This window comes from Streptococcus sp. cx1 (assembly GCF_052384325.1).
Taxonomy (GTDB): Bacteria; Bacillota; Bacilli; order Lactobacillales; family Streptococcaceae; genus Streptococcus; species Streptococcus salivarius_G.
Window position 1 is genome coordinate 1 of the sequence record NZ_JBQSUN010000009.1, and the last position, 48,015, is coordinate 48,015.

At 41.2% G+C, this 48,015-nt stretch carries 36 protein-coding genes, 18 tRNA genes and 4 rRNA genes; 54 read left to right on the forward strand and 4 right to left on the reverse strand.

Translation table 11 applies throughout. The features are described from left to right. The first annotated feature begins 10 nt into the window (after window positions 1-10). The 33 genes from rrf (ACT170_RS10210) to purH all read left to right on the forward strand — a co-directional run bounded on the left by rrf (ACT170_RS10210) (window position 11) and on the right by purH (window position 19,690). Window positions 11-126: ribosomal RNA gene (rrf, locus tag ACT170_RS10210) — 5S ribosomal RNA — on the forward strand. 5 nt (window positions 127-131) lie between these two features. Then, window positions 132-204, forward strand: a tRNA-Val gene (locus ACT170_RS10215). 2 nt (window positions 205-206) lie between these two features. Next, window positions 207-279: transfer RNA gene (locus ACT170_RS10220), tRNA-Asp, on the forward strand. Between the two features lie 18 nt (window positions 280-297). Continuing rightward, window positions 298-370 (forward strand) — tRNA-Lys (locus tag ACT170_RS10225). A 5-nt stretch (window positions 371-375) separates the two neighbouring features. After that, a tRNA-Leu gene (locus tag ACT170_RS10230) sits at window positions 376-457 on the forward strand. Window positions 458-469: 12 nt separating this feature from the next. Next, a tRNA-Thr gene (locus tag ACT170_RS10235) sits at window positions 470-542 on the forward strand. Window positions 543-548: 6 nt separating this feature from the next. After that, window positions 549-620, forward strand: a tRNA-Gly gene (locus tag ACT170_RS10240). Window positions 621-626: 6 nt separating this feature from the next. Next, window positions 627-712: transfer RNA gene (locus ACT170_RS10245), tRNA-Leu, on the forward strand. A gap of 14 nt (window positions 713-726) precedes the next feature. Then, a tRNA-Arg gene (locus ACT170_RS10250) sits at window positions 727-800 on the forward strand. Window positions 801-806: 6 nt separating this feature from the next. Continuing rightward, a tRNA-Pro gene (locus ACT170_RS10255) sits at window positions 807-880 on the forward strand. A 5-nt stretch (window positions 881-885) separates the two neighbouring features. Then, a tRNA-Met gene (locus tag ACT170_RS10260) sits at window positions 886-959 on the forward strand. 16 nt (window positions 960-975) lie between these two features. Further along, window positions 976-1,049 (forward strand) — tRNA-Ile (locus tag ACT170_RS10265). A 19-nt stretch (window positions 1,050-1,068) separates the two neighbouring features. Further along, window positions 1,069-1,158: transfer RNA gene (locus ACT170_RS10270), tRNA-Ser, on the forward strand. A 9-nt stretch (window positions 1,159-1,167) separates the two neighbouring features. Then, window positions 1,168-1,241 (forward strand) — tRNA-Met (locus ACT170_RS10275). A gap of 3 nt (window positions 1,242-1,244) precedes the next feature. Then, window positions 1,245-1,317, forward strand: a tRNA-Phe gene (locus ACT170_RS10280). Between the two features lie 9 nt (window positions 1,318-1,326). Further along, window positions 1,327-1,397, forward strand: a tRNA-Gly gene (locus tag ACT170_RS10285). A 31-nt stretch (window positions 1,398-1,428) separates the two neighbouring features. After that, window positions 1,429-1,502 (forward strand) — tRNA-Ile (locus ACT170_RS10290). 4 nt (window positions 1,503-1,506) lie between these two features. Further along, a tRNA-Ser gene (locus ACT170_RS10295) sits at window positions 1,507-1,594 on the forward strand. Window positions 1,595-1,651: 57 nt separating this feature from the next. Further along, window positions 1,652-2,482, forward strand: a complete 831-nt coding sequence (gene mreC / locus ACT170_RS10300) for a rod shape-determining protein MreC (RefSeq protein ID WP_048674036.1) — start codon at window positions 1,652-1,654, stop codon at window positions 2,480-2,482. A 1-nt stretch (window position 2,483) separates the two neighbouring features. Next, window positions 2,484-3,008 (forward strand): rod shape-determining protein MreD, encoded by a 525-nt coding sequence (gene mreD / locus ACT170_RS10305; RefSeq protein WP_022495821.1) that lies wholly within the window; start codon window positions 2,484-2,486, stop codon window positions 3,006-3,008. A gap of 84 nt (window positions 3,009-3,092) precedes the next feature. Continuing rightward, a complete protein-coding gene (locus tag ACT170_RS10310) occupies window positions 3,093-4,592 on the forward strand; it encodes a PcsB-like coiled-coil domain-containing protein (RefSeq protein WP_048790884.1) in 1,500 nt (499 codons plus the stop codon). A 211-nt stretch (window positions 4,593-4,803) separates the two neighbouring features. After that, window positions 4,804-5,769 (forward strand): ribose-phosphate diphosphokinase, encoded by a 966-nt coding sequence (locus tag ACT170_RS10315; protein ID WP_014633754.1) that lies wholly within the window; start codon window positions 4,804-4,806, stop codon window positions 5,767-5,769. A gap of 92 nt (window positions 5,770-5,861) precedes the next feature. Continuing rightward, window positions 5,862-7,037, forward strand: coding sequence for a pyridoxal phosphate-dependent aminotransferase (locus tag ACT170_RS10320; protein WP_014633755.1), 1,176 nt, complete (start codon window positions 5,862-5,864; stop codon window positions 7,035-7,037). Continuing rightward, a complete protein-coding gene (recO, locus tag ACT170_RS10325; protein ID WP_014633756.1) occupies window positions 7,024-7,797 on the forward strand; it encodes a DNA repair protein RecO in 774 nt (257 codons plus the stop codon). The genes ACT170_RS10320 and recO overlap by 14 nt, the downstream gene beginning before the upstream one ends. Window positions 7,798-8,008: 211 nt before the next feature. Further along, complete coding sequence (gene plsX / locus ACT170_RS10330; RefSeq protein WP_013989885.1) at window positions 8,009-9,013, forward strand: phosphate acyltransferase PlsX; 1,005 nt, start codon at window positions 8,009-8,011, stop codon at window positions 9,011-9,013. After that, window positions 9,013-9,258 (forward strand): phosphopantetheine-binding protein, encoded by a 246-nt coding sequence (locus tag ACT170_RS10335; protein ID WP_004181960.1) that lies wholly within the window; start codon window positions 9,013-9,015, stop codon window positions 9,256-9,258. Before plsX ends, ACT170_RS10335 begins: the two co-directional genes overlap by 1 nt. Window positions 9,259-9,516: 258 nt before the next feature. Further along, entirely contained in the window at window positions 9,517-10,224 is a 708-nt protein-coding gene (purC, locus tag ACT170_RS10340) for a phosphoribosylaminoimidazolesuccinocarboxamide synthase (protein ID WP_002886293.1), read from the forward strand. 66 nt (window positions 10,225-10,290) lie between these two features. Then, window positions 10,291-14,016 carry a phosphoribosylformylglycinamidine synthase gene (locus ACT170_RS10345; RefSeq protein ID WP_444818277.1) on the forward strand — a complete coding sequence of 1,242 codons (3,726 nt, stop codon included), beginning with the start codon at window positions 10,291-10,293 and terminating at the stop codon, window positions 14,014-14,016. 154 nt (window positions 14,017-14,170) lie between these two features. Then, window positions 14,171-15,610, forward strand: a complete 1,440-nt coding sequence (purF, locus tag ACT170_RS10350; protein WP_002889568.1) for an amidophosphoribosyltransferase — start codon at window positions 14,171-14,173, stop codon at window positions 15,608-15,610. A gap of 210 nt (window positions 15,611-15,820) precedes the next feature. Next, window positions 15,821-16,843: a phosphoribosylformylglycinamidine cyclo-ligase gene (purM, locus tag ACT170_RS10355; RefSeq protein ID WP_410536649.1), complete on the forward strand. Its 1,023-nt coding sequence runs from the start codon at window positions 15,821-15,823 to the stop codon at window positions 16,841-16,843. Next, window positions 16,843-17,397, forward strand: coding sequence for a phosphoribosylglycinamide formyltransferase (gene purN, locus ACT170_RS10360; RefSeq protein WP_410536647.1), 555 nt, complete (start codon window positions 16,843-16,845; stop codon window positions 17,395-17,397). The genes purM and purN overlap by 1 nt, the downstream gene beginning before the upstream one ends. Continuing rightward, complete coding sequence (locus ACT170_RS10365) at window positions 17,394-18,146, forward strand: hypothetical protein (protein WP_315968253.1); 753 nt, start codon at window positions 17,394-17,396, stop codon at window positions 18,144-18,146. Before purN ends, ACT170_RS10365 begins: the two co-directional genes overlap by 4 nt. Then, window positions 18,143-19,690 (forward strand): bifunctional phosphoribosylaminoimidazolecarboxamide formyltransferase/IMP cyclohydrolase, encoded by a 1,548-nt coding sequence (purH, locus tag ACT170_RS10370; protein WP_444818278.1) that lies wholly within the window; start codon window positions 18,143-18,145, stop codon window positions 19,688-19,690. Before ACT170_RS10365 ends, purH begins: the two co-directional genes overlap by 4 nt. Window positions 19,691-19,882: 192 nt before the next feature. On the opposite strand, the gene ACT170_RS10375 is transcribed toward purH, so the two are convergent. Then, the gene (locus ACT170_RS10375) at window positions 19,883-20,722 is read right to left on the reverse strand and encodes a CHAP domain-containing protein (RefSeq protein ID WP_444818279.1); all 840 of its coding nucleotides are present in this window, start codon (window positions 20,720-20,722) and stop codon (window positions 19,883-19,885) included. A gap of 306 nt (window positions 20,723-21,028) precedes the next feature. Here ACT170_RS10375 and purD point away from each other — a divergent pair, with 306 nt between their 5' ends. From purD to purB, 6 genes are all read left to right on the forward strand, one after another. Beyond that, a complete protein-coding gene (gene purD, locus ACT170_RS10380; protein WP_444818280.1) occupies window positions 21,029-22,291 on the forward strand; it encodes a phosphoribosylamine--glycine ligase in 1,263 nt (420 codons plus the stop codon). A gap of 181 nt (window positions 22,292-22,472) precedes the next feature. Then, window positions 22,473-22,964: a 5-(carboxyamino)imidazole ribonucleotide mutase gene (purE, locus tag ACT170_RS10385; RefSeq protein WP_410536643.1), complete on the forward strand. Its 492-nt coding sequence runs from the start codon at window positions 22,473-22,475 to the stop codon at window positions 22,962-22,964. Then, window positions 22,951-24,054 (forward strand): 5-(carboxyamino)imidazole ribonucleotide synthase, encoded by a 1,104-nt coding sequence (purK, locus tag ACT170_RS10390; protein WP_410536641.1) that lies wholly within the window; start codon window positions 22,951-22,953, stop codon window positions 24,052-24,054. Before purE ends, purK begins: the two co-directional genes overlap by 14 nt. Further along, window positions 24,041-26,098 carry a hypothetical protein gene (locus ACT170_RS10395; RefSeq protein ID WP_410539660.1) on the forward strand — a complete coding sequence of 686 codons (2,058 nt, stop codon included), beginning with the start codon at window positions 24,041-24,043 and terminating at the stop codon, window positions 26,096-26,098. The genes purK and ACT170_RS10395 overlap by 14 nt, the downstream gene beginning before the upstream one ends. Before the next feature lie 47 nt (window positions 26,099-26,145). Continuing rightward, window positions 26,146-27,111: a hypothetical protein gene (locus tag ACT170_RS10400; RefSeq protein WP_410536637.1), complete on the forward strand. Its 966-nt coding sequence runs from the start codon at window positions 26,146-26,148 to the stop codon at window positions 27,109-27,111. Between the two features lie 33 nt (window positions 27,112-27,144). Next, on the forward strand, window positions 27,145-28,443 hold the full coding sequence (gene purB / locus ACT170_RS10405; protein WP_002886310.1) for an adenylosuccinate lyase: 1,299 nt from the start codon (window positions 27,145-27,147) through the stop codon (window positions 28,441-28,443). 878 nt (window positions 28,444-29,321) lie between these two features. Here purB and argS read toward each other — a convergent pair. Then, window positions 29,322-31,013 (reverse strand): arginine--tRNA ligase, encoded by a 1,692-nt coding sequence (gene argS / locus ACT170_RS10410; protein ID WP_444818281.1) that lies wholly within the window; start codon window positions 31,011-31,013, stop codon window positions 29,322-29,324. Between the two features lie 154 nt (window positions 31,014-31,167). Here argS and argR point away from each other — a divergent pair, with 154 nt between their 5' ends. From argR to mutS, 3 genes are read left to right on the forward strand one after another with little or no spacing between them, the layout of a single operon-like run. Then, on the forward strand, window positions 31,168-31,596 hold the full coding sequence (gene argR, locus ACT170_RS10415) for an arginine repressor (RefSeq protein ID WP_170314548.1): 429 nt from the start codon (window positions 31,168-31,170) through the stop codon (window positions 31,594-31,596). Further along, window positions 31,596-31,955: a YlbF family regulator gene (locus tag ACT170_RS10420; RefSeq protein ID WP_002889586.1), complete on the forward strand. Its 360-nt coding sequence runs from the start codon at window positions 31,596-31,598 to the stop codon at window positions 31,953-31,955. The genes argR and ACT170_RS10420 overlap by 1 nt, the downstream gene beginning before the upstream one ends. 19 nt (window positions 31,956-31,974) lie before the next feature. After that, complete coding sequence (gene mutS, locus ACT170_RS10425; RefSeq protein ID WP_371482835.1) at window positions 31,975-34,506, forward strand: DNA mismatch repair protein MutS; 2,532 nt, start codon at window positions 31,975-31,977, stop codon at window positions 34,504-34,506. 33 nt (window positions 34,507-34,539) lie between these two features. Here mutS and ACT170_RS10430 read toward each other — a convergent pair whose 3' ends face one another. Both ACT170_RS10430 and ACT170_RS10435 read right to left on the reverse strand, forming a co-directional pair. Next, window positions 34,540-34,995: a DUF3021 domain-containing protein gene (locus ACT170_RS10430; RefSeq protein WP_037603799.1), complete on the reverse strand. Its 456-nt coding sequence runs from the start codon at window positions 34,993-34,995 to the stop codon at window positions 34,540-34,542. Then, window positions 34,992-35,429 (reverse strand): LytTR family DNA-binding domain-containing protein, encoded by a 438-nt coding sequence (locus ACT170_RS10435; protein WP_013989911.1) that lies wholly within the window; start codon window positions 35,427-35,429, stop codon window positions 34,992-34,994. Before ACT170_RS10435 ends, ACT170_RS10430 begins: the two co-directional genes overlap by 4 nt. 178 nt (window positions 35,430-35,607) lie before the next feature. Here ACT170_RS10435 and ACT170_RS10440 point away from each other — a divergent pair, with 178 nt between their 5' ends. From ACT170_RS10440 to rrf (ACT170_RS10495), 12 genes are all read left to right on the forward strand, one after another. Further along, window positions 35,608-35,913, forward strand: coding sequence for a hypothetical protein (locus ACT170_RS10440; protein WP_037603797.1), 306 nt, complete (start codon window positions 35,608-35,610; stop codon window positions 35,911-35,913). 51 nt (window positions 35,914-35,964) lie between these two features. Further along, on the forward strand, window positions 35,965-37,902 hold the full coding sequence (mutL, locus tag ACT170_RS10445) for a DNA mismatch repair endonuclease MutL (protein ID WP_037603795.1): 1,938 nt from the start codon (window positions 35,965-35,967) through the stop codon (window positions 37,900-37,902). A 130-nt stretch (window positions 37,903-38,032) separates the two neighbouring features. Beyond that, window positions 38,033-38,254, forward strand: a complete 222-nt coding sequence (locus tag ACT170_RS10450) for a hypothetical protein (protein ID WP_002886321.1) — start codon at window positions 38,033-38,035, stop codon at window positions 38,252-38,254. Window positions 38,255-38,411: 157 nt separating this feature from the next. Next, entirely contained in the window at window positions 38,412-39,002 is a 591-nt protein-coding gene (gene ruvA / locus ACT170_RS10455) for a Holliday junction branch migration protein RuvA (protein ID WP_002886323.1), read from the forward strand. Between the two features lie 8 nt (window positions 39,003-39,010). Beyond that, window positions 39,011-39,565, forward strand: coding sequence for a DNA-3-methyladenine glycosylase I (locus ACT170_RS10460; protein WP_002886325.1), 555 nt, complete (start codon window positions 39,011-39,013; stop codon window positions 39,563-39,565). 96 nt (window positions 39,566-39,661) lie between these two features. Then, a complete protein-coding gene (locus tag ACT170_RS10465; RefSeq protein ID WP_048790895.1) occupies window positions 39,662-40,930 on the forward strand; it encodes a competence/damage-inducible protein A in 1,269 nt (422 codons plus the stop codon). A 35-nt stretch (window positions 40,931-40,965) separates the two neighbouring features. After that, entirely contained in the window at window positions 40,966-42,105 is a 1,140-nt protein-coding gene (recA, locus tag ACT170_RS10470; RefSeq protein WP_002886327.1) for a recombinase RecA, read from the forward strand. 166 nt (window positions 42,106-42,271) lie between these two features. Beyond that, window positions 42,272-42,670: a transcriptional regulator Spx gene (spx, locus tag ACT170_RS10475; protein WP_002886328.1), complete on the forward strand. Its 399-nt coding sequence runs from the start codon at window positions 42,272-42,274 to the stop codon at window positions 42,668-42,670. A 424-nt stretch (window positions 42,671-43,094) separates the two neighbouring features. Beyond that, window positions 43,095-44,642: ribosomal RNA gene (locus ACT170_RS10480) — 16S ribosomal RNA — on the forward strand. A 54-nt stretch (window positions 44,643-44,696) separates the two neighbouring features. Then, window positions 44,697-44,769 (forward strand) — tRNA-Ala (locus ACT170_RS10485). Window positions 44,770-44,915: 146 nt separating this feature from the next. Next, window positions 44,916-47,815 (forward strand): 23S ribosomal RNA (locus ACT170_RS10490). Window positions 47,816-47,898: 83 nt separating this feature from the next. Further along, window positions 47,899-48,014: ribosomal RNA gene (gene rrf / locus ACT170_RS10495) — 5S ribosomal RNA — on the forward strand. The 16S, 23S and 5S rRNA genes sit together here with 1 tRNA gene alongside, the layout of an rRNA operon. Window position 48,015: the final 1 nt, after the last annotated feature.

A 48,015-nucleotide genomic window follows, 5' to 3' on the forward strand; every position in this document is an offset into this window, starting at 1 on the left:
ATACTCAGAGTTAAGTGACGATAGCCTAGGAGATACACCTGTTCCCATGCCGAACACAGAAGTTAAGCCCTAGTACGCCTGATGTAGTTGGGGGTTGCCCCCTGTTAGATATGGTAGTCGCTTAGCGCATAGGGAGTTTAGCTCAGCTGGGAGAGCATCTGCCTTACAAGCAGAGGGTCAGCGGTTCGATCCCGTTAACTCCCATAGGTCCCGTGGTGTAGCGGTTATCACGTCGCCCTGTCACGGCGAAGATCGCGGGTTCGATTCCCGTCGGGACCGTCAAGTAGAAATATTTGAGACTCGTTAGCTCAGTTGGTAGAGCAATTGACTTTTAATCAATGGGTCACTGGTTCGAGCCCAGTACGGGTCATATATGCGGGTGTGGCGGAATTGGCAGACGCACCAGATTTAGGATCTGGCGCTTAACGGCGTGGGGGTTCAAGTCCCTTCACCCGCATTAGAAAAGTTAGCCGGCTTAGCTCAGTTGGTAGAGCATCTGATTTGTAATCAGAGGGTCGCGTGTTCAAGTCATGTAGCCGGCATAAAATGCGAACGTAGTTCAGTGGTAGAACACCACCTTGCCAAGGTGGGGGTCGCGGGTTCGAATCCCGTCGTTCGCTTGAGGAGCCGGGGTGGCGGAACTGGCAGACGCACAGGACTTAAAATCCTGCGAAAGGAAACTTTCGTACCGGTTCGATCCCGGTCCTCGGCATAATATAATAATGAGCACCCTTAGCTCAACTGGATAGAGTACCTGACTACGAATCAGGCGGTTAGAGGTTCGACTCCTCTAGGGTGCATTTTATCGGGAAGTAGCTCAGCTTGGTAGAGCACTTGGTTTGGGACCAAGGGGTCGCAGGTTCGAATCCTGTCTTCCCGATTTATGGCGGTGTAGCTCAGCTGGCTAGAGCGTCCGGTTCATACCCGGGAGGTCGGGGGTTCGATCCCCTTCGCCGCTATATATATGGATTTCTTGGACCTTTAGCTCAACTGGTTAGAGCACTCGGCTCATAACCGAGCGGTCGTAGGTTCGAGTCCTACAAGGTCCATATATTAATTATAATATTTGGAGGATTACCCAAGTCCGGCTGAAGGGAACGGTCTTGAAAACCGTCAGGCGTGTAAAAGCGTGCGTGGGTTCGAATCCCACATCCTCCTTATAATTAACGCGGGATGGAGCAGCTAGGTAGCTCGTCGGGCTCATAACCCGAAGGTCGTAGGTTCAAATCCTGCTCCCGCAATATGGCTCGGTAGCTCAGTTGGTAGAGCAATGGATTGAAGCTCCATGTGTCGGCGGTTCGATTCCGTCTCGCGCCATTTTGTTAAGCGGGTGTAGTTTAGTGGTAAAACTACAGCCTTCCAAGCTGTTGTCGCGAGTTCGATTCTCGTCACCCGCTTTATTTGGATATTATAGCCAAGCATTTGCTTGGGCGCGTAGCTCAGATGGTTAGAGCGCACGCCTGATAAGCGTGAGGTCGGTGGTTCGATTCCACTCGTGCCCATATTGGAGAATTACTCAAGAGGCTGAAGAGGACGGTTTGCTAAATCGTTAGGTCGGGTAACTGGCGCGGGGGTTCGAATCCCCCATTCTCCGTAGTATTATGACGAATTATCTTTTAGATAATTCGTTTTCTTTTTTTGAGGTGACAAAATGAAAAATAGTTTTTATCGATTTCTTCTTTATGGGTTTATTATTATTCTATTTTTTGTAATGCTTTTTTCTTTTGTCTTTACTAATAAAAAATTAACCAAGGATATCTCGTCTAATGTTTCGGGTTTCGTTACCAAAGTAGACTCAGTTGTTTCAGTTCCATTTATTGCTTTATCAAAATCTCATAATGTTATTTCTGATCTCTTATCAACCTATAATGAGAATCAAGATTTAAAAAAATCTTTATCGAATTTAGAAAATCAATCATCTATTATTTCTAACTTGCAAGAAGAGAATGATTCTTTAAGAGCTTCGCTTAATCTTTCGGACAAGCTAAGTCGTGATAATGTTCTCACTGCTGAAGTTTCTATGCGACCTTCTGTGACTTGGTTAAAAGAGTTAACGATTAATGTCGGTAAGTCTAAGAATGTTAGTAAATCTATGCTAGCAACTTCTAATGGTGGAGTAATTGGTTTTGTAACTAAGGTATATGATGATACTACTACTATTTCTTTACTTTCTAGTAGTTCTAGTGATAGTTACCTTGCTTCTAGCGTCAAATCAGAGGATGATAACCAGATTTTCGGGATTATATCTCGTTATGATAATAAAAAGAAGCTGTTAGAGATGACACAACTCAATTCATCTTCTAACGTTAAGGTTGGGACTGAAGTAGTTACAAGTGGTCTTGATGATGTATCAGTAAAGGATGTTCCAATTGGTACTGTAGACTCTGTGAGTGATTATGAAGGAAATCGTACGATTTTGGTAAAACCTTATGCTGATTTTGATAAAATTTCTTATGTTACTTTAGTTGGAGATGGTAAATAATATGAAATTATCCAAGTATTCTATTATTCCTTTCTTACTGAGTATTGTTCCTTTTCTATGGGATGGTCATATTTCGATGATACTTAATCATTATTTATCTCCTGAATTTTTTCTATCATCTCATCTTTTCATTATTTATATTTTTATCTTAACTCTTGATTTTCCAAATAAGTATTCCTTTCTTTACCTTGTTTGTTTTGGATTTCTTTATGATACCTATTATTTCAAAACAGTTGGTATAGTAATTCTAACTCTGCCGCTGTTATGCTATCTGTTAACTCAGCTAGGTCGAATTGTTAAGAGAAATACCTATGTTGATTTTTTGTTAATGTTTTTATTCCTCTTTCTCTTTGATACTATAAATTTTGGCTTTGCCTTATTTTATGGTTTCTCCAATGAGTCTGTGACGGATTTTATTATTTATCAACTAAGTCCTAGTATAGTGTTTAATCTTTTGACCTTTATCTTTATTAAACCTATTCTTGAAAAATTATTTTTGTATCTGTCAGTTGATAGATTTAAATAGAACTGTAATATTGGCGTAACAAAGTTTGCGCCATTTTTTGATACAATTAATAGGTCTTATCGAAAAGGAGTAGTATTTTATATTATGAAAAAACGTATTCTTTCAGCAGTGTTGGTAAGTGGTGTAACCTTATCAGCAGCTGCATCAGTACATGCAGAGGATTATGATTCGCAAATCGCTGCTGCAGATAACGCAATTAGTAACCTTGCTTCTCAACAAGAGACTGCACAAGCGCAAGTTGCTACAATCCAATCTCAAGTATCTACACTTAGAACACAAAAATCAGAATTGGAAACTAAAAATGCTGAACTTGAAAAAGTATCAGCAGATTTGGAATCTGAAATTCAAGAATTATCAAGTAAAATTGTAGCTCGTCAAGATTCTTTGGCGAAACAAGCTCGTAGTGCTCAACAAAATAATACTGCGACTAGCTACATTAACTCTATCTTGAACTCTAAGTCAATCTCTGAAGCTATTACTCGTATCACAGCTATTTCAAAAGTTGTTACAGCTAATAATGACATGTTGACAAAACAAGAGTCTGATCAAAAAGAGCTTGCTGCAAAACAAGAACAAAACCAGGCTGCTATCAATGAGATTGCAACTAATAAAGCAGAACTTGAAACAACAGAAGCTGGTTTGACAACTCAACAAGCAGAACTAGAAGCAGCACAAGTTACTTTGGCTGCAGAATTGGCTACAGCTCAAGATGAAAAAACATCACTTGTTTCTGCTAAATCAACTGCAGAAGCAGTGGCAGCTTCAACTGCAGCATCAGTTGCTCAGTCTCAAGCAATTGCAGAATCAGAGGCAGCAGCACAAGCAGTAGCATCTTCAGAAGCGGCAGCATTTGTAGCTCAATCAGAGGCGGCAGCAACTTCAGAAGCAGTAGCTCAACCTTCAGAAGCTACTGTTTCAGAAACAGCAACAGCCTCAGAAGTAGCACAAGAACCTGTTTCATCAGAAACTTCAGAAACAACTCAAGAGCCAACTGTTGCAACTTCAGAAGCAACACAAGAGCCTGAAGCACAGCCAGAATCAGCTGCCTCAGAGGCACAACAAGAGCCTGCTGCTCCAGCAACATCTGAAGCACAACCAGAATCAGCTGCTCCTGCAGCTTCAGAAGCACCAGCTCCTGCTAGCGAAGCACCTGCAGCAACTTCAGAAGCACCAGCAAGTCAAGCACCTGCAGCTTCAGAAGCACCAGCTCCAGTAGCTGAAACACCTAAGGTATCAGCTGCCTCAACTCCTAATACATATCCTGTTGGTCAATGTACTTGGGGTGCTAAATCATTAGCTTCATGGGTTGGTAACTACTGGGGTAATGCTAAAAACTGGATTGCTAGCGCACAAGCAGCTGGCCACTCAGTTGGTACAACTCCTGTAGCCGGAGCAATTGCGGTTTGGCCAAATGATGGTGGTGGTTATGGTCACGTAGCTTACGTCACATCAGCATCAAGTGCAAATTCAATTCAAGTTATGGAATCAAACTATGCAGGTAACATGTCAATCGGTAACTACCGTGGTACATTTGATCCAACATCTTCAGCTCATGGTGGTTCTGTATACTATATTTACCCATAATGACTACAAAAAGGCGATTCGAATTTTCTCGAATCGTTTTTATTTTATAGCAAAATGTCTTTACTTTCTGGAATTACTTTTAGACGGGAAAATGTCGAGGTTAAGGTTAAATCTTTTTAGTCTTGTTAAGTTACTGTGACACCATTTATTTTGCATTGAAAATCAATCTAAAAAAAGGTAGAATGGTTTAGTAGATATTTTGGAGGAAATCATGTCTTATACGAATTTGAAGTTGTTTGCTTTATCGTCTAACCAGGAATTAGCAGCAAAAGTTGCTGATAAAATGGGTATTGAACTCGGAAAATCAAGTGTTCGTGAATTTTCAGATGGTGAGATTCAAGTTAATATTGAAGAATCTATCCGTGGTCATCACGTTTTTATTCTTCAATCTACAAGCTCTCCTGTAAATGATAACTTGATGGAAATCTTGATTATGGTTGATGCGCTAAAACGTGCAAGTGCAGAAACGGTCAGTGTTGTTATGCCTTATTATGGTTATGCACGTCAAGACCGTAAGGCACGTTCACGTGAGCCAATCACATCTAAATTGGTTGCTAATATGCTTGAGGTTGCAGGTGTTGATCGACTTTTGACAGTTGACCTCCATGCTTCTCAAATTCAAGGATTCTTTGATATTCCTGTAGACCATTTGATGGGGGCACCACTTATCGCAGATTACTTTGATCGTGCTGGTCTTACTGGAGATGATGTTGTTGTTGTTTCTCCAGACCATGGTGGTGTGACTCGTGCACGAAAACTTGCTCAATGTTTGAAAACACCAATCGCAATCATTGATAAACGTCGTAGTGTTGATAAAATGAACACTTCTGAGGTTATGAATATCATTGGTAACGTTGAAGGTAAAACATGTATCTTGATTGATGATATGATTGATACTGCAGGTACAATCTGTCATGCGGCGGATGCGCTTGCTGAAGCTGGTGCAACTCATGTCTATGCCTCATGTACTCACCCTGTATTGTCAGGTCCAGCACTTGATAATATTCAAAAATCTGCTATTGAGAAGCTTGTCGTATTGGACACGATTTATCTTCCAGAAGAACGTTTGATTGATAAGATTGAACAAATTTCAATTGCTGATTTGATTTCAGAGGCAATTATTCGTATTCATGAAAAACGTCCATTGTCACCTTTGTTTGAAATGGGCCATAAATAGACTAAAGCTAGCCTAGGCTAGCTTTTTTTGGTGTTTAAATGCGTTTGAGTTTTTGATATAATGTAAGGCATAATTGCAAAGAGGTGACAGTGATGGATTTAACACAACGTTTTAATAAAAATTTAGATAAGATTGAAGTTTCGATGATTCGTCAGTTTGACCAATCAATTTCAGATGTACCAGGTATCAAAAAGTTGACACTTGGTGAACCTGATTTTACGACTCCAGATCATGTGAAAGAAGCAGCTAAAGCTGCTATCGATGCTAACCAGTCTCACTATACAGGTATGGCAGGACTTCCTGCTTTGCGTCAAGCTGCGGCAGATTTTGTTAAGGAAAAATATAATCTTACTTATAATCCAGATAATGAAATTTTGGTGACTATTGGAGCTACAGAAGCCCTTTCTGCAACATTGACGGCTATTTTGGAGCCAGGAGATACGATTCTTTTACCTGCACCAGCCTATCCTGGATATGAACCGATTGCAAATCTAGTTGGTGCTGAAATTGTTGAAATTGATACAACAGCTAATGATTTTGTTTTGACTCCGGAGATGTTAGAAAAGGCAATTTTGGAGCAGGGAGATAAGCTTAAAGCAGTTTTGCTTAACTACCCAACTAACCCAACAGGTGTGACTTACTCACGTCAACAGATTAAAGATTTAGCTGAAGTTCTGAAAAAATACGATATTTTTGTTGTTAGCGATGAAGTTTACTCTGAGCTAACTTATGTGGACCAACATGTATCTATTGCTGAGTATTTGCCAGAACAAACGATTTTGATTAATGGTTTGTCTAAATCTCATGCGATGACGGGCTGGCGTATTGGTTTGATTTTTGCACCTGCAGTCTTGACGGCTCAGTTGATTAAGAGTCACCAGTATTTGGTAACAGCTGCAGCTACTATGGCACAATTTGCAGCTATTGAAGCCTTATCTGCTGGTAAAGATGATGCCCAACCAATGAAAGTTGAGTATTTGAAGCGTCGTGATTATATTCTTGAAAAAATGACTGAACTTGGTTTCAAAATTATTAAACCTGATGGTGCTTTCTATATCTTTGCTAAGATTCCAGAAGGCTATACTCAAGATTCCTTTAAGTTCTGTCAAGACTTTGCTCGTGAAAAAGCTATTGCGATTATCCCAGGGGTTGCTTTTGGGAAGTATGGCGAAGGCTATGTTCGTTTGTCGTATGCAGCTAGCATGGATACTATTGAAACAGCTATGGCTCGTTTGAAAGAGTTTATGGAAGAACATGCAGAAGCTTGAGAGTAGAGGGCTTGTCCTCTTCAATCGTAATTATCGTGAGAACGATAAGCTAGTTAAGATTTTTACCGAGCAAGCTGGTAAACGGATGTTTTTTGTTAGAGGTGGTGGGTCAGGTAAATTAAGTGCTGTGATTCAACCTTTAACCATCGCTGAATTCATGATGACTGTAAATGATGAGGGCTTATCTTTCATAGAGGATTATAGCCAGGCAGAGTCCTTCAAGGAAATTACAAGCGATATTTTCAAGCTGTCTTATGCGACTTATTTAGCTGCTCTGACGGATGCTGCTATTGCTGACGGTGTAGCAGATGCACAATTATTTGCATTCTTGGAGAAGACGCTTGAATTAATGGAAGAAGGCTTGGATTATGAAATCTTGACTAATATCTTTGAGATTCAGGTTTTAGACCGTTTCGGTGTACGATTGAATTTTCACGAGTGTGTCTTTTGCCATCGTGTGGGCCTTCCTTTTGATTTTTCGTATAAGTTCTCGGGGCTACTTTGTCCAAATCATTATGCAGAGGATGAAAGGCGTAGTCACTTAGATCCTAATGTACCTTATCTTTTAGATTGTTTTCAGGGGCTTTCTTTTGAGGAATTGAGAAGCATATCTGTTAAGGATGACATGAAACGAAAGCTACGACATTTTATTGATGACCTCTATGATAATTATGTTGGAATACATCTTAAAAGTAAGAAGTTTATTGATAATCTAAATTCTTGGGGTCATATTATGAATAAAGAAGATAGTGCTGACTAGACATTATCTTCTTTTTGTTTCACGTGAAACAGGAAAGTAATGGTTTTCAGTCTCAGGGGTTAAAATGCAAGTCAGTTCGTGCTATAATAAGAAGATAATAAGCTGAAAGACTCTGCTAGAAACAGGGAACTAGTCTATTTTAGTTACATAATATTTTATTGATAGAAATCTGAGTTTATGTTTTATGGCAGAGGACAAGAGGGAGAATGCTATGCATGTAATTGCAGTAGATGCTATGGGTGGCGATAATGCGCCACAAGCAATTGTAGAGGGTGTCAACCAAGCTATAGCAGATTTCAAAGATATTGAAATCCAGCTTTATGGTGATGAAGCTAAAATTAAGACCTATTTGACAGCGAATGAACGTGTGAGCATTGTGCATACTGATGAAAAGATAAATTCGGATGATGAGCCAGCTAAAGCCATTCGTAAGAAGAAAAAAGCTTCAATGGTCTTAGGTGCACAGGCTGTTAAGGAGAAAAAAGCAGGTGCCGTGATTTCTGCGGGAAATACAGGTGCCCTTCTGGCTGCAGGTCTCTTTGTGGTCGGACGTATTAAGGGAGTTGAGCGTCCAGGTCTTATGTCAACAATGCCAAGTTTTACTGGTCAACCCTTTGATATGCTTGATTTGGGTGCTAATGCGGAAAATACAGCTAGTCATTTGCATCAATATGCTATTTTAGGATCTTTCTATGCTAAAAATGTGCGTGGAATTGCCAACCCTCGTGTAGGTCTCCTTAATAATGGGACTGAGGAAACAAAGGGGGATAGTCTTCGTAAGGAGGCTTTTGAGCTCTTATCTAAGGAGCCAAGTATTAACTTTGTTGGTAATGTTGAGGCGCGTGAAATTATGTCTGGAGCTGCTGATGTGGTCGTAGCTGATGGTTTCACCGGAAATGCAGTTCTTAAGGCAATCGAAGGAACGGGACTTGGTGCTATGAAGACCCTTAAGTCAGCTATCATGAATGGTGGTCTTAAAGCTAAGTTAGGTGCCTTCCTATTGAAAGACAGCCTAAAAGGGATGAAAGAGACTATGGATTACTCTAGCGCTGGAGGTGCGGTTCTCTTTGGTCTTAAAGCTCCCGTAGTAAAATGTCATGGATCTAGTGATGCTAAGGCGGTTTACTACACTATTAAGCAGGTTCGTACGATGCTTGATACTAAGGTTGTTGAGCAGCTAGTTGAAGCCTTTAGTCCGAAAGAGGAGGCTAACTGATGAGTAGAGTAGAAATTCTTCAGAAAATGCAGCTCGTAATTCAAGAGCAGATGGGTAAAGAGGACATTGTTTTAACCGAAGCTACCAAATTAGATGACTTGGGTGTGGATTCAATAGAGCTTATGGAATTCATTATTAATTTGGAGGATGAGTTCGATCTTGAGATTTCCGATGATACTATTGACCATATGGTTAAGGTAGCTGATTTGTTGGACTATTTGTCTGAGGAATTGAATAAAGAATAAGAAAGCTAGACGTAATAATATAATAGTTGTGTACTATACGATTGTTATTTTGTTGGAGTGAGGCAAGAAACTAAATGTTATATGGATTTAGTTCTGTCACACTCCTTTTTTCTATACATTATTTATTAAGAAACTCTAAAAAAGGACTAAAACACGAACATTACTTTTTTACTCAAGTAATAAAGTTTGCTATATGTTGGTTTTTGGATTCTGGTGTGGTATAATTAAGACGAATAAACTTGAAAGGCGAACAATTCCATGTCAAACCAACTGATTTATACTGGGAAAGCTAAAGATATTTATAGTACAGAAGACGAAAATGTGATTAAGTCGGTCTATAAGGACCAGGCAACCATGCTTAATGGTGCTCGTAAGGAGACTATTAAAGGAAAAGGTGTGCTAAATAATCAGATTTCGTCTCTTATTTTTGAAAAATTGAATGCTGCGGGTGTAGCTACTCACTTTATCGAACGTATTTCTGATACCGAACAACTTAACAAGAAAGTTACTATCATTCCTTTGGAGGTTGTTCTTCGTAATGTGACTGCGGGTTCTTTCTCTAAACGTTTTGGCGTTGAAGAAGGTTTGGACTTGAAAACTCCAATCGTTGAATTTTACTACAAGAACGATGATTTGGATGACCCATTCATCAATGATGAGCATGTGAAGTTCTTGGATATTGCCAATGATGAACAAATTGCTTATATCAAGGAAGAAACGCGTCGTATCAATGAATTGCTAAAAGATTGGTTTGCACAAATTGGTCTTCGCTTGATTGACTTCAAATTGGAATTTGGTTTTGATAAGGATGGCAAGATTATCTTGGCAGATGAATTCTCACCAGATAACTGCCGCCTTTGGGATGCTGAAGGGCACCATATGGACAAGGATGTTTTCCGTCGTGATCTTGGTAGCTTGACAGATGTTTATGAAGTTGTATTGGAAAAATTGCAAGGATTGAAGTAGCCTTTTACAAATAGAATACTTGGTCTTCACTACAATCTTTAAGTAGAAATAGATAAAGGAAATAAAATGGATAAACGTATTTTCGTTGAGAAAAAAGCTGATTTTCGTGTGAAATCTCAGTCTTTAGTAAAAGAATTAAAGCATAATCTTCAGTTGAAAACTTTGAATGATCTTCGTATTGTTCAGGTTTACGATGTCTTTAATTTGGCAGAGGACTTGTTTGCGCGTGCGGAAAAACACATCTTCTCTGAGCAAGTGACTGATACTGTTTTGGACGAGGCTGTGGTTAAGGCTGATCTTGAGAAGTATGCTTTCTTTGCTATCGAAAGTTTGCCTGGTCAATTTGACCAACGTGCAGCATCTTCACAAGAAGCTTTGCTTTTGCTTGGTAGTTCAAATGACGTAACAGTGAACACAGCGCAATTGTACTTGGTTAACAAGGATATCGATGCGAATGAGTTGGAAGCTGTCAAAAACTACCTTTTGAACCCAGTGGATTCTCGTTTCAAAGATATCACTGTTGGTATTGCTAAACAGGATTTCTCTGAGTCTGACAAGACCATTCCAAGCTTGGATTTCTTTGAAACTTATACGGCAGAAGATTTTGCTAAGTATAAGGCAGAGCAAGGATTGGCAATGGAAGTGGATGACCTTCTCTTCATTCAAGATTACTTCAAGTCTATTGGACGTGTGCCAACTGAGACTGAGCTTAAGGTTTTGGATACTTACTGGTCTGACCACTGTCGTCATACTACTTTCGAGACTGAGTTGAAAAATATCGACTTCTCAGCTTCTAAATTTGAAAAACAATTGCAAGCGACTTATGACAAGTATATTGCCATGCGTGATGAGTTGGGACGTACAGAAAAACCTCAAACCTTGATGGATATGGCGACTATTTTTGGACGTTATGAGCGTGCCAATGGTCGTTTGGACGACATGGAAGTGTCTGATGAAATCAATGCCTGCTCTGTTGAAATTGAAGTGGATGTCAATGGTGTGAAAGAGCCATGGCTTCTCATGTTCAAGAACGAAACCCACAACCACCCAACGGAGATTGAACCATTTGGTGGTGCAGCTACTTGTATTGGTGGAGCCATTCGTGACCCATTGTCAGGTCGTTCATACGTTTACCAAGCCATGCGTATCTCAGGTGCTGGTGATATTACAACACCAATTGCTGAAACTCGTGCTGGTAAATTACCACAACAAGTGATTTCTAAAACAGCAGCTCACGGTTATTCTTCATACGGTAACCAAATTGGTCTTGCAACAACTTATGTACGTGAATACTTTCACCCAGGTTTTGTTGCTAAGCGTATGGAGCTAGGTGCCGTTGTCGGTGCGGCTCCTAAGGAAAATGTTGTCCGTGAAAAACCTGAAGCAGGTGATGTGATTATCTTGCTCGGTGGTAAGACTGGACGTGATGGTGTCGGTGGTGCGACAGGTTCATCTAAAGTTCAAACGGTTGAATCTGTTGAAACAGCTGGTGCTGAGGTTCAAAAAGGGAATGCCATCGAAGAACGTAAGATTCAACGTCTTTTCCGTAATGGGGAAGTGACACGTCTTATCAAGAAATCAAATGACTTTGGTGCTGGTGGTGTCTGCGTGGCTATCGGTGAATTGGCAGATGGTCTTGAAATTAATCTAGACAAAGTGCCATTGAAATATCAAGGCTTGAACGGTACAGAAATTGCCATTTCTGAATCTCAGGAACGTATGGCTGTAGTGGTTCGTCCAGATGATGTAGACGCCTTCGTTGCTGAATGTAATAAAGAAAATATTGATGCTGTTGTCGTTGCGACAGTGACTGAAAAACCAAATCTTGTTATGCACTGGAATGGCGAAACCATCGTTGATTTGGAACGTCGTTTCCTTGATACAAACGGTGTACGTGTAGTTGTGGATGCTAAGGTAGTTGACAAGGATGTCAAGCTTCCAGAAGAACGCCAAACATCTGCCGAAACCCTTGAAGCTGATACTCTTGAAGTCTTGGCTGATCTTAACCATGCCAGTCAAAAAGGGTTGCAAACTATCTTTGATAGCTCAGTTGGTCGTTCAACAGTCAATCACCCACTTGGTGGTCGCTACCAAATCACACCAACGGAAGCTTCTGTACAGAAATTGCCAGTCCAACATGGTGTGACAACAACTGCTTCTGTTATGGCGCAAGGGTTCAACCCTTATGTAGCAGAATGGTCTCCATATCATGGTGCGGCTTATGCGGTCATCGAAGCAACCGCTCGCTTGGTTGCTGCTGGTGCAAACTGGTCTAAGGCTCGTTTCTCTTATCAAGAATACTTCGAGCGTATGGATAAACAAGCAGAGCGTTTTGGTCAACCAGTATCAGCTCTTCTTGGATCCATTGAAGCTCAGATTCAACTTGGGTTGCCATCTATCGGTGGGAAAGACTCTATGTCTGGTACCTTTGAAGAATTGACAGTACCACCAACTTTAGTTGCTTTTGGTGTCACAACTGCAGATAGCCGTAAGGTCCTTTCTCCAGAATTTAAAGCTGCTGGTGAAAATATCTATTACATCCCAGGTCAAGCTTTGGCACAAGAAATTGACTTTTATCTTATCAAGTCTAACTTTGCTAAGTTTGAAGCCATCCAAGCTGATTATAAAGTCACATCTGCATCAGCTGTCAAATATGGTGGTGTCCTTGAAGCTCTTGCCCTTGCAACATTTGGTAACCATATTGGTGCCACTGTAACCCTTGAAAATCTTGAGACTGCCTTGACAGCTCAATTGGGTGGATTTGTCTTCACATCTCCGGAAGATATTGCAGGGGTTGCCAAGATTGGACAAACAGCAGCTGATTTTACACTTACTGTCAATGGTGTAACGCTTGATGGACACAAACTTGACAGTGCCTTCCAAGGTAAATTGGAAGAAGTTTACCCAACGGAATTTTCACAAGCAACTGAGTTGGAAGAAGTACCTGTTGTGGCATCAGATGCTGTTATCAAAGCTAAAGAAACAGTTGAGACACCAGTGGTTTACATCCCAGTATTCCCGGGTACGAACTCTGAGTACGATTCAGCTAAGGCCTTTGAAAAAGAAGGTGCAAAAGTCAACTTAGTACCATTTGTAACACTTAATGAAGAGGCTATTGTCAAGTCTGTTGACACCATGGTTGACAATATCGAAAAAGCTAACATTATCTTCTTTGCAGGAGGCTTCTCAGCAGCCGATGAACCAGATGGATCAGCTAAATTTATCGTTAACATCTTGCTCAATGAAAAAGTACGTGTAGCCATTGATAGCTTCATCGAACGTGGTGGTTTGATTATCGGTATCTGTAACGGATTCCAAGCTCTTGTCAAATCAGGTCTTCTTCCATATGGTAACTTTGAAGATGCAAGCAGTACTAGTCCAACCCTCTTCTACAATGATGCCAATCAACACGTGGCTAAGATGGTTGAAACACGTATTGCCAACACGAACTCACCATGGCTTGCTGGAGTAGAAGTTGGTGACATTCATGCCATCCCAGTATCACACGGTGAAGGTAAGTTTGTCGTGACAGCTGAGGAATTTGCAGAGCTTCGTGACAATGGTCAAATCTTTACCCAATATGTTGACTTCGAAGGTAAACCAAGCATGGATTCAAAATACAATCCTAACGGATCTGTGAATGCTATCGAAGGTATCACAAGCAAGAATGGTCAAATTATTGGTAAGATGGGTCACTCAGAACGTTTCGAAGACGGTCTCTTCCAAAATATTCCAGGAAATAAAGACCAACACCTCTTTGCGTCAGCGGTTAAATACTTTACTGGAAAATAATAGAGTGCCAAGTGTACTCAGTAATGATATTTTTCGATATGCAGTGGTTATAAAGAGCTTGAAAACTTGAGTTCCAATTAGTGAAATGAGAGGCTAGAAACAGTTTTTCGTTCGCCTTGCATAAGGAAAATATCAAAAATAAAAGGTATAAAAAATGACATACGAAGTTAAATCTCTTAATGAAGAATGTGGTGTTTTTGGTATCTGGGGTCACCCAGATGCTGCCAAATTAACTTATTTCGGACTTCACAGTCTCCAACACCGTGGTCAAGAGGGAGCAGGAATTCTCTCAAATGATGCGGGTCAATTGAAGCGTCATCGTGATATGGGGCTTCTCTCAGAAGTTTTTCGTGATCCAGCCAACTTGGACAAGCTAACTGGAACAGCTGCTATCGGTCATGTTCGTTATGCGACTGCTGGTGAAGCTTCTGTAGACAATATTCAACCTTTCTTGTTTAAGTTTTATGACAATCAGTTTGGACTTGCCCACAACGGGAACTTGACTAATGCAGAGTCACTTAGACGTGAGTTGGAAAAAAATGGTGCAATCTTTAACTCGACTTCTGACTCAGAAATTTTGGCCCACTTGATTCGTCGTAGCCATAACCCATCCTTCATGGGTAAGGTGAAAGAAGCCTTGAACACTGTTAAAGGTGGATTTGCTTACCTCCTCATGCTTGAGGACAAGCTCATTGCAGCCTTGGATCCAAATGGTTTCCGTCCCCTTTCTATTGGTAAGATGGCCAATGGAGCTATTGTGGTTTCATCTGAAACCTGTGCCTTTGAAGTGGTTGGAGCAGAGTGGATTCGCGATGTGAATCCAGGTGAGGTTGTTATCATCGATGATAATGGCATTACTTACGATAACTATACAACGGACACCCAATTGGCTGTTTGCTCAATGGAGTATATTTACTTTGCCCGTCCTGATTCAAATATCCAAGGGGTCAATGTCCATACAGCTCGTAAACGTATGGGTGCTCAATTGGCACGTGAATTCAAACATGAAGCAGATATTGTAGTTGGTGTGCCTAATTCATCACTTAGCGCAGCCATGGGATTTGCAGAAGAATCAGGCTTGCCAAATGAAATGGGCTTGATTAAAAACCAATACACTCAACGTACCTTTATCCAACCAACACAAGAGTTACGTGAGCAAGGGGTTCGTATGAAGCTCTCTGCCGTATCAGGTGTTGTTAAAGGCAAACGTGTGGTTATGATTGACGATTCTATTGTACGTGGGACGACCTCACGTCGTATCGTTAATTTGCTAAAAGAAGCAGGAGCAACAGAGGTCCACGTGGCAATCGGTAGTCCAGCCCTTGCCTACCCATGTTTCTACGGTATTGATATTCAAACACGTAAGGAATTGATTGCGGCCAATCATACAGTTGAGGAAACACGGGAAATCATCGGTGCGGATAGCTTGACTTACTTGTCAATTGATGGCTTGATTGATTCTATTGGAATTGACACAGATGCACCAAACGGTGGCCTTTGTGTGGCTTACTTCGATGGTAAATATCCAACACCATTGTACGATTACGAAGAACGCTATTTGGAAAGTTTGAAAGAACACACTTCTTTCTATTAAGAGCAGTGCAGAAGAAAAAAGAGGAAAAAATTATGTCTAAAAATGCTTACGCTCCACGTCTCACTACTGACTAAAAGCTAAAGCATTTGTCAGTAGACGCTTTGCCCTATGGGGCCAAAGCTGGAGACCTGACTAGTATTTTTAGATAAAAAGATGGTTTATCTAAAAATACGTCGCAATTTTTCTCGAAAAAAGAAAAGGAATAAACAAATGACAAATAAAAATGCGTATGCCCAATCGGGTGTGGACGTTGAAGCAGGTTATGAAGTTGTTGAACGTATCAAAAAACATGTTGCCCGTACAGAGCGTGCAGGTGTCATGGGAGCTCTCGGTGGCTTCGGTGGTATGTTTGACCTTTCAAAAACAGGTGTCAAAGAGCCCGTTTTGATTTCAGGTACAGATGGTGTCGGTACTAAACTCATGCTTGCTATCAAGTACGATAAACATGATACTATCGGTCAAGACTGTGTGGCTATGTGTGTTAACGATATCATCGCTGCAGGTGCTGAGCCCCTTTACTTTCTTGACTACGTAGCGACTGGTAAAAATGAACCAGCTAAATTGGAACAGGTCGTTGCTGGTGTGGCTGAAGGTTGTGTGCAAGCTGGTGCTGCCCTCATTGGTGGTGAAACTGCTGAAATGCCTGGTATGTATGGAGAAGACGACTATGATTTGGCAGGTTTCGCGGTAGGTATCGCAGAAAAATCTCAAATCATTGACGGTTCAAAAGTGGCTGAAGGTGATGTGCTTCTTGGACTTGCCTCAAGCGGTATCCACTCAAATGGCTACTCACTCGTTCGTCGTGTCTTTGCTGATTACACAGGTGAAGAAGTCCTCCCAGAACTTGAAGGCAAAAAACTTAAAGACGTTCTTCTTGAACCAACTCGTATCTACGTCAAAGCAGCTTTGCCATTGATTAAAGAAGAATTGGTTAACGGTATTGCCCACATCACAGGTGGTGGTTTCATCGAAAATGTACCACGTATGTTCTCAGATGACTTGGCTGCTGAAATTGACGAAAGCAAGGTCCCAGTACTTCCAATTTTCAAAGCCCTTGAAAAATATGGTGACATCAAACACGAAGAAATGTTTGAAATCTTTAATATGGGTATTGGTCTCATGCTTGCGGTGAAACCAGAAAATGTGGAACGTGTCAAAGAACTTCTTGACGAACCTGTTTATGAAATCGGTCGAATTGTGAAGAAAGATGGCGCAAGTGTGGTGATTAAATAATGGCTAAAAGGATTGCTGTGTTTGCCTCTGGCAACGGCTCAAACTTCCAGGTGATTGCGGAACAATTTCCAGTAGAATTTGTCTTTTCAGATCACCGTGATGCCTATGTCTTAGAACGTGCCAAAAATCTAGGTGTAGCTAGCTATGCCTTTGAACTCAAGGAATTTGACAATAAAGCAGCTTACGAAGAAGCTATTGTCAAACTCTTGGATGAACACCAGATTGATTTGGTTTGTTTGGCGGGTTATATGAAAATCGTTGGCCCAACCTTGCTAGTAGCTTATGAAGGCCGTATCATCAATATTCACCCGGCTTACCTTCCAGAATTTCCAGGTGCTCATGGTATTGAGGATGCTTGGAATGCAGATGTTGACCAGTCTGGTGTGACCATTCACTGGGTGGATTCTGGTGTGGACACTGGTAAGGTTATCAAACAAGTCCGTGTGCCACGACTAGCTGATGACACGATTGAAAGCTTTGAAGCTCGGATTCATGAGGCAGAGTACAAGTTGTATCCGGAGGTGTTGGATAGTTTGGGAGTGGAGAGGAAATGATGAATTATAACGAATTGGATGGTTATAAACTTTTTTTTGAAAAAGTCTTTCCAAGTATGTCTGATACAGATATCTTAAATGAGCTGTGGAATTTTGCAAATACTTCGCTTTATAAAATTGAGTATCCAGAGGCAGGGGAAGCTTGGAAAGATTTAAAACAGTCAATTGATGAAAGAAGTAAAGGCATAAACAAGCGAGGCAATACTGTTTATGTTCGTACATTTGGTAATAAGAAAGATAGAGAATCTGAGGAATTGCTGAGGTGTTTTTATAAGCACGTTTATGGTATTGACTTTATTAAAATAGATAAAAGCAATAACCAAAAGCCAACTTCTGTTTTACAAAAATACACGGACTATAGTAAAAAGAATAGTAATAAGAAAAAGAAATTAGTAAATTACCAAATATCACATATATTTGGTAAAACACTTAATTGCTACGCATTTGCTGCCCCATGGAATGTAGTATATTTACCCAAAATTTTAGACCCATTTACTGGTCATGAAAGCAAAGGTTTTTTAACTAGAGAATTCACAAAAAAACTGCAAAAAATGATGCTCGAAAATTATAAGGATATGATTGTAGAATATAATGAAAAAATGGAATCTATTTTTACGGACAAAATTAAGAGTTTTAAGTTTCAAAAGGAAGCTTTAATCACTAAATTTGGCAAAGATAGGGTGGAAAAATTTTTTGACGAAATAGATAAAAATTTTTCAAAAATTGAATTACCAAAGGAGGAATTATGACTAAACGCGCACTAATTAGTGTCTCAGACAAAGCGGGCATTGTTGAATTTGCCCAAGAACTCAAAAAACTAGGTTGGGATGTCATCTCAACAGGTGGTACCAAAGTTGCCCTTGATAATGCTGGTGTCGAAACCATTGCTATTGACGATGTGACTGGTTTCCCAGAAATGATGGACGGTCGTGTGAAGACTCTCCACCCAAATATCCACGGTGGTCTCCTCGCTCGTCGTGACCTCGATAGCCACCTTCAAGCGGCTAAGGACAATAATATCGAATTGATTGACCTTGTTGTGGTAAACCTTTATCCATTCAAGGAAACCATTCTCAAACCAGACGTGACTTACGCTGACGCAGTTGAAAACATCGATATCGGTGGGCCATCAATGCTTCGTTCAGCAGCTAAAAACCATGCTAGCGTAACAGTTGTGGTAGATCCTGCTGATTATGCTGTTGTTCTTGACGAATTGTCAGCAAACGGTGAAACAAGTTACGAAACTCGTCAACGTTTGGCAGCGAAAGTATACCGTCACACAGCTTCATACGACGCTTTGATTGCAGAATACTTCACAGCTCAAGTGGGTGAAACAAAACCTGAAAAACTCACTTTAACTTATGACCTTAAGCAACCAATGCGTTACGGTGAAAACCCTCAACAAGACGCAGACTTCTACCAAAAAGGTTTGCCAACGGCTTACTCAATTGCTTCAGCTAAACAGCTTAACGGTAAAGAATTGTCATTCAACAATATCCGTGACGCTGATGCCGCTATCCGTATCATCCGTGATTTCAAAGACCGTCCAACAGTTGTGGCTTTGAAACATATGAACCCATGTGGTATCGGTCAAGCTGACGACATCGAAACAGCTTGGGATTACGCTTATGAAGCCGACCCAGTGTCAATCTTCGGTGGTATCGTCGTTCTCAACCGTGAGGTAGATGCTGCGACAGCTAAGAAAATGCATGGTGTTTTCCTTGAAATCATTATTGCACCAAGCTATACAGATGAAGCGCTTGAAATCTTGACTACCAAGAAGAAAAACTTGCGTATCCTTGAGTTGCCATTTGACGCTCAAGACGCTAGCGAAGTGGAAGCAGAATACACTGGTGTTGTTGGTGGACTTCTCGTTCAAAACCAAGACGTTGTTAAAGAAAGTCCAGCTGACTGGCAAGTGGTTACAAAACGTCAACCAACTGAGACAGAAGCGACAGCTCTTGAGTTTGCTTGGAAAGCTATCAAGTACGTCAAATCAAACGGAATCATCGTGACTAACGACCACATGACACTTGGTGTTGGTCCTGGTCAAACTAACCGTGTGGCTTCCGTCCGCATCGCCATTGACCAAGCTAAAGACCGTCTTGACGGCGCTGTTCTTGCTTCAGATGCCTTCTTCCCATTTGCAGATAACGTGGAAGAAATCGCTAAAGCAGGTATCAAGGCTATCATCCAACCGGGTGGATCAGTACGTGACCAAGAGTCAATCGAAGCAGCTGATAAACATGGTTTGACAATGATCTTTACAGGCGTTCGTCACTTCCGTCATTAAGAACTTACGAAACATCCAAGCAATTGGATGTTTTTTAGATGCCTTAAGTTTCCTTTAAGGTCTCCCAGCTATACTAATACCATCCTAAATATCTTTTCTTTTTCATAAATTTCCTAAGAGCTCAGCATCCGCTGGGCTTTTTTCTTTCAGTGCATCAAAAAAAACAACCGTTCTCACGATTGTTCAATAGATTTAAACCTTTTCAAGGACAGATTGGGTTACCCAAGTCTTGCGATTTCCGATTTGGACGAGGATGCCGTCGCTTGGTGGGTCAATAGCAAGCACTTTGAAGTTACCTGGAATAGTAAAGGTCTCACCAGGATTGAGGTACTGATCTGAAGTTGGATTGCCTTGTGCATCAACTTCAAGAACTGGTCCAGGGTCAACGATATTGTGTTTGGTTGGTGTACCTCCAGCTAAATCTTGGCTGGTGATGTTACCTCCTACGATTGATGTGACACGGAAGGTCCCTGTGAAGCGGACGGTATCGCCAACCTTGATAGAAGAGTTAGCAGGATTTCCATTTTGAGCTCCTGGTTCGAGGTCTTTAAAATGGATATAGCCAGACACTTGACTCTTATGGAAACTGCGTTTATGGTATTTCTCAGGTCCTTGCCCAGCATTATAGTTGTATTCTTCAATAGTCACCTGATCACCATTCACCTCGGCTACCCAAGCAACATGCCCCATATGACCAGCTCCATTGACACCGGCCGAGAACCAGGCGATGCTCCCTACAGCAGGATTCATGTCCACACGGTGACCATTGGCACGTGCGATACTACCCCAAGTGATGGCATTTCCATAACCTACAGGCAGAGTGAAACCGTTGGTGTTACTGAGGCGATAGGCCGCAAAGGATGTACACTGACGCCAGTACATGGTCCATGGATCGACACCGAAGCCACCGTATTTCCAAGAGGAAGGATAGTCATCTCCGAGGACAGCCGCCTGAGCAGAGCTGCCACACGAAACCGAAACAGTCGCTAGACAAGCTAGCGGTAAGAGACAATTTAGTAATTTTTTCTTCATTTTAACCTCCACTTACCTATTCGCAGTTTTTCAGGAAAATGAAGATATTTTTGCGTTTAAGCCTCCCTTAAGCTGCTCAGGATATACTATCATTAATCCTAAATAACTTTTTTCATTTTCATAATCTCCCAAGAGGTGGTCCAAGTGGCCGCCTTTTTTATGTTCAAATTTGGAAACATACTCATATCTCCGAACAAATATGTTATAATGGTTATGTATAATTCGTGAAAATTGCTAATTTTTCCGAATGATTGTCGTTAACGGGCATTTGCCCCTAGTCTTATTTGATATTGAGGTATCTTTCAAATGAAACTTTTGGTTGTTGGTTCTGGTGGTCGTGAACATGCGATTGCCAAGAAATTATTGGAGTCTAAAGACGTTGAGCAAGTTTTCGTGGCTCCTGGTAATGACGGGATGACATTGGACGGTCTTGATTTGATCAATATCGGAATTTCCGAACATTCTAAGCTGATTGACTTTGCAAAAGCGAACGATATTGCTTGGACCTTTATCGGTCCAGATGATGCGCTTGCGGCTGGAATTGTGGATGATTTCAATGCAGCTGGTCTTAAGGCTTTTGGTCCGACCAAGGCTGCGGCTGAGCTGGAGTGGTCTAAGGATTTCGCTAAGGAAATCATGGTCAAATACGACGTTCCGACAGCAGCCTATGGCACATTTTCAGATTTCGAGGAAGCCAAGGCCTACATCGAGGAAAAAGGCGCTCCAATCGTCGTCAAGGCAGACGGCTTGGCCCTAGGTAAAGGTGTCGTCGTTGCTGAAACGGTTGAGCAAGCCGTCGAAGCTGCTCACGAGATGCTTTTGGACAATAAATTCGGTGATTCAGGTGCGCGAGTGGTCATCGAGGAATTTCTTGACGGGGAAGAGTTCTCTCTCTTTGCCTTTGTCAATGGGGACAAGTTCTACATTATGCCAACGGCTCAGGACCACAAACGTGCTTATGATGACGACAAGGGTCCTAACACTGGTGGGATGGGGGCTTATGCGCCGGTTCCTCACTTGCCACAGAGCGTGGTTGACACAGCTGTTGACACTATTGTCAAGCCAGTTCTTGAAGGCATGATTAAAGAAGGTCGTCCCTACACTGGTGTCCTTTACGCTGGTCTTATCTTGACAGCTGACGGGCCTAAAGTCATCGAGTTCAACTCTCGCTTTGGCGATCCTGAAACGCAAATCATCTTGCCTCGTTTGACTTCTGATTTTGCGCAAAATATCACTGACATTTTGGATGGTAAAGAGCCAGCTATCACTTGGACGGATAAGGGTGTGACACTTGGTGTGGTTGTAGCCTCAAACGGCTACCCACTCGCTTATGAGAAAGGTGTCAAGCTCCCAGCCAAGACAGAGGGCGACATCATCACTTACTATGCCGGTGCTAAATTCGCTGAAAATGGACAAGACCTCCTCTCAAACGGCGGACGTGTCTACATGCTAGTCACAACAGCAGACATCGTCAAAGACGGCCAAAACATCATCTACAACGAACTCAACAAACAAAACACAGAAGGTCTGTTCTATCGTACGGATATCGGTAGCAAGGCGAACAAATAAAATTTCAAAAGCGACGAAGTCGCCAATCCGATAAAGGTCGCCGTGGTGAAAAGACCAGAACAGCATCTGTTCTGGTCGGGGGAAACTTTGAGACTTTAGGCTCAAAGTTTAGGAATGAAACCGAAGGTTTGCTTCCGTCCCCACCACCTAAGACCATTATCAAAAAAGAAAAGGAAAAATTATGACTAAACCAATTATTTCCATTATCATGGGCTCAAAATCCGACTGGGCAACCATGCAAAAAACCGCTGAAGTCCTCGACAACTTCGGTGTCGCTTACGAAAAGAAAGTTGTTTCCGCACACCGTACACCGGACCTCATGTTCAAACATGCCGAGGAAGCACGTAGCCGTGGCATCAAGGTCATCATCGCAGGTGCTGGTGGCGCTGCTCACTTGCCAGGTATGGTTGCTGCTAAAACAACCCTTCCAGTCATCGGTGTACCAGTCAAATCACGAGCTCTTAGCGGTGTAGATTCGCTCTATTCTATCGTTCAGATGCCGGGTGGTGTACCTGTCGCAACCATGGCTATCGGTGAAGCTGGTGCGACAAACGCTGCCCTCTTTGCCCTCCGTCTCCTCTCAGTAGAAGACAAGGCCATTGAAGATGCGCTTGCTAACTTTGCTGAAGAACAAGGAAAAATCGCAGAGGAGTCTACAAATGAGCTCAACTAAAACCATTGGTATCATCGGTGGTGGCCAACTCGGTCAGATGATGGCTATTTCAGCTATCTACATGGGCCACAAGGTTATCACCCTTGATCCTGCAGCAGATTGTCCATCTTCTCGTGTGTCTGAGGTTATCGTGGCACCCTATGACGACGTAGACGCCCTTCGCCAGTTGGCGGACCGCTGTGATGTTCTCACTTATGAGTTTGAAAATGTCGACGCTGACGGCCTTGATGCTGTTATCAAAGACGGTCAGCTCCCACAAGGAACAGACCTGCTTCGCATTTCACAAAACCGTATTTTTGAGAAGGACTTTCTCTCAAACAAGGCTCAAGTGACTGTTGCTCCTTACAAGGTTGTGACATCTAGCCTTGATTTGGAAGATATTGACCTTTCTAAAAAATACGTCCTCAAGACAGCGACAGGTGGTTACGATGGCCACGGTCAAAAAGTCATCACATCAGCCGACGATTTGGAAGAGGCAAATGCACTTGCTAACTCAGCCGAGTGTGTCTTGGAAGAGTTCGTTAACTTCGACCTTGAAATTTCAGTCATCGTGTCTGGTAACGGCAAGGATGTGACGGTTTTCCCAGTTCAGGAAAATATCCACCGCAACAACATCCTATCTAAAACTATCGTTCCTGCCCGTATTTCTGACAGTCTAGCTGAGAAAGCTAAAGCTATGGCTGTGAAGATTGCTGAGCAACTTAACCTCTCTGGTACCCTCTGTGTGGAGATGTTTGCGACAGCTGATGACATCATCGTCAACGAAATCGCACCACGCCCACACAATTCAGGGCACTACTCAATCGAGGCCTGCGACTTTTCACAATTTGACACGCATATTTTGGGTGTTCTCGGAGCACCACTTCCAGCAATCCACCTCCATGCACCTGCTGTCATGCTCAACGTCCTCGGCCAACATGTCGAAGCAGCTGAGCGTTATGTCACAGAAAATCCAAGCGCCCACCTCCACATGTATGGTAAACTAGAAGCGAAGCACAACCGCAAAATGGGGCATGTGACTTTGTTTAGTGATGAACCAGACAATGTGGTTGAGTTTGGGAAAGGGATTGATTTTTGTGAAGGAGAATAAGATTAAAGAAAAATTTGATTTTTTTACATCAGATTATCTAGAACTCCAGCATAAACGAATATTTGTCTCACTATTAATAATAATTGAAAGTAGATACCACGTTTTTAAGAATAATAAAGTTAATCAATTAGTTGCTAGATACTGCAAGGATGTTGGAATACATATACCCGATGAATTAAAGATTGGTAATGGTAGAACAATTGCTAATGCATTTATAAATAAACTTCTGGTTGAGTCTGGTTTTGATTTAACGAATAAGAAGTATAGTGAAGAGTATATTTTTTATAAAGTAAATTCCCTAATTGATAAAAAGATTGATGATATTATTGATATGTATCCTAGAGATAAATTACTTGTTAATTTAGTTGTATTTGCAGATTTTGTATCTACTTTATCACAGAATGACTTTGTGGCTATAAATAAAGATGTTGATAGAAATAATATTGAAAAAATACTTAATCTTTTCCGAGAAATAGATGATACAAAAAATGATTTAAGACAATCTTTATTAGGAGAAATAAAGGAATCAACAAATTATTTGTTAAATAGAGTATTGCTTGCTCAAGATAGAAATGTTTTTGATGAGCTTGAAGCAGAGAAATATTTTGAAAAGTTTGGTACTGATTATTACTTATTATTTTGTTATGGAGTTACGAAGTCTGTATTTTTATCTGATATGAATTCTCGATATCTGATAAAAAGAAGATTTAATAAATCAAAGATAACTTTTAGTTGTAATAAATGGGGTGATTTTCCTCCTAGATTATTGAGAAGAGAATTTGATGAGTTTGTAAGGTATGCTAGTAAAGAAACTTTAGGACTACAGAAATGTATGTCAGAATCTATATTTCCTAAATTCTATACAAAATATCAGTTTGATCCGTTGAAAGTTAGAGATACATTTAAAAGTGATATTAATGACTATAAAGTAAGTGATGGATATTTAATCTATCTTCCTCTATCAGAGTTATTGACTTATTTTCAAATAAACCAGATTGTAAGTAAAAAGGGGATAAAAAATGAGATACTTTTTTTGGAAAATAATGTTTTTCACTTAAAATTTTCGATTTCAATCTTTATTAAACAAATGAAGGCCAATAATATCAATTTAACAAACTTACTTCAAAAAGATATAAATGAAGGAAATATTGATAAATTTTTAAATGAGAAAGTTTATTCTAAAATAGATACAACAAAAAAAGTTAAGGAAATATTTAAAGCATTCGTTAGTAAATATGTGAAATTAAGTAAGGAAGTTAATATAAAATATTTATCCTTTGATTTTTCAAATATTTATGTATTTGCAGCAGAGTATATTAGCTTAAATAATCTTTCTATTTTCCACAAACCTTTAATAAAGTTTGGTAATTATTATCTAACAAACTACTCACTATTAAACGAGGGATTATGGCATTTAGCAGGAGATATTTTATCAAGGAATACTGGCGGTATTAATGATATTTCGAAGGATATTAAATGTTATTATGATGAAAATAAAATTCCACAGCTAAAATCGTACATATCATCAATGTATGATTTTAGTATTATCAATTGTGATTTTATGGCATCAGACAAATCTGGGACTCCAATTTATCCTAAAATTAAGAGACTGCTAATGGATGGTGAAATATCAAGGGAAATTGATAAAGGAAGAAAAAAAGAACTTGATATTATTTTTTATTCTGATAATACATTATATATTTATGATTTGAAAAATTATGGCATTCAACATTCTTTAGTCAGTATTTCTAAGCTATTAGGTAAAGTAAAAAAGGAAATATCAAAATTAAAAAAAATAAAGAAATTTATTTTAGAGAATAAGTCTATTTTTGAATCAGATTTAGGGATACAGTTTGATAATATTGAGGTTGGCATCTTGACTGCTAATTCGACAATTTTTGAGTTTTGTCCAAATATGTTCAATAATTTTTATATTGATTCTGTACAAAACTTTATATCTGAAAATACAAATAAGCACCAGATTAGTTATCTAACAGAAAGGCAAAAGGTCAATAGGATAAAAAAAATCAAGAGTAAAAAATAAATTATTAAAACAGTACGAAATTTTAGACACTAGAAGGGAGAAAATTTTTGGAAAATACCATTGTTGAAGATAATCAAGATTTTTTTCATTATAGTGTAGTACTCAATACAGAGTTTATGATAGCGGCTGATTTCATTTTTGATGGATTAGAGAGTATGATTTATGTTACTTATTTCCAGTCTTATTCAGAATCCAAATTATTCAAAGCATACTATCAACTAGCGGTTGGTATTGAAAGGATTCAAAAAATAATATTAAATTTAGCATACAATAAGTTGGAAGGAGCTAAAAAGGAAGAATTTAGTTCTCAAATCGAAAAAGCCTTTTATAATCATAATCATGAGCAGTTGAATAATCTTCTGACTCAGTACATGGAAATTAAAACAAAATTACAAAAACAGGATAACAAGTTTTTAAGTCAGTTGATGGAGTTTTATTCAACTCATCGATACAGTAAATTTCAAAAAGACACGGAGCTTACCTCTTTATTTAAATTTCATACAGGTGAAAGCTTTCAAAGGAACACGAAAAAATTTCATTATCGATTGAATGAGATTTTCGAATCAGTTGAAAAAATACTATCATTTTATTTTGATATTTTAGATATTATACAATCAAAAGTACAAAATTATTTGGGTGAAGCTGGTACGGATGCAAAGTTATTCGTAATCTACAATTTTTCAAATGTACTGAAAAAATATTTTAAATTATTTATTTTAGCTAAGTTAGAATATAGTGATAGAAATTCAGATTTTAGGCCACTATATACCGAAATGGAGAAACCTTTGTCAAAAATTGATATTTATTATGGTGGAAATGGGGTAACCGTAGTATCTGGGTTATTTGATTACTATTATAGGGAAGTTGAATCTTGTGATTGGCAAGAAATGGATTCTCCGCTTCCTTTTAGAAATGAAAGTAAGGAGAAATCAAAACTTCAATTAAGAGAATTAGATAAAATAATTGCTTATTATGAAAATAGAAACCCAGATATAAATAATTTTTTTGGATAAAATCCCTTAGAGTGAAAAAGGAGAAACAATAACATGATCGAACGTTACTCTCGCCCTGAGATGGCGAACATTTGGACTGAAGAAAACAAATACCGTGCTTGGCTTGAGGTGGAAATCTTGGCTGACGAGGCATGGGCTGAGTTGGGGGAAATCCCTAAGGAAGATGTGGCTTTGATTCGTGAAAAAGCGGACTTTGACATCGACCGTATTTTGGAAATTGAGCAGCAAACTCGTCACGATGTGGTTGCCTTCACACGTGCGGTTTCTGAGACTCTTGGTGAAGAGCGTAAGTGGGTTCACTATGGGTTGACATCTACTGACGTGGTAGATACTGCCTATGGTTACCTCTACAAACAAGCCAACGACATCATCCGCAAGGACCTTGAAAACTTCCTTAACATCATCGCTGACAAAGCGAAAGAACACAAGTTCACTATCATGATGGGGCGTACCCACGGTGTGCATGCTGAGCCTACAACTTTTGGTCTTAAATTGGCCACTTGGTACAGCGAAATGAAACGTAACATCGAGCGTTTCGAGCATGCTGCTGCTGGTGTGGAAGCTGGTAAGATTTCTGGTGCGGTTGGTAACTTTGCCAACATCCCACCATTCGTTGAAAAATACGTCTGCGACAAGCTTGGTATCCGTGCTCAAGAAATCTCTACACAGGTCCTTCCTCGTGACCTTCACGCTGAGTACTTTGCAGTTCTTGCGAGCATCGCAACATCTATCGAGCGTATGGCGACTGAAATCCGTGGTCTTCAAAAATCTGAACAACGTGAAGTGGAAGAGTTCTTTGCTAAAGGTCAAAAAGGGTCTTCAGCAATGCCTCACAAACGTAACCCTATCGGTTCTGAAAACATGACAGGTCTTGCGCGTGTTATCCGTGGTCACATGGTAACAGCTTATGAAAACGTAGCTCTTTGGCACGAACGTGATATCTCTCACTCATCAGCTGAGCGTATCATTGCACCAGACACAACCATCTTGATTGACTACATGCTCAACCGTTTCGGAAACATCGTCAAGAACTTGACAGTCTTCCCAGAAAACATGATCCGCAACATGAACTCTACATTTGGTCTTATCTTCAGCCAACGTGCTATGCTTACTTTGATTGAAAAAGGCATGACTCGTGAGCAAGCTTATGACCTTGTTCAACCGAAGACTGCCCAATCATGGGATAACCAAGTAGACTTTAAACCACTTCTTGAATCAGATCCAGAAGTAACTTCTCGCCTTACTCAAGAAGAAATCGACGAAATCTTCAACCCTGTTTACTACACTAAACGTGTTGATGAAATCTTCGAACGCATCGGTTTGGGTGACTAATTGAAGCAATACAGTAAAAAAGCAGGGCAGACCTGCTTTTTTTGATGGTGACATTTATGTCACTAGTTTTGTTCTCTTTTCAGCCTTATAATAGAGTCATCGCGAGAAAACTGTCAGAAAGGAGAAGTTAGTCATCTTAAAAGGACGACTTAGCTATTTACCGGAACTTAGCCTCCTAATAGTAAGCATTGCTTATAGTATCATCCGCATCATGAATGATTTTTGAAGTATCAAGGCACCCTCTTGGTTTTTAGACATGGATATTCCTAATGGTTCCTTATTATTACTTATTTTGCTTATTATTTTAAAAAGTGATAAAAGATAATAATATCTTAAGCTACTTTTAAGTTTATTAATATATATTATAACCATCCTAGTAAAGCAGCTAGCTTTTGTAAGCTAGAGGTAAACATAATTTTTTCATAACAAATCTCCCCGAAGAAAGTCTAGAAATCTAGGCTTTTTTCTTCTTTTTTGAGGTTTTATTAGGATATTTTAAGAAAATACTTGAAAACCCTTCCAAAACAAGGTAATATAGTTATATAAAGATTCTATTGGACAAGCGGTCACCTTGGAGGATTAGGAAGAAGAGGTTGGGAAAGCCTGTACAATCGTATCTTTTCAGTGGTCTCTGGGCTGCTGTGAAAATCCCTTTGGGGATTTTTTTCTGTGATTTAAGGTTTCTTTAAGGTAGAGAGGTTATACTTTAAGTCTCCTAAATAACTTTTACTGAACCTTGTTCAGTAAGTCTCGTTGGCTTACACTTTTTGTAGAACAACGAACTTTTCTTTTTCATAATCTCCAAAAGAGCTCAACACCATGTGTTGGGTTCTTTTTTTGGTCACTAAAAAAACGCCCTTAGGCGTTTTAAATATGGCTTACATCTCGTCTGGAGCTTCAACACCGAGAAGGCGAAGGGCTTCTTTGAGGACTGTTGCTGTTGCGTAGCAAAGAGCCAAACGGCTGTCACGTTCTGGGCTTTCGTCCAAGATACGTGTGTGCGCATAGTATTTGTTGAAGGCTTGGGCCAAGCTGATAGCAAATTTAGCAACGATAGATGGTTCAAAGTTATCTGATGCACGGTTGATGATACGTGGGAAGTCTTGGATGAGTTTGATGATTTCCCAGCTTTCAACGTCGTTTAGGCTGTATGTGGCATCTGCAGATGGCGTGAAGTCAGCCTTGCGCAAGATAGATTGGATACGAGCGTGAGCATACTGTACGTAAGGTCCAGTTTCCCCCTCGAAGGATACCATGGCATCAAGGTCGAAGTCATAACCATTCATGCGGTCTGTTTTAAGGTCGTAGAACTTGATAGCTCCGACACCAACAGCGTGGGCAACAGCTTCCTTGTTAGGCAAGTTTGGATTCTTAGCTTCGATTTGAGCTTGAGCACGGTTAACAGCTTCAGCGATAGTTGGCTCAAGTAAGATAACGTTACCCTTACGAGTTGACAATTTCTTACCGTTCTTAGTTACTAGACCAAAGGCAACGTGAGTCATGTCGTCAGACCAGTCGTAACCCATTTCTTTAAGGACAGCTTTCAACTGTTTGAAGTGGGCAGATTGTTCATTACCAACCACATAGATGGCTTTGGCAAAGTCGTAAGTACGTTTACGGTAGAGGGCAGCAGCCAAATCACGTGTGATGTAGAGTGTTGCACCATCTGATTTTTTGATGAGGGCTGGGTGTTCGATACCGTATTTTTCAAGGTTAACCACTTGGGCACCTTGAGATTCTTGGAGAAGTCCTTTTTCTGTCAAGATGTCAACGACTTCGTCCATCTTATCATTGTAGAAAGCTTCACCGTTGTAGCTATCAAATGAAACACCAAGTTCATCATAGAGACGGTTGAATTCTACTAAGCTTTCATCACGGAACCATTGCCAGAGGGCAGTTGCTTCCTCGTCACCAGCCTCCAATTTACGGAACCATTCACGAGCTTCTTCATCTACAGATGGGTCTTTTTCAGCTTCGGCATTGATACGCACATAAAGTTGAAGGAGTTCATTGATAGGGTTGGCTTTGACAGCTTCCTCGCTACCCCATTTCTTATAGGCAACAATCAGCATACCAAACTGTTTACCCCAGTCACCCAAGTGATTGATGCGGACTGGTTTGTAGCCTTGTTTAGCTACGATGTTGGCAAGAGCGTCAGCGATAACTGTTGAACGCAAGTGACCGATAGAGAAAGGTTTAGCGATGTTAGGACTAGACATATCAAAGGCAATGTTACGTCCGTGACCGATGTTTTGGTCAGCGTAGTGGTTGCCTTGAGCGATGACTTGTCCAAGAACGTCCGCCGAGATTTTTGATTTATCAAGGAAGAAGTTGATGTAAGGACCAACAGCTTCAACTTTTTCAAAGTTTGAAGCATCAATTTTTTCAGCGATGTCTGCTGCAATTATTTGAGGGGCCTTGCGCAAGACTTTAGCCAATGAGAAGGCAGGGAAGGCAAGGTCCCCCATGTCAGCATTTTTAGGGGTTTCAAGCAGATTTTGAATGTTTTCTTGTTCCAATTCGGGAACAACTTTGGCAATTTCTGCTGCAATGAGTTCTTTAGTATTCATAGGTACTCCATTTCAAATCTTGTCATTCATACCTATTTTACCATTATTTTAGTTAATAGGGTAGGGACAAGAAAGCATCTATTAGGAAGTATTGCATGAAAAAATACAAAAATTCTGTTATAATATGCAAAGAATATACATAAAAAGAGGAAAGATAATGAAGAGAGATCGTCAAGCTGTTATCAAACAGATGATTTCAAGAGATAAGATTGGGACACAAGAGGAAATTAAGCAACGCCTAGAGGCGGAAGGTATCACGGTTACTCAGGCTACCTTGTCACGTGACTTGCGTGAGATTGGCCTCTTGAAGCTTCGTGATGAAGAAGGCAGACTCTACTATAGTTTGTCTGAGCATGTGCTTCCAAGTTTGGACCCTACGGTTAAGGATTATGTTAAATCAGTTTCCCGTGCCCAGTTTATGCTGGTCCTTCACACAGAGTTGGGTGAAGCTGATGTTTTGGCCAACCTAATTGACAGTGATGGCAACCCTGAAATTTTAGGAACCGTTGCTGGGGCAGATACTCTATTGGTAATCTGTAAGGATGCTGTGGTTGCTGAAAAACTGGAAAGCGAGTTTCACTGATGAATACTCCTCATCAGGATCTCCAAAAAGCCAAAGAAGAGTTAATCGACCTCCTCAAACACCATGAGGCGGTTCTTGCTTTTCAAGAGGCTGAGAAAGCTATTGGACAGGTACCTCAAATCAGTCATCTGGCTGGACAGATGAAGGCTTATCAACAAGAAGCAGTGCTTTTTCAAAAAATTGAGAAACAACGTGCCTATGAGGAGGCAGGTGAACAAGCAGATTTGATTCAGCATGAGTTGGAAAATTTGCCTATTGTTCAGGACTACCGCCAAAAAATGCAGGATGCCAGTGACTTGATCCAATATGTGACCAAGTCTATCGAAGAAAGGATTAACGAGGAGTTAAGACATGGCTAAGGAAAAAATATCTCCAGGAATGCAGCAGTATTTGGATATCAAGGAAAATTATCCAGATGCTTTTTTGCTCTTCCGTATGGGTGATTTTTACGAATTATTTTATGATGATGCCGTTAAGGCTGCCCAGATTTTGGAAATTAGCCTAACCAGTCGTAATAAGAATGCTGATAATCCTATTCCCATGGCTGGTGTTCCTTATCATTCAGCTCAAGCCTATATTGATGTCTTGGTTGAGATGGGCTACAAGGTAGCCATTGCTGAGCAGATGGAGGATCCTAAACAGGCTGTTGGTGTGGTTAAGCGTGAGGTGGTTCAGGTTATCACGCCAGGGACAGTGGTTGACAGTTCTAAACCTGATAATGCCAACAATTTCTTGGTAGCCATTGACAAGGCTGGAAGTCGATTCGGCCTGGCCTATATGGATGTGTCAACGGGTGAATTTTTTGCGACAGAGTTGGACGATTTCAGTTCAGTTTGTAGTGAAATTCAGAACCTTAAGGCACGTGAAGTAGTAGTTGGTTATGATTTACCTGAAGCTGATGAACAGATTTTGGTCAAGCAACTCAACCTTCTACTTTCCAAGGAAACAGAGGTTTACGATGATGTCCACTTGATTGACACCAGCTTGACAGACTTGGAAAGCAGTGTAGCGGGTAAACTTCTCCAGTATGTGCACCGTACTCAGATGCGCGAGCTCAGTCATTTACAAAAGGCTCAGCACTATGAGATTAAGGATTACTTGCAGATGTCCTATGCGACCAAGTCAAGTTTGGATTTACTAGAAAATGCTAGAACGGGCAAGAAACACGGATCTCTTTTCTGGCTCTTGGATGAAACCAAGACAGCTATGGGAATGCGTCTCTTGCGAACTTGGATTGATCGTCCTTTAGTGAATCAAGCCACTATCACCGAGCGTCAGAATATTATCCAAGTTTTCTTGGACAATTTCTTTGAGCGGAGTGACTTGACTGAGAGTCTAAAAGGTGTTTACGATATTGAGCGCCTGGCCAGTCGTGTTTCCTTTGGCAAGGCTAATCCAAAAGATTTGATTCAGTTAGGTCATACTTTGGCTCAAGTACCGGTGATTAAGGCGATTTTGGAGTCTTTTAATGACGATGCCTTGTCACGTCTTTTACAAGAGTTAGATGCTCTGCCAGAATTAGAGAGTTTGATTCGGTCGGCTATTGATCCAGATGCTCCTGCAACCATTACAGAAGGTGGCATTATCCGTGCTGGTTTTGATGAGACCTTGGACAAGTATCGCAAGGTGATGAGTGAGGGAACCTCATGGATCGCAGATATCGAAGCTAAAGAACGTGAAGCATCTGGTATTACAACACTAAAGATTGATTATAACCGTAAAGATGGTTATTACTTCCATGTGACCAACTCTAACCTTAGCTTGGTTCCTGACCATTTCTTCCGCAAGGCAACTCTGAAAAATTCAGAGCGCTTTGGAACTGCTGAGTTGGCTAAAATTGAAGGTGAGATGCTTGAGGCGCGTGAAAAATCATCAACGCTAGAGTATGATATTTTCATGCGTGTCCGTGAACAGGTTGAACGCTATATTGACCGTTTGCAATCTTTGGCTAAGGCTATTGCGACAGTCGATGTGCTTCAGAGTCTAGCTGTTGTAGCAGAGACCAATCATTATGTTCGCCCTATTTTCAATGATGAGCATCGTATTGTTATTGATCAAGGCCGTCATGCAGTGGTTGAGAAGGTTATGGGCGTTCAAGAATACATTCCAAACACCATTACCTTTGATAGTCAGACCAATATTCAGCTCATCACAGGACCAAATATGAGTGGTAAATCCACCTATATGCGTCAGTTAGCCTTGTCAGTAGTTATGGCTCAGATGGGGTCTTACGTGCCAGCAGATAGTATTGACTTGCCAGTTTTTGATGCTATCTATACACGTATTGGTGCTGCAGATGACCTGATTTCAGGGCAGTCGACCTTCATGGTTGAGATGATGGAGGCTAACCAGGCTATTAAGCGGGCGACACCTAATTCCTTGATTATTTTTGATGAGTTGGGACGTGGGACAGCTACCTATGACGGTATGGCTCTGGCCCAGTCTATCATTGAGTTTATTCATGACAAGGTGGGGGCTAAAACCATGTTTGCGACCCATTATCATGAGTTGACAGCTCTGTCAAATACTTTGACACACCTTGTCAACGTTCATGTGGCGACACTTGAAAAGGACGGCGAAGTGACCTTCCTTCACAAGATTGTCGATGGCCCAGCCGATAAATCTTATGGTATTCATGTGGCTAAGATTGCAGGTTTACCAGCAGATTTACTGGAACGTGCTGACACCATCTTGACACAACTAGAGGGCGATACAGTTACCATCCAACCTCAGGAAAAGGTATCGCCTCAAGAGAAGCCTGCCACTGAAACGCATGTCAACGAGCAAATCTCTCTCTTTGATGATTTTACTGAAAATCCAGTTCTTCAAGAGTTGCGTGATTTAGATATTTACAACATGACACCTATGCAAGTCATGATGGCTGTAGCAGATTTAAAACAGAAACTATAAAAGAAGCTTGTCAATTGACAGGCTTCTTGTCTTTTATAGGTGTTTCAATTCTTGGTTGAGTTCTTCAATATCCTTTTTCATTTTCCAATAAGAGAAAACCCAAACGAGGAGATAGATAAGGCTGAATTCAATGACTAGCTCCAAGTAGAAAGTCAAACGTAGAGGGAACCATCCGCTGAGGGTAGCTAGTGGGATGAAACCTAGACAGGTCAAGGCGTAGTGAGTGAGGGTTGCACGAAGCAAACTCCACTCAGCCTTACGGAAGATATAACTAGCGACTTCAAAAAGAATACCGATAGCAAACCAAGTGATGAGGCAGTAGGCCAATACTATAGATCCGTGAACCTGATGTGATGTCATCCATTGTCCAATGGCTGAGTGAGGATTAAGAGGCATGTAGCTTGGCGCCCAGATAAGAGACATAATCATAGATACAGCTAATCCAATAAGGATGCCACTTGTGCCTGATTTAAAAAATTGTTTTTTCATTGTAATTTCTCCTTTATTGCTTTGAGGTAACGGCGTGATGAGTAGGTAGTTTCCTTGTTTTTAAGGTGAATTTCTACGAGGCCGTTAGGGGTAATGTTGAAGCGTTCAATTTCTTTGAGGTTGACAATCTCTGATTGTGAAATTTTGATAAAGTAAGATGGCAGTTTTTCTAAAACTTGATAGAGACGTAAGCCTAAGGGGTACTCTCCTTGAATAGTTTCAGCTAGAACTTGTCGATTTTCGATGTAAATTCTGGAAATAGCTTTGGGTTCGATAAGATAAGTTTCTCCATCTTTTTTTCCTTTGAGTCGGTGGTTGTCATCCAAACTTTCGACAAACTCGACGACTTGCTGAATCTTAGGCGTCCGACTAGGTGCCTGAATCTGCAACGTCTCTTCTTGAAATACCGAGTCAATCTGAACTTTTATTTTCATAACTATCCTTTCTTGTTTGTAATTGAGGAGGCCTCCTCCCTTTCACACCTTTATTAAACACTATTTACTAGCCCACAGCAATAGCGTTTGTCTATGTGGTCCTATATGGTGTCTAAGTGGTTGAAAATATTTTAGAAAACCCCTATACTTAATGAAAACGTACTGACGAGGTAATCACATGAAATCTATAATGAAATGGTTAGCAGGAATTTTTCTTGCCTGCAGTCTGATTTTGAGTTTTTTTACACCTTTTGAAAAGGCACTAACACTGAACCTGCTCTTGCTTTATTTCTTTGTTAAGCAGTTTATGGATTCTACAAGCTCGCCTAAAACCTACCAATGGATTTTCCAAATCATCTACCTCTTGATTTTTTCTGGGCTCATTTGGTTCAACCTTCGTCATGGGGATATGATTGTTATAGCCACAGCCTTATCTTGGCTAACAGTTGTGTGTGAGTTGTGGCTTTACAGTAAGCATAAGTAACAGTCAGCACCAGTGAATTTATCAACCTTTTAGAAGGGAGAAAAAATAATTATGCCAAAAATCATCGAATTGCCTGAAGTTCTAGCCAATCAGATTGCTGCTGGAGAGGTCGTAGAGCGACCAGCTAGTGTAGTTAAAGAGCTAGTGGAAAATGCTATTGATGCAGGCAGCACCCAGATTACTATTGAAGTTGAAGAATCAGGCCTCTCAAAAATTCAAATCACAGACAATGGCGAAGGAATGGCTCAATCTGATGTAGCTATGAGTTTGCGCCGTCATGCAACAAGTAAAATCAAAAATCAAGGAGACCTCTTTCGTATTCGAACTCTTGGTTTTCGAGGTGAGGCCCTGCCATCAATAGCTTCTATCAGTCATCTTACCATTGTGACAGCAGCGGATGGAGAAGCCTATGGGACTAAACTGGTTGCTAAAGGTGGAGAAATTGAGAGTCAGGACCCTATTTCAACACCAGTTGGAACAAAGATTACCGTTGAAAACCTATTTTATAATACCCCAGCTCGTCTCAAGTATATGAAGAGTTTACAGGCTGAGTTGGCTCATATTGTCGATGTTGTCAATCGTCTAAGTCTAGCTCATCCCGAGGTTGCCTTTACCTTGCTTAATGATGGTCGTCAGTTGACACAGACATCAGGTACTGGAGACCTCCGTCAAGCTATTGCTGGTATTTATGGTTTGACAACGGCTAAAAAAATGGTGGAGATTTCAAATTCTGACCTTGATTTTGAAGTTTCTGGATATGTTAGTCTCCCTGAGTTGACCCGTGCAAATCGTAACTACATCACGATTCTCATTAACGGACGTTATATTAAAAACTTCCTGCTTAACCGTGCTATTTTTGATGGATATGGCTCTAAACTCATGGTAGGACGCTTCCCTATTGCAGTTATTGATATTCAGATTGATCCTTACTTGGCCGATGTCAATGTTCACCCAACAAAGCAGGAAGTACGTATCTCTAAAGAAAAAGAGCTCATGGCCCTTATCAGCTCAGCCATTGCTCAAAGCCTTAGAGAGCAGGATTTGATTCCTGATGCCCTTGAAAATCTAGCCAAGTCTAGTACCAGAGGTGCAGCTAAGCCAGTTCAAACCAGTCTTCCACTCAAACAAACCAATCTTTACTACGATAGCAGTCGTAATGATTTCTTTGTCAAACCAGAGACAGTCCAAGAAGATATCAAACCTCTTGTATCAGAGTCACCAGTTTCATCGGTAGAAAATAAACCGCAACCTTCTGTTAAACAGGCACAACGTTCAGTAGATGAAGGTGATAGCGAACACGAAAAACTTGATTATAAAAACAAGTCGAAAATGAAGCGCATGCTTGAAACTCTGGACAATGAGGAAACATCAACCTTCCCTGAATTAGAGTTTTTTGGTCAAATGCATGGAACCTATCTCTTTGCGCAAGGACAAGGCGGACTTTACATCATTGACCAGCATGCTGCCCAAGAACGTGTCAAGTATGAGTACTATCGCGAAAAGATTGGTGAGGTTGACAGCAGTTTACAGCAGCTTTTGGTTCCCTATCTCTTTGAATTTTCAGGTTCAGACTACATTAGTTTACAAGAAAAAATGTCCCTTCTTAACCAGGTTGGTATCTATTTAGAGCCTTATGGGAACAACACTTTCATTCTTCGTGAACATCCTATCTGGATGAAGGAAGAAGAGATTGAATCAGCGGTCTATGAAATGTGTGACATGCTTCTTTTGACGAATGAAGTGTCTGTTAAGACCTACCGTGCTGAGTTGGCCATCATGATGAGTTGTAAACGTTCAATCAAGGCCAATCATGCTCTTGATGATTACTCTGCGCGTGACCTCCTAGTACAGCTTGCACAGTGTAAAAATCCCTACAATTGCCCTCACGGACGTCCAGTACTTGTCAACTTTACCAAGTCTGATATGGAAAAAATGTTCCGTCGTATCCAAGAAAATCATACGAGTCTACGTGACCTAGGGAAGTATTAAAACTTTTTTTGGTCTTGCTTTACGAATAGGAATGTTAGATTTATAATAGTGGTGAAGATGAGGAATCTTCTAATGTTTTAGCGGATTATTGTAGGATGATTGCCTGATTTTTAAGTTAGGAGGTATAGTGATGAGACACCTAACAAAAACTAATAAACACTTTTTACTTGTTGGCTTAACATTTTTAGCGACTAGCTTGATTTTCTATATTTTGGCCTGGTTAGGTCAACCAAGTTTGGAGAATACTCTCGTAAATGTTTCTAGCATTGCCTTTACTTTAGGCGTTGTAACATATATTCTATTAGGTCTAAAGATGATTACAGATACTTTAAAGACGAGTAGTCATCCTTAAAATAGAGCAAACAGAATCCACTTTCGAGTGGATTTTTTGTTACAATAGTACAGCAGTGCTTGAGATGACAAAATAAACACTCAAGACAATTATCTTACAAGTATAAAATGATAAAGCAAACCATTGAAGAAACGAACGAGAAAGGAAATCACACGCCATGTATGATTACATCAAGGGAACTCTAGTGAAAATTACCGCCAAGTATATTGTTATAGAAGCAAACGGCTTAGGTTATATTGTCACTGTAGCGAATCCATATAGTTTTTCTGACCAAATGAATCAGACTATCCAAGTCTATCTTCATCAGGTTATTAGAGACGATGCCCACCTTCTTTTTGGTTTCCATACTGAAGATGAAAAAGAGGTCTTCCTTAAGCTTATTTCAGTTTCTGGAATAGGTCCGACGACTGCCCTAGCCATTGTTGCTGTAGATGATAATCAAGGCTTGGTTGCTGCTGTTGATAATAGTGACATCAAGTACTTGATGAAGTTTCCAAAGATTGGTAAAAAGACAGCTCAACAAATGGTTCTGGATTTGGCAGGGAAATTTGCAGAGTTACCAACAGAAACGACCAAGACGACACCAAGTCAACCTGAAGGGAATCATCAATTGGATGAGGCTATGGAAGCCTTGATTGCTCTTGGTTATAAAGCCACAGAACTTAAGAAAATCAAGGCCTTCTTCGAAGGAACTAATGAAACGGCAGAGCAATACATTAAATCGGCTCTTAAAATGTTGATGAAATGAGGTAAGCAATGGTCAATCGTTGTCGTTGGGTTCCAACAAACAATAAATTATATTGTGATTATCATGACAAGGAGTGGGGAAAGCCTATTGGTGACGACCAAAAACTTTTTGAGCTGCTTTGCTTAGAAAGTTATCAGTCAGGGCTTTCTTGGTTAACCGTTTTAAATAAAAGACAGGCCTTTAATCGTGTTTTTCATGACTATAATATTGAGCGTGTTGCCCAGTTTAGCCTAAGTGAACTTGAAGATGCGCTTCAAAATCCAGACATCATTAGGCACAAACTTAAGCTAGAAGCAACCGTAAATAATGCCAAACAAGTACTAAAAATCCAAGATGAATTTGGCTCCCTGTCCCATTATTTTTGGCATTTCTTTGACGGAAAGCCCTTGATAAATAATGTACCCACATATAAGGACGTCCCATCATCAACTGCTTTATCCCAACAGATTGCCAACAATCTAAAAAAGAGAGGGTTCAAATTTTTAGGACCGACAACTATATATTCATTTTTACAAGCCGCAGGATTTGTGAATGATCATGAAAATAACTGTGACTTCAAATAAATGAGTGGATTTGATTGACAAGACGAGCAAAACATGTTAGTTTATAAACGAACATGTTTTTGAGATTATTTTACGAATAATAATATAGGTGAACCAATGAAAGCTGAATTGATTGCAGTAGGAACTGAAATCCTAACCGGGCAGATCACCAATACCAATGCCCAATTTTTATCTGAGAAACTAGCTGAACTAGGAATTGACGTGTATTTTCACACAGCAGTAGGAGACAATGAAAGCCGCCTACTTTCAGTTCTTGATCAAGCCAGTCAGCGTAGTGATTTAGTCATACTTTGTGGTGGACTTGGCCCTACTGAGGACGACCTAACCAAGCAAACCCTGGCTAAATTTTTAGGAAAAGAACTCGTTTTTGATGAGGAGGCTAGTAAAAAACTGGATAGTTTCTTTGCTACTCGTCCTAAACACACACGAACGCCTAATAATGAACGTCAAGCACAAATTGTTGAGGGGGCTATTCCCTTGCAAAACCCGACAGGTCTTGCAGTTGGAGGGATTATTACTGCTCAAGGGGTGACCTATGTAGTCTTACCTGGTCCACCAAGTGAACTCAAACCTATGGTGAATCAAGAACTTATTCCAGCTCTTACTGAGAATCACTCAAGTCTTTATTCGAGAGTCCTAAGATTCTTCGGCGTTGGAGAAAGTCAATTAGTGACTGTTCTTAAGGATTTTATTGTTAACCAAACAGATCCAACCATAGCTCCATACGCTAAAGTGGGGGAAGTAACACTTCGCTTGTCAACGAAGGCTTCTTCGCAAGAAGAAGCAGATCAAAAACTAGATGTTTTAGAAAAACAAATTCGTTCGACTAAAACTCTAGATGGCAAATCCTTATCTGATTTCATTTATGGATATGGAGAGTCTAATAGTTTAGCCTTTGAAGCTTTTCGTTTGCTTAAGAACCATGGCAAGACTATCACTGCAGCTGAAAGCCTAACAGCAGGTTTATTTCAGGCTAGTATTGCTGATTTTTCAGGAGTCTCACAAGTGTTTAAAGGCGGCTTTGTTACTTACAGCATTGAAGAAAAATCTAAAATGTTGGATATTCCCTTGTCGCAACTAGAAGAACATGGTGTTGTCAGTCATTTTACTGCAGAAAAAATGGCTGAAGGTGCCCGAGCTAAAACAGATAGCGATTACGGAATTGCACTTACCGGTGTAGCTGGACCAGATTCATTAGAAGGACACCCAGCAGGTACAGTATTTATTGGTATTGCTGATAGGAATCAAGTAAGGTCAATCAAGGTTGTTATAGGTGGAAGAAGTCGTTCTGATGTTAGATATATTAGTACCCTCTATGCCTTTAACCTAGTTCGCCAAGCTTTATTACAAGAAGACATGATTTAAGTTTGTCTTTAACTATAGAAAGAAGAGGAAAATAAGTGGCTAAGAAAACAAAGAAAACAGAAGAAATTACAAAGAAATTTGGAGATGAGCGTCGTAAAGCACTTGACGATGCTTTGAAGAATATTGAAAAAGATTTTGGTAAGGGTGCGGTTATGCGTCTTGGTGAGCGTGCAGAGCAGAAAGTTCAAGTTATGAGTTCAGGCTCGCTGGCTTTGGATATTGCTCTTGGTGCAGGTGGTTATCCTAAAGGTCGTATTATCGAAATTTACGGACCAGAATCGTCAGGTAAGACAACTGTAGCCCTCCATGCTGTTGCTCAAACACAAAAAGAAGGTGGAATTGCTGCCTTTATCGATGCAGAGCATGCCCTTGACCCTGCTTATGCGGCAGCCCTAGGTGTTAATATCGATGAGCTTCTTTTGTCACAACCTGATTCAGGTGAACAAGGTCTCGAAATTGCTGGTAAGCTGATTGACTCTGGTGCAGTTGATTTGGTTGTTGTTGACTCAGTTGCAGCTTTGGTACCTCGAGCAGAAATTGATGGAGATATTGGTGACAGCCATGTCGGACTTCAAGCGCGTATGATGAGTCAAGCCATGCGTAAGCTTTCTGCTTCTATCAATAAAACAAAAACAATTGCTATCTTCATTAACCAATTGCGTGAAAAAGTTGGTATTATGTTTGGTAATCCAGAAACAACCCCTGGTGGACGTGCTCTAAAATTCTATGCATCAGTACGTCTTGATGTACGTGGAAATACGCAAATCAAAGGGACTGGTGATAAAAAAGACCAAAATGTTGGTAAGGAAACTAAAATTAAGGTTGTCAAAAACAAGGTTGCTCCACCATTTAAAGAAGCCTTTGTTGAAATTATGTATGGTGAAGGGATTTCACAAACAGGTGAGCTTGTAAAAATCGCTAGTGACTTAGGTATTATTCAAAAAGCTGGAGCCTGGTTCTCATACAATGGAGAGAAGATTGGTCAAGGATCTGAAAATGCGAAAAAATATTTGGCAGATCATCCAGATATTTTTGAAGAAATTGATCATAAAGTACGTGTACACTATGGTTTGATTGAACCAGATGAAGAGGATATTGTTGAAGAAGCACAAGTTGAAGAAACATCTGATGAACTTGTTTTAGACCTAGATTCAACCATTGAAATTGAAGAATAAGTGTAAAAGAGCCGACGAGCTCTTTTTTCTTTGTTTTAATCTAAATAAAAAGGGTCTATGATCATTGAAAAAGTCCCCAAGATTCAAAATAGGTCGCTAGACCGATTTCTAAAATCAAGGACAGTGATAAGATAATAGTATCATGTGACAGAAAGAGAGAATTAACATGATTAAGATTTATACAATCTCAAGTTGTACAAGTTGTAAAAAAGCAAAGACATGGTTGAACAACCATCAACTTCCTTATAAAGAACAAAACCTTGGTAAAGAACCACTTACAAAAGAAGAAATCTTAAACATCCTATCAAAAACAGAGAATGGTGTTGAGAGTATTGTTTCATCAAAAAATCGCTATGCTAAAGCTCTAAATTGTGATATCGACGAGCTCAGTGTCAGTGAGGTGATTGATTTGATTCAAGAAAACCCAAGAATCTTGAAGAGCCCAATCTTAATTGATGATAAGAGATTGCAAGTGGGTTATAAGGAAGATGACATCCGTGCTTTCTTACCACGTTCAATAAGAAATGTCGAAAATTCGCAAGCACGCATGCGCGCAGCTCTATAAAAAAGTAAAAAAGGAGATACTTGCGATCTTCTTTTTACGTTTACTCTGGCATAGAAAATAAGTATTGACATTAGTTCTCAAACTTGATAGACTAATAAAGTCTTAAGGAAATTGTCCAGTAACAAAAAGTTTGAAAAAACTTTAAAAAAAGTTATTGACAAGACAAGCTAGAGATGATATTATAAATAAGCTGTTTCGCGAGAGACAGCAGACACGAGAAGTGAAAAAAACTTCAAAAAAAGTGTTGACAAGGCATTCTAGATTTGCTAGAATATAGAAGTTGTCTTAAGAGAGACAAAGACCTTTGAGAACTGAATAAGAAACCAAGTGCAGGGTTATGATAGAAGAATTATAACCTGTCAATTTACAAGAATAAATCGTCAGACGACGGTAATGAGTTAACGCTCGAACAATTATTAAAATTTTTAATGAGAGTTTGATCCTGGCTCAGGACGAACGCTGGCGGCGTGCCTAATACATGCAAGTAGAACGCTGAAGAGAGGAGCTTGCTCTTCTTGGATGAGTTGCGAACGGGTGAGTAACGCGTAGGTAACCTGCCTTGTAGCGGGGGATAACTATTGGAAACGATAGCTAATACCGCATAACAATGGATGACACATGTCATTTATTTGAAAGGGGCAATTGCTCCACTACAAGATGGACCTGCGTTGTATTAGCTAGTAGGTGAGGTAACGGCTCACCTAGGCGACGATACATAGCCGACCTGAGAGGGTGATCGGCCACACTGGGACTGAGACACGGCCCAGACTCCTACGGGAGGCAGCAGTAGGGAATCTTCGGCAATGGGGGCAACCCTGACCGAGCAACGCCGCGTGAGTGAAGAAGGTTTTCGGATCGTAAAGCTCTGTTGTAAGTCAAGAACGAGTGTGAGAGTGGAAAGTTCACACTGTGACGGTAGCTTACCAGAAAGGGACGGCTAACTACGTGCCAGCAGCCGCGGTAATACGTAGGTCCCGAGCGTTGTCCGGATTTATTGGGCGTAAAGCGAGCGCAGGCGGTTTGATAAGTCTGAAGTTAAAGGCTGTGGCTCAACCATAGTTCGCTTTGGAAACTGTCAAACTTGAGTGCAGAAGGGGAGAGTGGAATTCCATGTGTAGCGGTGAAATGCGTAGATATATGGAGGAACACCGGTGGCGAAAGCGGCTCTCTGGTCTGTAACTGACGCTGAGGCTCGAAAGCGTGGGGAGCGAACAGGATTAGATACCCTGGTAGTCCACGCCGTAAACGATGAGTGCTAGGTGTTGGATCCTTTCCGGGATTCAGTGCCGCAGCTAACGCATTAAGCACTCCGCCTGGGGAGTACGACCGCAAGGTTGAAACTCAAAGGAATTGACGGGGGCCCGCACAAGCGGTGGAGCATGTGGTTTAATTCGAAGCAACGCGAAGAACCTTACCAGGTCTTGACATCCCGATGCTATTTCTAGAGATAGAAAGTTACTTCGGTACATCGGTGACAGGTGGTGCATGGTTGTCGTCAGCTCGTGTCGTGAGATGTTGGGTTAAGTCCCGCAACGAGCGCAACCCCTATTGTTAGTTGCCATCATTCAGTTGGGCACTCTAGCGAGACTGCCGGTAATAAACCGGAGGAAGGTGGGGATGACGTCAAATCATCATGCCCCTTATGACCTGGGCTACACACGTGCTACAATGGTTGGTACAACGAGTTGCGAGTCGGTGACGGCAAGCTAATCTCTTAAAGCCAATCTCAGTTCGGATTGTAGGCTGCAACTCGCCTACATGAAGTCGGAATCGCTAGTAATCGCGGATCAGCACGCCGCGGTGAATACGTTCCCGGGCCTTGTACACACCGCCCGTCACACCACGAGAGTTTGTAACACCCGAAGTCGGTGAGGTAACCTTTTGGAGCCAGCCGCCTAAGGTGGGATAGATGATTGGGGTGAAGTCGTAACAAGGTAGCCGTATCGGAAGGTGCGGCTGGATCACCTCCTTTCTAAGGAAAAACGGAATGTACTTGAGTTTCTTATTTAGTTTTGAGAGGTCTTGTGGGGCCTTAGCTCAGCTGGGAGAGCGCCTGCTTTGCACGCAGGAGGTCAGCGGTTCGATCCCGCTAGGCTCCATTGAATCGAAAGATTCAAGTATTGTCCATTGAAAATTGAATATCTATATCAAATTCCATATGTAATTAATTACATATAGATAGTAACAAGAAAATAAACCGAAACGCTGTGAATATTTAATGAGTTAGGTCGAAAGACCAAAATAAGGTTAAGTTAATAAGGGCGCACGGTGGATGCCTTGGCACTAGAAGCCGATGAAGGACGTGACTAACGACGAAATGCTTTGGGGAGCTGTAAGTGAGCAATGATCCAGAGATGTCCGAATGGGGGAACCCGGCAGGTAATGCCTGTCACTCATTACTGTTAAGGTAATGTAGAGGAAGACGCAGTGAACTGAAACATCTAAGTAGCTGCAGGAAGAGAAAGCAAAAGCGATTGCCTTAGTAGCGGCGAGCGAAACGGCAAGAGGGCAAACCGAAGAGTTTACTCTTCGGGGTTGTAGGACTGCAACGTGGACTTAAAGATTATAGAAGAACTACCTGGGAAGGTAGGCCAAAGAGAGTAATAGCCTCGTATTCGAAATAGTCTTTATACCTAGCAGTATCCTGAGTACGGCGAGACACGAGAAATCTCGTCGGAATCTGGGAGGACCATCTCCCAACCCTAAATACTCTCTAGTGACCGATAGTGAACCAGTACCGTGAGGGAAAGGTGAAAAGCACCCCGGGAGGGGAGTGAAATAGAACCTGAAACCGTGTGCCTACAACAAGTTCGAGCCCGTTAATGGGTGAGAGCGTGCCTTTTGTAGAATGAACCGGCGAGTTACGATATGATGCGAGGTTAAGTTGAAGAGACGGAGCCGTAGGGAAACCGAGTCTTAATAGGGCGCATTAGTATCATGTCGTAGACCCGAAACCATGTGACCTACCCATGAGCAGGTTGAAGGTGAGGTAAAACTCACTGGAGGACCGAACCAGGGCACGTTGAAAAGTGCTTGGATGACTTGTGGGTAGCGGAGAAATTCCAAACGAACTTGGAGATAGCTGGTTCTCTCCGAAATAGCTTTAGGGCTAGCGTCGATGTTAAGTCTCTTGGAGGTAGAGCACTGTTTGGGTGAGGGGTCCATCCCGGATTACCAATCTCAGATAAACTCCGAATGCCAACGAGATATAATCGGCAGTCAGACTGCGAGTGCTAAGATCCGTAGTCGAAAGGGAAACAGCCCAGACCACCAGCTAAGGTCCCAAAATATATGTTAAGTGGAAAAGGATGTGGGGTTGCACAGACAACTAGGATGTTAGCTTAGAAGCAGCTATTCATTCAAAGAGTGCGTAATAGCTCACTAGTCGAGTGACCCTGCGCCGAAAATGTACCGGGGCTAAAACATATTACCGAAGCTGTGGATACCTTTATAGGTATGGTAGGAGAGCGTTCTATGTGCGAAGAAGGTGTACCGTGAGGAGTGCTGGAGCGCATAGAAGTGAGAATGCCGGTATGAGTAGCGAAAGACAGGTGAGAATCCTGTCCACCGTAAGACTAAGGTTTCCAGGGGAAGGCTCGTCCGCCCTGGGTTAGTCGGGACCTAAGGAGAGACCGAAAGGTGTATCCGATGGACAACAGGTTGATATTCCTGTACTAGAGTATATAGTGATGGAGGGACGCAGTAGGCTAACTAAACCAGACGATTGGAAGTGTCTGGCCAAGCAGTGAGGTGTGATATGAGTCAAATGCTTATATCTATAACATTGAGCTGTGATGGGGAGCGAAGTTTAGTAGCGAAGTTAGTGATGTCACACTGCCGAGAAAAGCTTCTAGCGTTAATTATACTCTACCCGTACCGCAAACCGACACAGGTAGTCGAGGCGAGTAGCCTCAGGTGAGCGAGAGAACTCTCGTTAAGGAACTCGGCAAAATGGCCCCGTAACTTCGGGAGAAGGGGCGCTGACTTATGGTCAGCCGCAGTGAATAGGCCCAAGCAACTGTTTATCAAAAACACAGCTCTCTGCTAAATCGTAAGATGATGTATAGGGGGTGACGCCTGCCCGGTGCTGGAAGGTTAAGAGGAGTGCTTAGCAATAGCGAAGGTATGAATTGAAGCCCCAGTAAACGGCGGCCGTAACTATAACGGTCCTAAGGTAGCGAAATTCCTTGTCGGGTAAGTTCCGACCCGCACGAAAGGCGTAATGATTTGGGCACTGTCTCAACGAGAGACTCGGTGAAATTTTAGTACCTGTGAAGATGCAGGTTACCCGCGACAGGACGGAAAGACCCCATGGAGCTTTACTGCAGTTTGATATTGAGTATCTGTACCACATGTACAGGATAGGTAGGAGCCTATGACCTCGGGACGCCAGTTTCGAGTGAGGCGTTGTTGGGATACTACCCTTGTGTTATGGCTACTCTAACCCAGATAGGTTATCCCTATCGGAGACAGTGTCTGACGGGCAGTTTGACTGGGGCGGTCGCCTCCTAAAAGGTAACGGAGGCGCCCAAAGGTTCCCTCAGAATGGTTGGAAATCATTCGCAGAGTGTAAAGGTATAAGGGAGCTTGACTGCGAGAGCTACAACTCGAGCAGGGACGAAAGTCGGGCTTAGTGATCCGGTGGTTCCGCATGGAAGGGCCATCGCTCAACGGATAAAAGCTACCCTGGGGATAACAGGCTTATCTCCCCCAAGAGTTCACATCGACGGGGAGGTTTGGCACCTCGATGTCGGCTCGTCGCATCCTGGGGCTGTAGTCGGTCCCAAGGGTTGGGCTGTTCGCCCATTAAAGCGGCACGCGAGCTGGGTTCAGAACGTCGTGAGACAGTTCGGTCCCTATCCGTCGCGGGCGTAGGAAATTTGAGAGGATCTGCTCCTAGTACGAGAGGACCAGAGTGGACTTACCGCTGGTGTACCAGTTGTTCTGCCAAGAGCATCGCTGGGTAGCTATGTAGGGAAGGGATAAACGCTGAAAGCATCTAAGTGTGAAGCCCACCTCAAGATGAGATTTCCCATGATTTTATATCAGTAAGAGCCCTGAGAGATGATCAGGTTGATAGGTTAGAAGTGGAAGTGTGGTGACACATGTAGCGGACTAATACTAATAGCTCGAGGACTTATCCAAAGAAAGTAACTGAGACATATTGACAACGATTTGGTTTCTTGATACAGTATAGATATTCAATTTTGAGTTGAGAATACTCAGAGTTAAGTGACGATAGCCTAGGAGATACACCTGTTCCCATGCCGAACACAGAAGTTAAGCCCTAGTACGCCTGATGTAGTTGGGGGTTGCCCCCTGTTAGATATGGTAGTCGCTTAGCG

Coding starts and splice junctions, on each gene's coding strand:
- mreC (WP_048674036.1), top strand. CDS start 1,652: ATGAAAAATAGTTTTTATCGATTTCTTCTTTATGGGTTTATTATTATT.
- mreD (WP_022495821.1), top strand. CDS start 2,484: ATGAAATTATCCAAGTATTCTATTATTCCTTTCTTACTGAGTATTGTT.
- ACT170_RS10310 (WP_048790884.1), top strand. CDS start 3,093: ATGAAAAAACGTATTCTTTCAGCAGTGTTGGTAAGTGGTGTAACCTTA.
- ACT170_RS10315 (WP_014633754.1), top strand. CDS start 4,804: ATGTCTTATACGAATTTGAAGTTGTTTGCTTTATCGTCTAACCAGGAA.
- ACT170_RS10320 (WP_014633755.1), top strand. CDS start 5,862: ATGGATTTAACACAACGTTTTAATAAAAATTTAGATAAGATTGAAGTT.
- recO (WP_014633756.1), top strand. CDS start 7,024: ATGCAGAAGCTTGAGAGTAGAGGGCTTGTCCTCTTCAATCGTAATTAT.
- plsX (WP_013989885.1), top strand. CDS start 8,009: ATGCATGTAATTGCAGTAGATGCTATGGGTGGCGATAATGCGCCACAA.
- ACT170_RS10335 (WP_004181960.1), top strand. CDS start 9,013: ATGAGTAGAGTAGAAATTCTTCAGAAAATGCAGCTCGTAATTCAAGAG.
- purC (WP_002886293.1), top strand. CDS start 9,517: ATGTCAAACCAACTGATTTATACTGGGAAAGCTAAAGATATTTATAGT.
- ACT170_RS10345 (WP_444818277.1), top strand. CDS start 10,291: ATGGATAAACGTATTTTCGTTGAGAAAAAAGCTGATTTTCGTGTGAAA.
- purF (WP_002889568.1), top strand. CDS start 14,171: ATGACATACGAAGTTAAATCTCTTAATGAAGAATGTGGTGTTTTTGGT.
- purM (WP_410536649.1), top strand. CDS start 15,821: ATGACAAATAAAAATGCGTATGCCCAATCGGGTGTGGACGTTGAAGCA.
- purN (WP_410536647.1), top strand. CDS start 16,843: ATGGCTAAAAGGATTGCTGTGTTTGCCTCTGGCAACGGCTCAAACTTC.
- ACT170_RS10365 (WP_315968253.1), top strand. CDS start 17,394: ATGATGAATTATAACGAATTGGATGGTTATAAACTTTTTTTTGAAAAA.
- purH (WP_444818278.1), top strand. CDS start 18,143: ATGACTAAACGCGCACTAATTAGTGTCTCAGACAAAGCGGGCATTGTT.
- ACT170_RS10375 (WP_444818279.1), bottom strand. CDS start 20,722: ATGAAGAAAAAATTACTAAATTGTCTCTTACCGCTAGCTTGTCTAGCG.
- purD (WP_444818280.1), top strand. CDS start 21,029: ATGAAACTTTTGGTTGTTGGTTCTGGTGGTCGTGAACATGCGATTGCC.
- purE (WP_410536643.1), top strand. CDS start 22,473: ATGACTAAACCAATTATTTCCATTATCATGGGCTCAAAATCCGACTGG.
- purK (WP_410536641.1), top strand. CDS start 22,951: ATGAGCTCAACTAAAACCATTGGTATCATCGGTGGTGGCCAACTCGGT.
- purB (WP_002886310.1), top strand. CDS start 27,145: ATGATCGAACGTTACTCTCGCCCTGAGATGGCGAACATTTGGACTGAA.
- argS (WP_444818281.1), bottom strand. CDS start 31,013: ATGAATACTAAAGAACTCATTGCAGCAGAAATTGCCAAAGTTGTTCCC.
- ACT170_RS10420 (WP_002889586.1), top strand. CDS start 31,596: ATGAATACTCCTCATCAGGATCTCCAAAAAGCCAAAGAAGAGTTAATC.
- mutS (WP_371482835.1), top strand. CDS start 31,975: ATGCAGCAGTATTTGGATATCAAGGAAAATTATCCAGATGCTTTTTTG.
- ACT170_RS10430 (WP_037603799.1), bottom strand. CDS start 34,995: ATGAAAAAACAATTTTTTAAATCAGGCACAAGTGGCATCCTTATTGGA.
- ACT170_RS10435 (WP_013989911.1), bottom strand. CDS start 35,429: ATGAAAATAAAAGTTCAGATTGACTCGGTATTTCAAGAAGAGACGTTG.
- ACT170_RS10440 (WP_037603797.1), top strand. CDS start 35,608: ATGAAATCTATAATGAAATGGTTAGCAGGAATTTTTCTTGCCTGCAGT.
- mutL (WP_037603795.1), top strand. CDS start 35,965: ATGCCAAAAATCATCGAATTGCCTGAAGTTCTAGCCAATCAGATTGCT.
- ACT170_RS10450 (WP_002886321.1), top strand. CDS start 38,033: ATGAGACACCTAACAAAAACTAATAAACACTTTTTACTTGTTGGCTTA.
- ruvA (WP_002886323.1), top strand. CDS start 38,412: ATGTATGATTACATCAAGGGAACTCTAGTGAAAATTACCGCCAAGTAT.
- ACT170_RS10460 (WP_002886325.1), top strand. CDS start 39,011: ATGGTCAATCGTTGTCGTTGGGTTCCAACAAACAATAAATTATATTGT.
- ACT170_RS10465 (WP_048790895.1), top strand. CDS start 39,662: ATGAAAGCTGAATTGATTGCAGTAGGAACTGAAATCCTAACCGGGCAG.
- spx (WP_002886328.1), top strand. CDS start 42,272: ATGATTAAGATTTATACAATCTCAAGTTGTACAAGTTGTAAAAAAGCA.